The organism is Streptomyces sp. NPDC051211, assembly GCF_040689505.1.
In the GTDB taxonomy this organism is placed as follows: Bacteria; Actinomycetota; Actinomycetes; order Streptomycetales; family Streptomycetaceae; genus Streptomyces.
Genome location: NZ_JBFBAV010000009.1, coordinates 1 through 56,247, shown reverse-complemented (window position 1 = coordinate 56,247; position 56,247 = coordinate 1). Strand labels below are relative to the sequence as shown.

The 56,247-nt window shown below is 72.3% G+C and carries 55 protein-coding genes and 2 pseudogenes (1 of these 57 only partly in view); 48 read left to right on the top strand and 9 right to left on the bottom strand.

All coding sequences use genetic code 11. The annotated features are described in order from the left end of the window. From AB0447_RS11935 to AB0447_RS11885, 11 genes are all read left to right on the top strand, one after another. Nucleotides 1–591: the 3' portion of an ABC transporter permease gene (locus tag AB0447_RS11935; RefSeq protein WP_366476454.1), read on the top strand. 444 nt of this gene lie to the left of the window's left edge; 591 of the gene's 1,035 nt are visible here — the last part of the coding sequence; its start codon lies beyond the left edge, outside the window; the stop codon is at nt 589–591. After that, nucleotides 588–1,427: an ATP-binding cassette domain-containing protein gene (locus tag AB0447_RS11930; protein ID WP_366476453.1), complete on the top strand. Its 840-nt coding sequence runs from the start codon at nt 588–590 to the stop codon at nt 1,425–1,427. Before AB0447_RS11935 ends, AB0447_RS11930 begins: the two co-directional genes overlap by 4 nt. Further along, nucleotides 1,424–2,587: an ROK family glucokinase gene (locus AB0447_RS11925; RefSeq protein WP_366476452.1), complete on the top strand. Its 1,164-nt coding sequence runs from the start codon at nt 1,424–1,426 to the stop codon at nt 2,585–2,587. The genes AB0447_RS11930 and AB0447_RS11925 overlap by 4 nt, the downstream gene beginning before the upstream one ends. A 26-nt stretch (nt 2,588–2,613) precedes the next feature. Continuing rightward, nucleotides 2,614–3,195, top strand: coding sequence for a hypothetical protein (locus tag AB0447_RS11920; RefSeq protein WP_366476583.1), 582 nt, complete (start codon nt 2,614–2,616; stop codon nt 3,193–3,195). A gap of 50 nt (nt 3,196–3,245) precedes the next feature. Next, nucleotides 3,246–3,878: an MBL fold metallo-hydrolase gene (locus AB0447_RS11915; protein WP_366476451.1), complete on the top strand. Its 633-nt coding sequence runs from the start codon at nt 3,246–3,248 to the stop codon at nt 3,876–3,878. Nucleotides 3,879–3,908: 30 nt separating this feature from the next. Continuing rightward, on the top strand, nt 3,909–4,688 hold the full coding sequence (locus tag AB0447_RS11910; protein ID WP_366476450.1) for an exodeoxyribonuclease III: 780 nt from the start codon (nt 3,909–3,911) through the stop codon (nt 4,686–4,688). Nucleotides 4,689–4,704: 16 nt separating this feature from the next. Next, nucleotides 4,705–5,142 carry a DUF6278 family protein gene (locus AB0447_RS11905; RefSeq protein ID WP_366476449.1) on the top strand — a complete coding sequence of 146 codons (438 nt, stop codon included), beginning with the start codon at nt 4,705–4,707 and terminating at the stop codon, nt 5,140–5,142. A 191-nt stretch (nt 5,143–5,333) separates the two neighbouring features. Then, entirely contained in the window at nt 5,334–6,077 is a 744-nt protein-coding gene (locus AB0447_RS11900; RefSeq protein ID WP_366476448.1) for an amino acid ABC transporter ATP-binding protein, read from the top strand. A gap of 14 nt (nt 6,078–6,091) precedes the next feature. Then, a complete protein-coding gene (locus AB0447_RS11895; RefSeq protein WP_366476447.1) occupies nt 6,092–7,045 on the top strand; it encodes a glutamate ABC transporter substrate-binding protein in 954 nt (317 codons plus the stop codon). 17 nt (nt 7,046–7,062) lie between these two features. Next, on the top strand, nt 7,063–7,707 hold the full coding sequence (locus AB0447_RS11890) for an amino acid ABC transporter permease (protein WP_366476446.1): 645 nt from the start codon (nt 7,063–7,065) through the stop codon (nt 7,705–7,707). Continuing rightward, a complete protein-coding gene (locus AB0447_RS11885; RefSeq protein ID WP_366476445.1) occupies nt 7,704–8,585 on the top strand; it encodes an amino acid ABC transporter permease in 882 nt (293 codons plus the stop codon). Before AB0447_RS11890 ends, AB0447_RS11885 begins: the two co-directional genes overlap by 4 nt. 28 nt (nt 8,586–8,613) lie before the next feature. Here the strand turns inward: AB0447_RS11885 and AB0447_RS11880 are convergent, their stop codons facing one another. Further along, nucleotides 8,614–10,209, bottom strand: coding sequence for a CocE/NonD family hydrolase (locus AB0447_RS11880; protein WP_366476444.1), 1,596 nt, complete (start codon nt 10,207–10,209; stop codon nt 8,614–8,616). Between the two features lie 120 nt (nt 10,210–10,329). Next, nucleotides 10,330–11,508, bottom strand: coding sequence for an Ig-like domain-containing protein (locus tag AB0447_RS11875; RefSeq protein WP_366476582.1), 1,179 nt, complete (start codon nt 11,506–11,508; stop codon nt 10,330–10,332). 250 nt (nt 11,509–11,758) lie between these two features. On the opposite strand from AB0447_RS11875, the gene AB0447_RS11870 reads away from it, so the two are divergent. The 6 genes from AB0447_RS11870 to AB0447_RS11845 all read left to right on the top strand — a co-directional run bounded on the left by AB0447_RS11870 (nt 11,759) and on the right by AB0447_RS11845 (nt 18,759). Continuing rightward, on the top strand, nt 11,759–12,922 hold the full coding sequence (locus AB0447_RS11870) for a peptidoglycan bridge formation glycyltransferase FemA/FemB family protein (protein ID WP_366476443.1): 1,164 nt from the start codon (nt 11,759–11,761) through the stop codon (nt 12,920–12,922). Between the two features lie 80 nt (nt 12,923–13,002). Then, nucleotides 13,003–14,604 (top strand): murein biosynthesis integral membrane protein MurJ, encoded by a 1,602-nt coding sequence (gene murJ, locus AB0447_RS11865; RefSeq protein WP_366476581.1) that lies wholly within the window; start codon nt 13,003–13,005, stop codon nt 14,602–14,604. Nucleotides 14,605–14,639: 35 nt separating this feature from the next. Then, complete coding sequence (locus AB0447_RS11860; protein WP_366476442.1) at nt 14,640–15,320, top strand: response regulator transcription factor; 681 nt, start codon at nt 14,640–14,642, stop codon at nt 15,318–15,320. Between the two features lie 130 nt (nt 15,321–15,450). Further along, complete coding sequence (locus AB0447_RS11855; protein ID WP_366476441.1) at nt 15,451–16,908, top strand: ATP-binding protein; 1,458 nt, start codon at nt 15,451–15,453, stop codon at nt 16,906–16,908. Beyond that, on the top strand, nt 16,905–17,405 hold the full coding sequence (locus AB0447_RS11850) for a hypothetical protein (RefSeq protein WP_366476440.1): 501 nt from the start codon (nt 16,905–16,907) through the stop codon (nt 17,403–17,405). Before AB0447_RS11855 ends, AB0447_RS11850 begins: the two co-directional genes overlap by 4 nt. 43 nt (nt 17,406–17,448) lie before the next feature. Next, complete coding sequence (locus AB0447_RS11845; RefSeq protein ID WP_366476439.1) at nt 17,449–18,759, top strand: cytochrome P450; 1,311 nt, start codon at nt 17,449–17,451, stop codon at nt 18,757–18,759. Here the strand turns inward: AB0447_RS11845 and AB0447_RS11840 are convergent. Beyond that, nucleotides 18,719–19,447 (bottom strand): hypothetical protein, encoded by a 729-nt coding sequence (locus AB0447_RS11840; RefSeq protein WP_366476438.1) that lies wholly within the window; start codon nt 19,445–19,447, stop codon nt 18,719–18,721. The two genes, AB0447_RS11845 and AB0447_RS11840, sit on opposite strands and share 41 nt — an antisense overlap. Before the next feature lie 102 nt (nt 19,448–19,549). Between AB0447_RS11840 and ggt the strand changes: the two genes are divergently transcribed. Then, complete coding sequence (ggt, locus tag AB0447_RS11835; protein WP_366476437.1) at nt 19,550–21,349, top strand: gamma-glutamyltransferase; 1,800 nt, start codon at nt 19,550–19,552, stop codon at nt 21,347–21,349. A 142-nt stretch (nt 21,350–21,491) separates the two neighbouring features. Here the strand turns inward: ggt and map are convergent, their stop codons facing one another. Next, on the bottom strand, nt 21,492–22,259 hold the full coding sequence (map, locus tag AB0447_RS11830; protein ID WP_366476436.1) for a type I methionyl aminopeptidase: 768 nt from the start codon (nt 22,257–22,259) through the stop codon (nt 21,492–21,494). A 70-nt stretch (nt 22,260–22,329) separates the two neighbouring features. Here map and AB0447_RS11825 point away from each other — a divergent pair, with 70 nt between their 5' ends. The 7 genes from AB0447_RS11825 to AB0447_RS11795 all read left to right on the top strand — a co-directional run bounded on the left by AB0447_RS11825 (nt 22,330) and on the right by AB0447_RS11795 (nt 29,195). Beyond that, a complete protein-coding gene (locus AB0447_RS11825) occupies nt 22,330–22,581 on the top strand; it encodes a helix-turn-helix transcriptional regulator (RefSeq protein ID WP_366476435.1) in 252 nt (83 codons plus the stop codon). Nucleotides 22,582–22,646: 65 nt separating this feature from the next. Next, nucleotides 22,647–22,868: a hypothetical protein gene (locus AB0447_RS11820; protein WP_366476434.1), complete on the top strand. Its 222-nt coding sequence runs from the start codon at nt 22,647–22,649 to the stop codon at nt 22,866–22,868. Nucleotides 22,869–22,964: 96 nt separating this feature from the next. Then, nucleotides 22,965–24,494 (top strand): hypothetical protein, encoded by a 1,530-nt coding sequence (locus tag AB0447_RS11815; RefSeq protein WP_366476433.1) that lies wholly within the window; start codon nt 22,965–22,967, stop codon nt 24,492–24,494. A 126-nt stretch (nt 24,495–24,620) separates the two neighbouring features. Beyond that, nucleotides 24,621–25,463, top strand: a complete 843-nt coding sequence (locus tag AB0447_RS11810) for a nitrilase-related carbon-nitrogen hydrolase (protein WP_366476432.1) — start codon at nt 24,621–24,623, stop codon at nt 25,461–25,463. Beyond that, complete coding sequence (locus AB0447_RS11805) at nt 25,460–26,755, top strand: aspartate aminotransferase family protein (protein ID WP_366476431.1); 1,296 nt, start codon at nt 25,460–25,462, stop codon at nt 26,753–26,755. Before AB0447_RS11810 ends, AB0447_RS11805 begins: the two co-directional genes overlap by 4 nt. A 13-nt stretch (nt 26,756–26,768) precedes the next feature. Beyond that, complete coding sequence (gene hydA, locus AB0447_RS11800) at nt 26,769–28,169, top strand: dihydropyrimidinase (RefSeq protein ID WP_366476430.1); 1,401 nt, start codon at nt 26,769–26,771, stop codon at nt 28,167–28,169. 24 nt (nt 28,170–28,193) lie between these two features. Further along, a complete protein-coding gene (locus AB0447_RS11795; RefSeq protein ID WP_366476429.1) occupies nt 28,194–29,195 on the top strand; it encodes a TIGR03842 family LLM class F420-dependent oxidoreductase in 1,002 nt (333 codons plus the stop codon). Between the two features lie 140 nt (nt 29,196–29,335). On the opposite strand, the gene AB0447_RS11790 is transcribed toward AB0447_RS11795, so the two are convergent. Beyond that, a complete protein-coding gene (locus tag AB0447_RS11790; protein ID WP_366476428.1) occupies nt 29,336–30,031 on the bottom strand; it encodes a response regulator transcription factor in 696 nt (231 codons plus the stop codon). 537 nt (nt 30,032–30,568) lie between these two features. On the opposite strand from AB0447_RS11790, the gene AB0447_RS11785 reads away from it, so the two are divergent. From AB0447_RS11785 to AB0447_RS11710, 16 genes and pseudogenes are all read left to right on the top strand, one after another. Further along, nucleotides 30,569–31,699: a sensor histidine kinase gene (locus AB0447_RS11785; protein ID WP_366476427.1), complete on the top strand. Its 1,131-nt coding sequence runs from the start codon at nt 30,569–30,571 to the stop codon at nt 31,697–31,699. A 178-nt stretch (nt 31,700–31,877) separates the two neighbouring features. Next, nucleotides 31,878–32,780 (top strand): ATP-binding cassette domain-containing protein, encoded by a 903-nt coding sequence (locus tag AB0447_RS11780; protein ID WP_366476426.1) that lies wholly within the window; start codon nt 31,878–31,880, stop codon nt 32,778–32,780. Then, nucleotides 32,773–33,525 carry an ABC transporter permease gene (locus tag AB0447_RS11775; RefSeq protein ID WP_366476425.1) on the top strand — a complete coding sequence of 251 codons (753 nt, stop codon included), beginning with the start codon at nt 32,773–32,775 and terminating at the stop codon, nt 33,523–33,525. Before AB0447_RS11780 ends, AB0447_RS11775 begins: the two co-directional genes overlap by 8 nt. Before the next feature lie 115 nt (nt 33,526–33,640). Next, nucleotides 33,641–33,769 carry an aborycin family tricyclic lasso peptide gene (locus AB0447_RS11770; protein WP_366476424.1) on the top strand — a complete coding sequence of 43 codons (129 nt, stop codon included), beginning with the start codon at nt 33,641–33,643 and terminating at the stop codon, nt 33,767–33,769. A 55-nt stretch (nt 33,770–33,824) separates the two neighbouring features. Then, a pseudogene (locus AB0447_RS11765) lies at nt 33,825–35,726 on the top strand (lasso peptide isopeptide bond-forming cyclase). Further along, nucleotides 35,711–35,896: pseudogene (locus tag AB0447_RS11760) on the top strand (PqqD family peptide modification chaperone); the annotation flags it as partial. The pseudogenes AB0447_RS11765 and AB0447_RS11760, both read left to right, overlap by 16 nt. Then, nucleotides 35,893–36,321, top strand: a complete 429-nt coding sequence (locus AB0447_RS11755; RefSeq protein WP_366476423.1) for a lasso peptide biosynthesis B2 protein — start codon at nt 35,893–35,895, stop codon at nt 36,319–36,321. The pseudogene AB0447_RS11760 and the gene AB0447_RS11755, both read left to right, overlap by 4 nt. After that, nucleotides 36,318–37,283, top strand: a complete 966-nt coding sequence (locus AB0447_RS11750; RefSeq protein WP_366476422.1) for an ATP-binding cassette domain-containing protein — start codon at nt 36,318–36,320, stop codon at nt 37,281–37,283. Before AB0447_RS11755 ends, AB0447_RS11750 begins: the two co-directional genes overlap by 4 nt. Further along, nucleotides 37,280–38,158 carry an ABC transporter permease gene (locus AB0447_RS11745; RefSeq protein WP_366476421.1) on the top strand — a complete coding sequence of 293 codons (879 nt, stop codon included), beginning with the start codon at nt 37,280–37,282 and terminating at the stop codon, nt 38,156–38,158. The genes AB0447_RS11750 and AB0447_RS11745 overlap by 4 nt, the downstream gene beginning before the upstream one ends. A gap of 5 nt (nt 38,159–38,163) precedes the next feature. Next, a complete protein-coding gene (locus AB0447_RS11740; RefSeq protein ID WP_366476580.1) occupies nt 38,164–38,673 on the top strand; it encodes a MauE/DoxX family redox-associated membrane protein in 510 nt (169 codons plus the stop codon). 2 nt (nt 38,674–38,675) lie between these two features. Next, nucleotides 38,676–39,398 (top strand): thioredoxin domain-containing protein, encoded by a 723-nt coding sequence (locus AB0447_RS11735; protein WP_366476420.1) that lies wholly within the window; start codon nt 38,676–38,678, stop codon nt 39,396–39,398. Continuing rightward, nucleotides 39,395–40,729, top strand: a complete 1,335-nt coding sequence (gene mslH, locus AB0447_RS11730) for a lasso peptide C-terminal Trp epimerase (protein WP_366476419.1) — start codon at nt 39,395–39,397, stop codon at nt 40,727–40,729. Before AB0447_RS11735 ends, mslH begins: the two co-directional genes overlap by 4 nt. A 21-nt stretch (nt 40,730–40,750) precedes the next feature. Beyond that, nucleotides 40,751–41,425, top strand: coding sequence for a response regulator transcription factor (locus AB0447_RS11725; RefSeq protein ID WP_366476418.1), 675 nt, complete (start codon nt 40,751–40,753; stop codon nt 41,423–41,425). An 80-nt stretch (nt 41,426–41,505) separates the two neighbouring features. After that, nucleotides 41,506–42,333, top strand: a complete 828-nt coding sequence (locus AB0447_RS11720; protein WP_366476417.1) for an inositol monophosphatase family protein — start codon at nt 41,506–41,508, stop codon at nt 42,331–42,333. A 59-nt stretch (nt 42,334–42,392) separates the two neighbouring features. Continuing rightward, nucleotides 42,393–43,811 (top strand): NAD(P)/FAD-dependent oxidoreductase, encoded by a 1,419-nt coding sequence (locus tag AB0447_RS11715; protein ID WP_366476579.1) that lies wholly within the window; start codon nt 42,393–42,395, stop codon nt 43,809–43,811. Nucleotides 43,812–43,816: 5 nt separating this feature from the next. Then, on the top strand, nt 43,817–44,329 hold the full coding sequence (locus tag AB0447_RS11710) for an O-acetyl-ADP-ribose deacetylase (RefSeq protein ID WP_366476416.1): 513 nt from the start codon (nt 43,817–43,819) through the stop codon (nt 44,327–44,329). Nucleotides 44,330–44,400: 71 nt separating this feature from the next. Here the strand turns inward: AB0447_RS11710 and AB0447_RS11705 are convergent, their stop codons facing one another. Beyond that, nucleotides 44,401–44,883 carry an Lrp/AsnC family transcriptional regulator gene (locus AB0447_RS11705; RefSeq protein ID WP_366476415.1) on the bottom strand — a complete coding sequence of 161 codons (483 nt, stop codon included), beginning with the start codon at nt 44,881–44,883 and terminating at the stop codon, nt 44,401–44,403. Between the two features lie 136 nt (nt 44,884–45,019). Between AB0447_RS11705 and AB0447_RS11700 the strand changes: the two genes are divergently transcribed. The 4 genes from AB0447_RS11700 (at nt 45,020) to AB0447_RS11685 (ending at nt 49,416) form a co-directional block, all read left to right on the top strand. Next, entirely contained in the window at nt 45,020–46,078 is a 1,059-nt protein-coding gene (locus AB0447_RS11700; RefSeq protein WP_366476414.1) for a DMT family transporter, read from the top strand. Continuing rightward, nucleotides 46,071–47,282, top strand: a complete 1,212-nt coding sequence (locus tag AB0447_RS11695) for an aromatic amino acid transaminase (RefSeq protein WP_366476413.1) — start codon at nt 46,071–46,073, stop codon at nt 47,280–47,282. Before AB0447_RS11700 ends, AB0447_RS11695 begins: the two co-directional genes overlap by 8 nt. Nucleotides 47,283–47,458: 176 nt before the next feature. Further along, nucleotides 47,459–48,460, top strand: a complete 1,002-nt coding sequence (locus tag AB0447_RS11690; protein WP_366476412.1) for a polyprenyl synthetase family protein — start codon at nt 47,459–47,461, stop codon at nt 48,458–48,460. Next, nucleotides 48,457–49,416 (top strand): DNA-binding protein, encoded by a 960-nt coding sequence (locus AB0447_RS11685; protein WP_366476411.1) that lies wholly within the window; start codon nt 48,457–48,459, stop codon nt 49,414–49,416. Before AB0447_RS11690 ends, AB0447_RS11685 begins: the two co-directional genes overlap by 4 nt. A gap of 69 nt (nt 49,417–49,485) precedes the next feature. Here the strand turns inward: AB0447_RS11685 and AB0447_RS11680 are convergent, their stop codons facing one another. Further along, nucleotides 49,486–50,634 carry a glycerate kinase gene (locus AB0447_RS11680; RefSeq protein WP_366476410.1) on the bottom strand — a complete coding sequence of 383 codons (1,149 nt, stop codon included), beginning with the start codon at nt 50,632–50,634 and terminating at the stop codon, nt 49,486–49,488. Between the two features lie 154 nt (nt 50,635–50,788). On the opposite strand from AB0447_RS11680, the gene AB0447_RS11675 reads away from it, so the two are divergent. The 3 genes from AB0447_RS11675 to AB0447_RS11665 all read left to right on the top strand — a co-directional run bounded on the left by AB0447_RS11675 (nt 50,789) and on the right by AB0447_RS11665 (nt 53,694). Further along, the gene (locus AB0447_RS11675) at nt 50,789–52,588 is read left to right on the top strand and encodes a BCCT family transporter (RefSeq protein ID WP_366476409.1); all 1,800 of its coding nucleotides are present in this window, start codon (nt 50,789–50,791) and stop codon (nt 52,586–52,588) included. Between the two features lie 115 nt (nt 52,589–52,703). Continuing rightward, the gene (locus AB0447_RS11670; RefSeq protein ID WP_366476408.1) at nt 52,704–53,201 is read left to right on the top strand and encodes an NUDIX hydrolase; all 498 of its coding nucleotides are present in this window, start codon (nt 52,704–52,706) and stop codon (nt 53,199–53,201) included. Nucleotides 53,202–53,265: 64 nt separating this feature from the next. Then, entirely contained in the window at nt 53,266–53,694 is a 429-nt protein-coding gene (locus AB0447_RS11665; RefSeq protein WP_366476407.1) for a hypothetical protein, read from the top strand. On the opposite strand, the gene AB0447_RS11660 is transcribed toward AB0447_RS11665, so the two are convergent. Both AB0447_RS11660 and AB0447_RS11655 read right to left on the bottom strand, forming a co-directional pair. Continuing rightward, complete coding sequence (locus AB0447_RS11660) at nt 53,691–54,227, bottom strand: methylated-DNA--[protein]-cysteine S-methyltransferase (RefSeq protein WP_366476578.1); 537 nt, start codon at nt 54,225–54,227, stop codon at nt 53,691–53,693. The genes AB0447_RS11665 and AB0447_RS11660 overlap by 4 nt on opposite strands. 79 nt (nt 54,228–54,306) lie before the next feature. Continuing rightward, nucleotides 54,307–55,797: an AlkA N-terminal domain-containing protein gene (locus AB0447_RS11655; protein ID WP_366476406.1), complete on the bottom strand. Its 1,491-nt coding sequence runs from the start codon at nt 55,795–55,797 to the stop codon at nt 54,307–54,309. Nucleotides 55,798–56,247: the final 450 nt, after the last annotated feature.

Genomic DNA, 56,247 nt, shown 5'->3' with positions numbered 1-56,247 from the left:
AACCTCGGCTTCACCAAGCTGATCAGCGGCTCCGTCTCCACCAAGAGCATCGGCGACATGGAGGGCTTCCCCTCCGCCAAGGCCCTCTTCGCCTCCCAGTGGAACGTGGGCGGGGTGACCCTCAAGGTCACCATCCTGTGGTGGCTGGTGCTGGTCGCCGTCGCCACCTGGATCCTGCTCCGCACCCGGGCCGGGAACTGGATCTTCGCCGTGGGCGGCGGGGCCGACGCGGCCCGCGCGGTCGGCGTGCCGGTGGTCAAGACCCGCATCGGGCTCTACATGGGCGTCGCCCTGTGCGCCTGGATCTCCGGCCAGCACATCCTCTTCTCGTTCGACGTGGTCCAGTCCGGCGAGGGCGTCGGCAACGAGTTCCTGTACATCATCGCGGCCGTGATCGGCGGCTGTCTGATGACCGGCGGCTACGGCTCCGCCATCGGCTCGGCCGTCGGCGCGTTCATCTTCGGCATGACCAGCAACGGCATCGTGTACGCCCAGTGGAACCCGGACTGGTTCAAGTTCTTCCTCGGCGCGATGCTGCTGCTGGCCACCCTGCTCAACGCGTGGGTGCGCAAGCGGGCGGAGGCCAAGTGAGTCTCGTGAAGCTGACGGGCGTCAGCAAGTACTACGGCAACATCCGGGCCCTGGAAGGGGTCTCCCTGGAGGTCTCGGCCGGCGAGATCACCTGTGTGCTCGGCGACAACGGGGCCGGCAAATCCACCCTCATCAAGATCATCGCGGGCTTGCACCAGCACGACGCCGGCAGCTTCGAGATCGAGGGCGAGGAGACCGTGCTCGCCAACCCGCGCGCCGCCCTCGACCGCGGCATCGCCACCGTCTACCAGGACCTCGCCGTGGTCCCCCTGATGCCGGTCTGGCGGAACTTCTTCCTCGGCTCCGAACCCGTCAAGGGCCGCGGACCGCTGCGCCGCCTCGACGTGGCGTTCATGCGCGAGACCACCCGGGCCGAGCTGCTCCGCATGGGCATCGACCTGCGCGACGTCGACCAGCCCATCGGCACCCTGTCCGGCGGCGAGCGCCAGTGCGTGGCCATCGCCCGCGCCGTGTACTTCGGCGCGAAGGTCCTCGTCCTGGACGAGCCGACCGCCGCCCTCGGCGTGAAGCAGTCCGGGGTGGTCCTCAAGTACGTCGCGGCCGCCCGGGACGCCGGACTCGGTGTGGTTCTCATCACCCACAACCCGCACCACGCGCACCTGGTCGGCGACCGGTTCGTCCTGCTCAAGCGCGGCACCATGGCGGGCTCCCACACCCGGGACTCCATCACCCTGGACGAGCTCACCCGCCAGATGGCCGGTGGATCCGAGCTCGACGAGCTGAGCCACGAACTGGCCCGGGTGGCAGAATCGGGTGACGGCCGAAGCGACGGCGGCAGCGACGACAGGCACGACACGGACGACAGGACTCGATGAGCACGTACCGGGACTTCACGCTCGCTCACCGGGGGTCCGCCCGCGGCACCGTGCTGCGGACGGTGGGAACCCGGGAGCGCCGCTCGCACCTGACCGCCCCGCGCGTGCCGACCGTAGGCATCGACATCGGCGGCACCAAGGTGATGGCCGGGGTCGTCGACGCCGACGGCATCATCCTGGAGAAGATCCGCACCGAGACGCCCGACAAGTCCAAGAGCCCCAAGGTCGTCGAGGACACCATCACCGAGCTGGTGCTGGACCTCTCCGACCGGCACGACGTCCACGCCGTGGGCATCGGCGCGGCCGGCTGGGTGGACGCCAACCGCTCCCGGGTGCTCTTCGCCCCCCACCTGGCCTGGCGCGACGAGCCGCTGCGGGACGCCCTACAGTCCCGGCTCGCCGTCCCCGTGATGGTCGACAACGACGCCAACACCGCCGCCTGGGCGGAATGGCGGTTCGGCGCCGGCCGCGGCGAAGACCACCTGGTCATGATCACCCTCGGTACCGGCATCGGCGGGGCCATCCTGGAGGACGGCCAGGTCAAACGCGGCAAGTTCGGGGTGGCCGGCGAGTTCGGCCACATGCAGGTCGTGCCCGGCGGGCACCGCTGCCCCTGCGGCAACCGCGGCTGCTGGGAGCAGTACAGCTCCGGCAACGCCCTGGTCCGCGAGGCCCGCGAACTGGCCGCCGCCGACTCCCCGGTCGCGTACAACATCATCGCCAGGGTCGGCGGGAACGTCCAGGAGATCACCGGGCCGCTGATCACCGAGCTGGCCCGGGAGGGCGACGCCATGTGCGTCGAGCTGCTCCAGGACATCGGCCAGTGGCTCGGCGTCGGCATCGCCAACCTGGCCGCCGCCCTCGACCCGTCCTGCTTCGTCATCGGCGGCGGCGTCAGCGCCGCCGACGACCTGCTGATCGGCCCGGCCCGGGAAGCCTTCCGCCGCCACCTGACGGGCCGCGGCTACCGGCCCGAGGCCCGGATCGCCAAGGCCCAGCTCGGCCCCGAGGCCGGTATGGTCGGTGCCGCCGACCTGGCCCGGCTGGTCGCCCGCAGGTTCCGCCGGGCCAACCGCCGCCGGGTCGAGCGGTACGAGCGCTACGAACGCTATCTGGGCCTGCGCGGAGCGACCGGGCCCGAGGAACAGGAACAACAGTGACCCCGCCTCCCACCCCGCCCCCCACCCTGCCCCGCCAGGCCGCCGCCCCTGCCACCGACGAGGCTGCCGCCGCCCCGGCCCCCGCCGAGGACCGCCGGCACGTGGTCCGCCGCCGCTGGCTCACCGCGATCATCATCGTGCTGCTGATCGGCATCCCGGCGGGCTACCTGGCCGTCTCCGCCGAGCAGAGCCGCAGCAGCGGCCGCGACAAGGCCGCCAAGGCGGCCGCCGACCAGGTGCGCCCCGGCTGGCCCTCGCGGGTCCAGCGCAGCATCTACGAGGTGCCGGTCCCGGCGCGGTCCACCGGCGTCGGCTTCTACGAGACCAACAACTGGCGCACCAGCCGGCTGTACGTGCAGTTCACCACCACGCCGACGAAGCTCGAGGAGTTCCTCGGTGCGCTCGGCACCAGCCTGGACGCCCTCACCCCCGGGGTCTCCATCGGTGAGCGGGACGCCGGGGTGGCCGGCTGGAGCTGGTCCGCGGAGCACCAGTGGTACGGCACCACCCACGACCAGCCGGACCCGCGCCCCACCCAGGACATCACCGTCGACCTGACCGACCCGGAGCAGCCCCGGGTCTACGTGGTGTCCACCGCGACCCCGTGACATCGCGCTGATCCGCCCCCGAGCGGGTCTTCCCCCCTAGCCTGGGGATCATGAAGCTCACCAAGAAGCTGCACTCCTGCATCCAGCTGGAAAAGGCCGGGCGCACCCTCGTCATCGACCCCGGCGCCTTCAGCGAACCCGACGCGGGCCTGGGCGCGGACGCCCTGCTGGTCACGCACGAGCACCCGGACCACTTCGACGAGGGCCGGCTGCGAGCCGCCCTCGACGCCAACCCGGCCGCCGCGCTGTGGACCCTGCGGAGCGTCGCCGAGCAGCTGTCGGCCGCCTACCCGGGGCGGGTGCACACCGTCGGCCACGGGGACACCTTCACCGCCGCCGGCTTCGACGTGCAGGTGCACGGCGAACTGCACGCCGTGATCCACCCGGACCTTCCGCGGGTCACCAATGTCGGCTACCTCGTGGACGGTTCCCTCTTCCACCCCGGCGACGCCCTGACCGTGCCGGACGCCCCGGTGGAGACCCTGATGCTCCCGGTGCACGCCCCCTGGAACAAGATCTCCGAAGTGATCGACTACGTCCGCGAGGTCAAGCCGCTCCGCGCCGTCGACATCCACGACGCCTACCTCGCGGACCTGGCCCGGCCCATCTACGACATGGCCCTCGACAAGCTCGGCGGCGCCCCGCACTCCCGACTCACGGCCGGGGACTCGGCCGCCCTGTGACTGTCGGTGCCGGGCGGTAGGTTGGACGGTATGCGTATCGCCACGTACAACGTCAACTCGATCACCGCCCGGCTGCCCCGGCTGCTGGCCTGGCTGGAGAGCTCCGGCACGGATGTGCTCTGCATCCAGGAGACCAAATGCTCCGCGGAGCAGTTCCCGGCCGCCCAGCTGCGCGAGCTCGGATACGAGTCGGTCGTGAACGCCACCGGCCGGTGGAACGGGGTGGCCCTGCTCTCCCGGGTCGGCATGGAGGACGTGGCGCTGGGCCTGCCCGGCGGCCCCGACTACGAGGGGATCCAGGAGCCCCGGGCGATCTCCGCGACCTGCGGGGGAGTGCGGGTCTGGTCGGTGTACGTGCCCAACGGCCGCGAGGTCGAGCACGACCACTACGGCTACAAGCTGGACTGGTTCCGCGCCCTCTCGGCCGCCGTCGCCGAAGACGCGGCCGGCCCGCGCCCGTTCGCCGTGCTCGGCGACTTCAACGTGGCCCCGACCGACGAGGACGTCTACGATCCGGCGGTCTTCGCGGGCCTCACCCACGTCACCCCGGCCGAGCGCGCCGCGCTGGAGGCACTGCGTGCCGCCGGGCTGTCCGACGTCCTGCCGCGCGCCCTCAAGTACGACCGCCCGTACACCTTCTGGGACTACCGGATGCTCGCCTTCCCCAAGAACAAGGGCATGCGCATCGACCTGGTCTACGGCAACCCGGCCTTCGCGAAGGCCGTCAAGGACGCCTACGTGGACCGTGAGGAGCGCAAGGGCAAGGGCGCTTCGGATCACGCGCCGGTCGTTGTCGATCTCGACGTGTGATGCGACGCTGGGGGGTATGAACATCCCTTTCCTGGACAACTGGCTGAATCGGCACGAGACCGGACAGGGTGCGCTGGCCGCGGCGCTCGAGGGCGATCCCGAGGGCGTGACCGAGATGTTCTCCGAGTGCGAGATGCTGCGCGTCCAGGCGAGGGCGGGCGGGCTGGAACTCGACGAGAGTCCGGCCTCGTTGGAGGCCCTGGACCAGATGATGCCGCGCTGGCGCCGGGATCCGGAGGTCACTCCCTGGCTCGGCAACGACGCCGGCTTCTACCTGGGCACCGTGATCATCCGGACGGTGCCCGGCTCCGGCTGGCAGGTGTGGCCCAACGGCCAGCCGGTGATCCGGCTGGCCTCGGGCCGTGAGCTGAACGTGGTGGAGTCCGGCGTCGCCTGGGCGATGACCGGCTCTCCGGAGCTCTGCCAGGCCTACGCCGAGGCCTCGGAGGGCTGATGCAGAGCCGTCCCGCGGCCGCTCCGGGGTAAGTCGGGGCCGCCCTGGGGCCGGCCGTGGGTCGGCCGGGACTGTCCCTCGAACGGGCGACATTTGGCTTTATGCCCCTTTTACGCGTGTCGAGGCGAAGTGCCCTTCCCCGACTGGATAGTTTGCGCTGACCTCGACACAGCCAAAAAGTGGGGCAGCGTATGGCCGTCGATCCGTTGATCGAGCTGCGGGACGTCAACAAGTACTACGGAAAGCTGCACGTCCTCCAAGACATCAACCTCACGGTCGCCCGTGGGGAGGTGGTGGTGGTCATCGGCCCCTCCGGCTCCGGGAAATCCACCCTGTGCCGGGCGATCAACCGGCTGGAGACCATCGAATCCGGCACCATCCTCCTCGACGGCCACCCGCTGCCCGCCGAGGGCAAGGAGCTCGCGGCCCTGCGCGCCGAGGTCGGCATGGTCTTCCAGTCCTTCAACCTCTTCGCGCACAAGACCGTCCTCGCCAACGTCTCGCTGGCCCAGATCAAGGTCCGCAAGCGCAAGAGGGACGAGGCGGACAAGCGCTCCCGCGAACTCCTGGAGCGGGTCGGCCTCGCCTCGCAGGCGGCGAAGTTCCCCGCCCAGCTCTCCGGCGGCCAGCAGCAGCGGGTGGCCATCGCCCGCGCCCTCGCCATGGACCCCAAGGCGCTCCTCTTCGACGAGCCCACCTCGGCCCTCGACCCCGAGATGATCAACGAGGTGCTGGAGGTCATGCAGCAGCTCGCCCGGGACGGGATGACCATGGTCGTGGTCACCCACGAGATGGGCTTCGCCCGCTCCGCGGCCAACCGCGTCGTGTTCATGGCCGACGGCAGGATCGTCGAGGACCGCACCCCGGAGGAGTTCTTCACCGCTCCGGAGAGCGACCGGGCCAGGGACTTCCTCTCCAAGATCCTCAAGCACTGAAGGGCCGCGGACACATGACCACGACCCGCGGTTCCCGCCTGCCCGCTTCCCGCCGGCTCGCGCGCCTGCCCGGCCTCCTCCTGGTCCTCCTCCTCGCCCTGCTCGCGGCCGTCACCGGCTGCGGCAAGGAGGGCAGCCCGCCCGTCAAGGGGCCGCAGCCCGAGGACCTGCCCGTCTACCAGGTCGCCACCGGCTTCAGCCTGCCCGCCTCGCCCACCTGGGAGCGCGCCAAGCGGCGCGGCCGGCTGGTGGTCGGGGTCAAGGAGGACCAGCCGTACCTGGGCGAGAAGGACCCGGCCGGCGGCGGCTACTCCGGCTTCGACATCGAGATCGCCAGGATGATGGCCGCCTCCCTCGGCTTCGACCCGAAGAAGATCGAGTTCAAGACCGTCGCCTCGGCCAACCGCGAGACCGCCCTGCAGAACGGCCAGATCGACTACTACGTCGGCACCTACACCATCAACGACAACCGCAAGAAGCAGGTCGGCTTCGCCGGCCCCTACTACCTGGCCGGACAGTCCCTGCTGGTCCGCCGCGACGAGACCGGCATCAACGGCCCCCAGGACCTCGCGGGCAAGCGGGTCTGCTCCGCCGCCGGCTCCACCCCCTACCAGCGGCTGCAGCGGGAGTACCCCAAGGCCGTCCTGGTCGCCTACGACACGTACTCGGTCTGCGTCGACAACCTGCTGACGTACCAGGTCGACGCGGTCTCCACGGACGACTCGATCCTCCTCGGATACGCGGCCAAGGTCCCCGAGGAGCTCAAGGTCGTCGGCAAGCCCTTCTCCGAGGAGCCCTACGGCATCGGCGTCCCGCGCCGTGACAACGCCCTCCGCTTCGCCCTCGACGACGCCCTCGCCGCCAACGAGAAGAACGGCAACTGGAAGAAGGCGTACGAGGCGACGCTCGGCCTGTCCGGCGTGCCCGCCCCGCAGCCGCCCGCCATCGACCGCTACCCGGCGAGCTGAGGGGAGCCCGCACCACCATGGACGTACTCACCGAGAACTTCTCGCTCTACGGCAAGGGCTTCCTCGGCACCGTCGAACTCACCGTCTACGCCTCCCTGCTCGCCCTGGTCCTGGGCTTCGTCATGGCCTCCTTCCGGGTCGCCCCGATCGGCTCCCTCCGGGTGTTCGGCACGGTCTGGGTGACGGTCCTGCGCAACACCCCGCTGACCCTGCTCTTCTTCGCGGTGCTGCTCGGGCTGCCCCGGTTCGGGCTGGTCCTGCCCTTCCAGCTGTTCGCCGTCCTCGCCCTCGGCTGCTACACCTCGGCGTTCATCTGCGAGGTCCTGCGCTCGGGCATCAACACCGTCCCCAAGGGGCAGGGCGAGGCCGCCCGCAGCCTGGGGATGTCCTTCACCCAGACCCTCGGCGACGTGGTGCTGCCGCAGGCGTTCCGCTCGGTGATCCCGCCCATCGGATCCACCCTGATCGCCCTGGCCAAGAACTCGGCGATCGCCGGCGCGTTCAGCGTCACCGAGCTGCTGGGCACCTACAAAACACTCAATGAACTCGGTTACAGCATCATCTGGACCTTCATCTGGATCGCCGTCGGCTACCTGATCATCACCCTGTCCATCAGCGCGCTGTTCAACGTGCTGGAGAAGCGTTGGGGGATCGCCCGATGACCGCCCACACCCTCCACGGGGACCTGGAGTCCACCGCCCTCTACGACATCCCCGGCCCCAGGGCCCAGCGCCGCCACTTCCTCTACGGGGTCCTCTCCACGGCGGTGATCCTGGCGCTGGCCGGCTGGATCCTCTACCTGCTGTTCGACACCAACCAGTTCACGGCCGCCAAGTGGTCGCCGTTCCAGTACACGGGGATCCAGGAGCTGCTGCTCAGGGGGCTGGGGAACACTCTGAAGGCCTTCGCCTACGCCTCGGTGCTGTCGCTGGTCCTCGGCGCGGTGCTGGCGACCGGGCGGCTGTCCTGGCACCGGCCGGTGCGCTGGCTTGCCACCCTGTGCGTGGAGTTCTTCCGGGCCATGCCGGTGCTGGTGATGATCTTCTTCATCTTCGTGGCGCTGAAGGTCCAGCCGCTGCCCGCGCTGGTGGCAGGGCTCACCTTGTACAACGGCTCGGTGCTGGCGGAGGTGTTCCGTACGGGCATCAACGCGGTGGAGCGCGGGCAGCGCGAGGCGGCGTACGCGCTGGGCATGCGCAAGACCCAGGTGATGACGTACGTACTGGCCCCGCAGGCGGGCCGGGCGATGCTGCCGGCCATCATCAGCCAGCTGGTGGTGGCACTGAAGGACACCTCGCTCGGCTTCCTGATCACCTACGAGGAGTTCCTGCACGCGGGCAAGCTGATCGCCTCGAACCTCGACTACGACCTGCCGTTCATCCCGGTGGTGATGGTGATCTCGCCGATCTACATCGGGATGTGCATGCTGCTGTCCTGGTTCGCCACCTGGGTGGCCAGGCGCCAGCGGCGCAGCCCCAAGACCGAGGCGGTCGACGTCGCCGCGGCCGAACCGGGGCCGGTGCTGCCGGGACAACCCTAGGCGGCCCCGCCCCGGCAGCAGCCGGAGATCACTGTTCGCGCAGCGGGACCGAGACGTACGAGGGATCGGACCGCGGCGAGGAGAAGGTCAGCTGTGCGCCGGCGGGGTTGTGCTCGATGTAGAGCGGGTCGACGGTGTCGATGACCAGAGCGAGCCGGTGGCCCTCGGGCACGTCGTAGGCGGTGGAGAAGAGCTCCAGGTCCACGCCGAAGGCCTGGCCGGGGGTCTTGCCGTGGAAGGTGTGGGGGGCGTTGGAGACCAGCTTGCCGATGCCGAGGGGGCCGACGTCGTAGAGGTAGGCGACGAAGGTGCCGTCCCCCTTGGTGGGGGTGACGGTGGTGTGCAGCTTGACGGAGCCGCGGATGCGGCGGGCCTCCTCGTACCGCTCGGACTGCCAGACGGCGGCGAAGGCGCGGGGGAGCAGCGGGACGGAGGCCATCGGCGGTGCCTTGACGAACTGGTCCAGCAGGTTGGACAGCAGCAGGATGCCGCCGTTGGCACCGGAGTCGATGTTGGCCCACACGTGCTCGGAGTCGTTCAGCAGGAGCTTCTCGGTGCCGGCCGCGCCGACCGATTTCCAGTCCGTATAGCCTTCGTAGTCCTCGTCTCCTTCGGCGGTACGGGACTTCAGCTGGACCGGCAGCTCGCGGTCGATGCCGTTGTCGGTGCCCTTGAGGTGGCGGTCGAACCAGCGGTGGGCGCTGGTCCAGGTGTCGTTGGGCAGGCCGAGCAGGCCGGTGGCCTCGGCGGTGGCGTGGTCGCCGGGGCGGAACTCCAGGCGCTTGGGGCCGGTGAGCTTCTCGTAGAAGGCCGCGTACTGGTTGGGCGGGAAGAGGGTGTCGCCCCAGGCGTTGCCGAGCATGACGGCGGCGCCGTTGGCGTTGATCCTGTCGATCTGGGCGACGGGGGAGCGCTTGCGCCCCCACTCGATCATCTCCTGCTCCTTGTCGAGGTTGGAGCCGAGGAAGTCGCCGAGGATCCGCTGGAGTTCGGGGCCGGGGCGGCCGGTGAGGTAGCCGGCGGCGCCGAGCATGGCGGCGGCCTGGAGGTGCTGGGTGCGGCCGGAGTAGATGGACTCGATCAGGTCGGCCCAGCCGCTCATGGCCACCACGGCCTTGATGCGGCTGTCGTGGGCCGAGGCCATCAGGCTGATGCCGGCGCCGTAGCTGACTCCGCCCACGCCGATGCGGGCCGGGTCGGCGGGGGCGGTGGCCAGGGCCCAGTCGATGACCGCGGAGACGTCGGCGACGTCGGCCGGGCCCGCGACCTCGATCTGCCCGCCCGACAGCCAGAAGCCGCGCGAGGTGTAACTCACCACCACGTAGCCGGAGTCGGCCAGCTTCTTGGCCTGGGCGATGTATTCGATCTGCGGCATGCCCCAGCTGGTGGGGAAGACGATCAGGGGGTACTTCTGGCCGGCCTTCGCGCCGGCCGGGGTGAAGACGTTGCCCTTGAGCGTGATGCCGCCGGAGCCGGAGATGTCGTGGAACCGGAGCTCCGACTGCGCGGTCGTTCCGGCAGCCGCGGTGGCGGCGGGCGCCGCCTGGGCCTGGTGGGGGGCCAGGCCCAGGGCGGCCGCGGCCAGGAGCGCCGTCACGGTCGCGGCGGTGGGGGTGCGGGCCATCAATCGCTCCTCGTGTGTGCCGGGTCGTCAAAGTGACCCGACGGTAACGGGAGCGGCTTACCGGAAGTAACCCATGGGTAAGTTACGTGCAGGTAACGATTGAACAGAAGTCAGGACGGCTCAGCCGTTCTGCTGGGCGCCGGTCAGGGCGCTCTTGGCCTTCCACTGGTCCCAGCTCAGGTTCCACTGGGTGTACCCGTTGCCGAGCTTGGCATCGCCCTTGGAGCCACTGCCCGTCACCTCGACGAGGTCGCCGACCTGGGCCATGCCGAACAGCGCGGCGGCGTTGGTGTCGCTCATCCCCACGCAGCCGGAACTGGCGTTGGCGCGACCGAAGTTGCCGGCGTTCCACGGGGCGGCGTGGATGTACATGCCGGACCAGGTCACTCGCATCGAGTACTTGACCATCTTGTCGTAGGCGTCGCCCAGGCCGACCGTCTCGGAGTTCATCCGGATGGTGCCCTCCTTCGACATCAGCGCCATCTTCCCCGACCAGGACGCCTTCTGGCCGCCGGGCGTGCCCGCGGAGACCGGGATGGTCTTCACCGTCTGGCCGTCCTCGGTCACCGTCATCTGCTTGGTGTTGAGATCCACCTTCAGCCGGCGGTCCTTGCCGATCTTGAACTCGGTGTTGTAGTCGCGGACGAAGTAGCCGCCGCCCTGACCGGAGTTCACGCCGTTGAGGTCCATCTGCACCTTCACCTCGGTGCCGGACTTCCAGTACTCCTTCGGCCGCCAGTCGACCCGGTCGTTGCCCGAGTAGTCCGTCATCCAGCCCCAGGAGCCCTCGGTGTTGTTCGAGGTGGTCACCTTCAGGAGCTTCTCCACCTCGGCCTTGTTCTTCACCGGGTTGTCGAAGACCAGCGAGATCGGCTGGGCGACGCCCACCGTGGAGTTCTTGCCCGGGAAGATCGAGACCTTGTTCACCTTGTCCGCGGCGCTGGTCTTGAACCGGGTGCTCGCGCTCTGGCTGTCGGTGTTCCGGGCCTCCACCTTGTACTCCGTGCCCGGCGCGGCGTTTCGCTCGGAGGTCCAGGTCCTGCCGTCCGGGGATATCTGCCCGACCAGCTCCCCGCCCTTGGCGTCCGTCACCTTCACCTCGGAGAGCTTCCCCTCGGCGAGCGTCACCTTGACCGGCTCGCCGGCCTTCACCTGGTCCCCGGCCAGGTTCACCGAGACCGCCATGTCCGGCTTCTTCTTCATCTTCGCGTCGCCGGCGCCGCCGTCCGAGCCGCCGGACCCGCCCGAGCCGCCCGAGCAGGCGGTCAGGGTGGCGGCCAACAAGGCTGCGCCCGCCATGGCGGCGTGACGTGCGGTACGGCGTGTGCGGCTCAACGAAAACCCCTCCGAAGTAATGAGCGTCCGCAAAGTAGGAGCGAACGGAGCGACTTTAGGTTGCGGAATCCGGCGAAAAAATCCGGAGATGGCTTGTGACATGGACCGCAGCAGAACGGTCATCATCCGGTCACAATCGCCGCGCACTTCGGTCATGGACCGCTGTGAGAGTCCTGTGCACCACCCCGTAGGACGTACCGGAAGGCCGAAAGCCGTGTGTGCACTGCTTGTGAACCCCGCCCCGCAGGAGCTCGACCGGGAGCTCGCGGTCCGCACCCTGTCCGTCCCCGAATACCAGTGGTTCCTCTCGCAGCACCGGCAGGCCAGCTTCCTGCAGTACCCCTCCTGGGCCGGCGTGAAGGACCTCTGGCGCTCGGAGAGGGTGGGATGGCACTCGCCCACCGGTGAGCTCCTCGGTGGCGCCCTCGTTCTCTATCGCCAATTCCCCGGCACCCGCAAATACTTCGCCTACCTTCCCGAAGGCCCCGTCGCCGACTGGTCCGATCCGCACATCGACCGCTGGCTGACCCCGCTCAAGCGCCACCTCCGGGCGGCCGGCGCCTTCGCCGTCCGGATCGGCCCCACCCCCGCCTACCGCCGCTGGGACGCCGCCACCGCCAAGGCCGCCACCGGCCCCGGCCGGCAGATATCCGACGTCCTCGCCACCGAGGTCGACCCGCTCGGCACCGCCGTCGCCGACCGGCTGCGCACCCGCGGCTGGAAGCGCTGCGGCGGCGAGGACGACGGCGACGCCCAGCCCCGCCACGTCTTCCGGGTTCCGCTGGCCGGCCGCTCCCTCGACGACCTGTGGTCCGGCCTCAACCAGGAATGGCGCCGCAACGTGCGCAAGGCCGAGAAGGCCGGAGTGCAGACGGTCCTCGGCACCGCCGCCGACCTCCCCGAGTTCTACCGGCTGCTGCGGATCACCGAGGAACGCGACGGCTTCGCCCTCGGCCGCTCCCTCGGCTACTACCAGCAGCAGTACGAGGTCCTGAACGCCGAGGCACCCGGCCGGATGCGGCTCTACCTGGCCACCCACCAGGGCGAGATCCTCGCCGCCCACACCATGATCACGGCCGGCCGGCGGGTCTGGTACCAGACCGGTGCCTCCGCCGACCACCGCCGCGAAGTTCGCCCGAGCAACGCCTTGCAGTGGCGCATGATGTGCGACGCCCACGCCCTCGGAGCGGACGAGTACGACATGCGCGGGGTACCCTCCACCCTCGACCCCGACGAACGCTCGTTCGGACTGCTGCGCTGGAAGCTCGGCACCGGCGGGCAGATCGTCGAAACCCTCGGCGAGTGGGAGACCCCGATGGACGGATACGCCAACACCGCGCTCTACAAGGCCTTCCAGGCCTACCTGGCCCGCCGGTGACGGACACCGCAACCCTGCCCGCGGACGGGCAGGCCCGGCAGCCCGGGGACGCCGAAGCCGCAGCACCGAAGAAGACCTCGGTGCTGCGCAGCGGCGCGCTCATGGCGGCCGGCTCGATCGTCTCCCGCGCCACCGGCTTCATCCGCTCCGCCGTGGTCGTCGCCGCCCTCGGCACCGGCCTGCTCGGCGACAGCTACGCCGTCGCCAACACCGTCCCGAACATCCTGTACATGCTGCTCATCGGCGGCGCCCTCAACGCGGTCTTCGTGCCCGAACTGGTGCGCGCCGCCAAGGAGCACCGCGATGGCGGCCAGGCCTACACCGACCGGCTGCTGACCGCCTGCACCGCCGCCCTCCTGGTGCTCACCGCGGCCGCCGTGCTCGCCGCGCCCCTGCTCGTCGCCGCGTACACCGACTACGACGGCGCACAGGCGAGCACCACCGTCGCCCTGGCCCGCTACTGCCTGCCGCAGATCCTCTTCTACGGCCTGTTCACCCTGCTCGGCCAAGTGCTCAACGCCCGCGGCCGGTTCGGCGCGATGATGTGGACCCCGGTCCTCAACAACTTCGTGATCATCGGCGTCTTCGGGCTCTTCCTGTACCTCGCGCACGACGCCTCGGACGGCCTGACGGCCGCCGAGACCCGGCTCCTGGGCATCGGCACCACCGCCGGCATCGCCCTCCAGGCCCTCGCCCTGATCCCCTCGCTGCGCGCGGCCCGGTTCCGCTGGCGCCCCCGCTTCGACTGGCGGGGCAGCGGCCTGGCCCGCCCCCTGCGCAACGCCGGCTGGCTGGTCATGCTGGTCCTCACCAACCAGATCGCCTACTGGGTGGTGACCCGGCTCTCCACCACCACCGGAGCGCAGGCCGTGGAAGCCGGCCTCGCCGGCGGCGCGGGCTACACCGCCTACAGCAACGCCTACCAGCTGTGGATCGTCCCGCAGGGCATCATCACCGTCTCCCTGGTCACCGCCCTGATGCCCCGGATGAGCGCCGCCGCCGCCGACGGCGACCTCACCGCCGTCCGCCGCGACGTCGGCTACGCCCTGCGCTCCAGCGCCGCCCTGGTCGTGCCCGCCGCCTGCCTGTTCGCCGCGCTCGCCCCCTGGGTCATGGGCAGCGTCTTCGAGTACGGGCGCACCGGCGCCGCCGACATCGAGGTGATGGCCGGCATGCTGGCCGCCTTCGCGCCCGGCCTGATCGCCTTCTCCGGCCAGTACGTCCTCTCCCGCGGGTTCTACGCCCTCTCGGACACCCGGACCCCGTTCTTCCTCAACCTGGTGATCGCCGCCCTGAACGCCGCGCTCTCCGCGGCCGCCTACTGGCTGCTGCCCGCCCGCTGGGCCGTCACCGGCATGGCCGGGGCCTACTCGCTCGCGCTGATCGCGGGCTGCGCCGTCACCGCGTACACCCTCGCCCGACGGCTCGGCCCCCGCGGCGGCACCCGCATGGAGCGCCGCACCACGGCCCTGCGCACCCACCTGCGGCTGCTGGCCGCGAGCATCCCGGCCGCCGCGGCCGGCTGGGCGGCCGCCCGCGCCGCCGACGGTCTCGGCAACCTCGCGGCCCTCGCCACGGGAACCGCGGTCCTCGCCCTGGTCGTCGTGCTCCTCGCACGGCCACTGCGCCTGACCGAGATCACCGACCTGCTGGACTCCCTGCGCCGCCGCCTCGGCCGCTAGGCGGAGTCGGCCGAGACTGCTGGGATACTGACCCGATGCCACGCGTACTCCTGATAGAGGACGACCCCTCCGTACGAGAAGGGGTCGGTCTCGGCCTGCGCCGCCGCGGCCACGAGGTGAGCGCCGCCGAGACCGGCGAGGAGGGCCTCGCCCTGCTGCCCGGCTTCCGCCCCGAACTGGTGCTGCTCGACCTGATGCTGCCCGGTATCAACGGGGTCCAGGTGTGCCGCCGGATCCGCGACACCAGCCAGATCCCGATCATCATGCTGACCGCGCGCGGCGACGACTTCGACGTGGTCGTCGGCCTGGAGGCCGGAGCCGACGACTACATCGTCAAACCCGCCCGCACCGAGGTCATCGAGGCCCGCATCAAGGCAGTGCTGCGCCGGCTCACCGACCCGACCGGCCGCCCCGAGATCGACTTCCACGGCGAACTCGCCATCGACCGGTCCGGCCTGACCGTCGCCAAGGACGGCGAGCGCGTCGCCCTCGCCCCCAGCGAGCTCAAGCTGCTGCTGCACCTGTCGGCCTCGCCCGAGCAGGTCTTCAGCCGGCAGCAGCTCCTGGAGTACGTGTGGGAGCACAGCTACCACGCGGACGCCCGGCTGGTGGACGCCTGCGTCCGCCGTCTCCGCACCAAGATCGAGGACCCGGACGGCAGCCCGCGCTACATCCAGACCGTGCGGGGCTTCGGCTACCGCTTCGGCCCGCTGTGACCGCGGCTTCCGCTGTGACCGCGCCGTGCACGGTGACGGCGCCGTTCGCGGTGAGTACGGTGCCCCCGGTGAGTACGGCGCCCTCGGTAGGTACGGCGCCCCTGGTGAGCACGGCGCCCCCGGTGACCCGGTGATACGTTTCCGCGCGCTCGGCCTGCGCACCCGCCTGATCGCCGCCTTCCTGCTGGTCGCCGTGATCAGTGCGGTGACCACGGCCGCCTTCACCTACCGCGAGGCGCGCACCGCCATCCTCAAGCAGAGCCAGGACAGCGCCGTCGGCACCCTGCGCGACCAGGTCGAGAACCTGCCCGCGGCCACCCTGCCCCCCACCGTGGACTTCCTGCGCTCGATGGTGGCGGAGATCAACAAGCGCAGCAGGCCGCCGCACGGCTGGTACGTGTACGCCGAGTACGGCTCGCTCCGCGCCTCCACCACCGGCCGGCCCTCCTCCCTGGTCACCGACGAACTGCGGGCCCGGGTCACGGCCGGCCCGGCCGCGGTGTTCCAGCGGGTGACCGACCCGTCCACCGGCATCCCGACGCTGGTCGTGGGCATGCCGACCATGTTCGAGTACGGCGACGTCCGCCGGCCCACCGGGATCGTCTTCTACGCCACGATGCCGCTGATCTCCGAACGGGCCACCGTCGCCCTGATGGTCGACGCGGCCCGCAGCGGCGCCCTGCCCGGCCTCGCCATCGCCCTCGTCCCCGCCCTGCTCGCGGCCCGCAGCGTGCTCCGGCCGGTCCGGGACATGCGGCGGGCCACCCAGCGGATCGGGCGCGGGCAGCTGGACACCCGGATCGAGGTCCGCGGCGCCGACGAACTCGCCGGGCTCGCCCGCACCTTCAACGAGACGGCCCGCGCCCTGGAACACTCCGTGGCCGAGCTCCGGCAGGCCGAGACCCGGGCCCGCCGCTTCGCCGCCGACGTCTCGCACGAACTGCGCACCCCGCTGGCGGGGATGCTCGCCGTGACCGAGGTGCTGGACGAGGACGCCGAACACCTCGACCCCGACACCGCGAAGGCACTCCGGCTGATCAGCGCCGAGACCGGCAAACTCGCCGTCCTCGTCGAGGACCTGATGGAGATCTCCCGGTTCGACGCCAAGGCCGCCGGACTCAACCTGGACGACGTGGACATCGCCGAGGCCGTCGGCAAGACCCTGGAGCGCCGGCACTGGGGGCCCGGCGAGGTCCGCACCGTCCTCCCCCCGGGCGTCCGGGCCCGGCTGGACTCCCGGCGCTTCGACGTGGTCCTCGCCAACCTGGTCGGCAACGCCCTCAAGCACGGCGACGCCCCGGTCCTGGTCACGGTGCACACCCGGCCGGACCCCGGAGACGGCGGCGGCGAACGGCTGATCCTCGAGGTCGCCGACAGCGGCCCCGGCATCGCCCCCGAGGTACTGCCGCACATCTTCGACCGCTTCTTCAAGGCGGACGCGGCCCGCACCCGGTCCGCGGGCAGCGGTCTCGGGCTCGCCATCACCCTGGAGAACGTCCGGCTGCACGGCGGAACGGTGCGAGCCGCCAACGGGGCCGCCGGGGGAGCGGTGTTCACCGTCGAGGTGCCCTTGGAGGCGCGCACATGAGATGGCTGCGGACCCTCGCCGCGGCGAGCGCGCTGCTGGCGGCAGCCGGCTGCGGAATCAAACCCACCGAGGTGATCGAGAGCGGCCGGTCCGCCACCATCACCATCGACAGCGAGAAGGAGAGCCGGCCCCCGCTCGTCTTCCTGGTGGACAAGGGCGGACGGCTGGCCCCGGTGCACCGCCTGCGCACCCCACCGCCCTCCGTCCCGGACCTGCTCCGCCTGCTGACCGCCGGGCCCACCGACCTGGAGCGGGCCGCCGGGCTCCGCTCCGAACTCCCCGCCGAGGAGCGGGTGGCACCCGTCATCGAGCTCGTACAGGAGGCCACCATGCAGATCCGCCTGCGCGTCCCGGTCGAGGAGCTGACCACCGTCGCCCTCCGCCAGCTGGTGTGCACCTTCGCCTTCGCCACCTCCCAGGACGGCCTGGGCCCCGTCCTCGTGGCCGGCCCCGACGGCAAGGCCTCGGCGCACCGGTGCGACGAGGCCGCCGACTGATCCGCCCTTGCGGCCCGGGGCCCGCACCCGCCACCGTGTCGCCATGGACCCAGCCATCCGCCCCCACCACCCGCCCACGGCCGGAACGCCCGGCGGAGCCGACGGCTCCGGGGTCCCGGACGTCTTCGACCCCCGGATCTACGCCGGGGGCGTTCCGCACGAGCGGTACCGGTGGCTGCGCGACCACCGGCCCGTGGCCTGGCAGGCCGAACCCGAGGTCCTCGGCTGGCCGGCCGGGCCCGGCTTCTGGGCGGTCACCCGGCACGCCGACACCGTCCGGGTGCTGCGCGACCATGCCACGTACTCCTCCTGGCTGGGCGCCACCCAGATCCGCGATCCCGACCCGGCCGACCTGCCGTTCATCCGCCGCACCATGCTCAACCAGGACCCCCCGGAACACGGCCGGCTCCGCCGCCTCGCCGCCCGCGCCTTCACCCCCGGCCGGGTCGACGCCTTCGCCGCCCGGGTCCGCGACCGCGCCCGTACCCTGCTGAGCGCCGCCCGGGACGCCGCCGAGGACGGCACCGCCGACCTGGTCCGCACGGTCACCGACGAGTACGCCCTGCTCAACCTGACCGACCTGCTGGGCGTCCCGGCCGCCGACCGCGGCCTGCTGCTGGACTGGACCGTACGGATCATCGGCTACCAGGATCCGGAGGACGCCCCGGCGCCGGTGCTCGGCCCGGACGGGCGGCCCGTCAACCCGCGTTCGCCCGCGATGCTCGGCGAAATGTTCGGCTACGCCCGCGAGCTCGCCGCCCACAAGCGCAAGGCACCCGCCGACGACCTGATGACCGCCCTCGCCGGAGCGGGACTGGCCGACGCCGAACTGGAGATGTTCTTCTTCCTGCTGACCGTCGCCGGCAACGACACCGTCCGCAGCGCCGCCCCCGGCGGACTGCTCGCGCTGGCCGCCGCCCCGGACGCGTACCGGCGGCTGGCCGCAGGGGACACCGATCCCGCCCGTGCCGTGGACGAACTCCTGCGCGTCCACCCGCCCGTGCTCAGCTTCCGCCGCACCGCCGCCCGGGACACCGTCCTGGCCGGGCAGCACATCCGGGCCGGCGACAAGGTGGTGGTCTTCCACGCCTCCGCCAACCACGACGAGCGCGTCTTCACCGACCCGGCCCGCCTCGACCTCGGCCGCGCCCCCAACCCGCACGTGTCCTTCGGCGACGGCCCGCACGTCTGCCTCGGCGCGCACTTCGCCCGGCTCCAGCTGCGCACCCTCTACGAGACCTGGTGCGCCCTGATGCCCCCGCCCGAACTCGCCGGGCCGCCGCGCCGCCTGGTCTCCAACTTCATCAACGGGATCACACGGCTGCCGCTACGGGTGTCCGGGCCGGCCCGGTGACATCCGCCACGAGCTCCGTCACGTCCGGCCCGTAGGCATCGGAGTTGATCACCTTCAGCAGGATGCAGAAGGACTCCCCGCCGTACTTGCGGGCCAGCCGCTGGTGGTTCTTGGCCAGGTAACGGGCGGCCGCCTGGTTGCTGTTGGCCGTCTGCCCCGACAGCAGGAACACCGGCCGCGCGCCCTGGTCGGTGGTCAGCCGCGCCAGCAGCACGTACTCGGCCATCCCCTTCTCCCAGCGGTACCTCTCCCCGCCGATGCGGATCGACCCGCGGTCCGGATGGCCCGACTCCAGGCCGACGTCGACCTGCACGCCCGGGAGCATCGAGGACAGGTGCGCGACGGTACGGGTGTTGGACGCGGGCCCGCCGACGCAGAACTCGGCCCGCTCGCCGAAGCCCTGCCGGGCGGTGTCGTGGGTGACGATCTGGACGTTCGCCCCGCAGTCCTTGATCAGGGCGGAGATCTCCAGCAGGGCGAAGGCGTCGTTGCGGTGCAGGGACGAATCGGTGCCGCCCATCTGGCGGTTCACCACGAACAGACAGTCGGACCCGGTCGGCAGCCCGAAGAAGGCCTGCTTACGGCGCAGCGCGCGCCGCCACAGGTAGGTCCGGGAGAACCAGCCGAACCCGCCGCTGAGGGCGGTGGCTATCACCCCGAGCACGATGTTGCGCACGTCGTCGTTCATGCGGCGGATGGTAGCCGCACGCATGCCCACCTGACGCGGGGGGTGCGGTGAAGTTACAGTGCGGCTCCTGGCTCTGACCGGCCGTCGACTGGGAGGTTCGGGATGCGTCGTCCCGCCGTACGTCCGCTGGTGTTCCTCGCCCTCGCGGGGGCGCTCGTCTCGTCCGGGGCGACCGCCCCGCCGACCGCGGCGCACCCGCCCGTCAAAGTGCCGGTGGCCACGGGCTGGGGCGGGGCCGTCGCCAGCGTGGACGCCGACGCCTCGGCAGCCGGGATCGCCGTCCTGAAGAGCGGCGGCAACGCGGTGGACGCCGCCGTGGCCACCGCCGCCGCGCTCGGGGTGACGGAGCCGTACTCGGCCGGCATCGGCGGCGGCGGGTACTTCGTCTACTACGACGCGCACAGCCGCCGGGTGCACACCATCGACGGCCGCGAGACCGCACCGGCCTCCGCGACCGCCGAGCTGTTCCAGGAGAACGGCGTCCCCATCCCGTTCGCCGAGGGCCAGACCAGCGGCCGGGGCGTCGGCGTCCCCGGCACCCCTGCCACCTGGCGGGCCGCCCTCGACAGCTGGGGCAGCCGACCGCTGGGCCAACTGCTGTGGCCGGCCCGGAAACTGGCCCGCGACGGTTTCACCGTCGACGCCACCTTCCGCGCCCAGACCGAGGCCAACCAGGCCCGCTTCAAGGACTTCCCGGACACCGCGAAGCTCTTCCTGCCCGGCGGCGCGCTGCCGGTGGTCGGCTCCACCTTCAAGAACCCCGATCTGGCCGACACGTACGCGGAGATGGCCCGCAAGGGCACCGGGGTCATGTACCGGGGGCCGATCGCCGAGGACATCGTCGACACCGTCCGCAAGCCTCCCGTGGATCCCGCGGCCACCCGCAAGGTCCGGTCCGGCGACCTGACGGCGGCGGACCTGCGCGCGTACGAGACCAAGCGGCAGGCCCCCACCCAGGTGCGCTACCGGGGCCTGGACGTGTACAGCATGGCCCCCTCCTCGTCCGGCGGCACCACCGTCGGCGAGGCCCTCAACATCCTGGAGGGCACCGACCTGTCCCGGCTCTCCCAGAGCCAGTACCTGCACCGCTTCATCGAGGCCTCCCGGGTCTCCTTCGCCGACCGCGGCCGCTGGGTCGGCGACCCGGCCTTCGAGGACGTGCCCACCCGGCAGCTGCTCTCCCAGCAGTACGCCGACACGCGCGCCTGCCTGATCCGGCCCGACCGGGCCCTGACCAGCCCGCTGGCCCCCGGCGACCCGCGCAACCCGGTCCCCTGCGCCACCACCGGGCAGACCGCCCCCACCACCTACGAGGGCGAGAACACCACCCACCTGACGGTCGCCGACCGCTGGGGCAACGTCGTCTCCTACACGCTCACCATCGAGTCCACCGGCGGCAGCGCCATCACCGTCCCGGGCCGCGGCTTCCTGCTGAACAACGAGCTGACCGACTTCTCCTTCGCCCCGGCCGCCCCCGGCATCCCCGATCCCAACCTGCCCGGCCCCGGCAAGCGGCCGCGCTCCTCCATGTCGCCGACCATCGTCCTGCAGGACGGCCGCCCGGTCCTCGCCCTCGGCTCACCGGGCGGCGCCACCATCATCACCACCGTCCTGCAGACCCTCACCGGACACCTGGACCGGGGCCTGCCGCTGGTCGACGCCATCGCCGCGCCGCGCGCCAGCCAGCGCAACCAGACCACCACCGAGCTGGAGCCGGGCCTGTGGAACAGCCCGCTGCGGGGCGAACTCGAAGCGCTGGGGCAGGGCTTCCGGCAGAACCCGGAGATCGGCGCCGCGACCGGGGTCCAGCGGCTCCCGGACGGCCGCTGGCTGGCCGCCGCCGAGACGACCCGCCGGGGCGGCGGCTCGGCGATGGTGGTCCGCCCGTCCGGCCGGCCGTGACGCCTGCTCGGCGGGCCGTATGCCTGCTCGGCGGGCGATGAAGGCCCGGCTTCACCGGGCGGTGACGCCCGGCTCCAGGGGGCGGTGACGACCCGGTCAGGGGGCGGTGATGCCCGGCTGCAGGGGTCGGTGACGACCCGGCTCAGCGGGCGGTGAGGATCCGCGGGCCGTCGGCGGTGACCGCGACCGTGTGCTCGGCGTGGGCGGCGCGGCTGCCGTCGGTGGTGCGCAGGGTCCAGCCGTCGCCGTCCGTCAGGTAGTCGTCCCCGCCGCCCGCGATCAGCATCGGCTCGATCGCCAGCACCATCCCGGGGCGCAGCGTCATGCCGCGCCCCGGGCGCCCCTCGTTGGGCACGCCCGGGTCCTCGTGCATGCTGCGGCCGATGCCGTGGCCGCCGAAGCCGTCCGGGACGCCGTATCCGGCGGCGCGGCAGACCCGCCCGACGGCGTGTGCGATGTCGCCGATCCGGCGGCCCGGCCTGGCCTGCTCGATGCCCGCTGCCAGGGCCGCCTCGGCCGTTTCGATCAGCCGCAGGTCGGCGGGCCGGGGCCGGCCCACGGTGAAGCTGACTGCCGCGTCCCCGGCCCAGCCGCCCAGTTTCGCCCCGCAGTCGATGCTGACCAGGTCGCCGTCGCGCAGCCGCCGGCCGTCCGGGATGCCGTGGACGATGGCGTCGTTGACCGAGGCGCAGATCACCCCCGGGAAGGGCACCGGCGCGAACTGCGGCCGGTACCCGAGGAAGGGGGAGTCCGCGCCCGCCTCCCGCAGGACGCGCCGGGCCACCGCGTCCAGGTCAAGCAGGCTCACCCCGGGCCGGGCGGCCTCCCGTACGGCGGCCAGCGCATCGGCGACCACCCGGCCGGCGGCGCGCATCTCTTCGATCTCGTGTTCCGTCTTCAACTCCACCATGCCAATAACTATACCGGTATAAGAATCCCGGTCATCGCCCTCTTGGGGCGGGCGGTATTAGAATGGGGGCATGGTCCGCACCCCCCTCACCCCCGAAGAACGTGAGCGCGGCGAGCGCCTCGGCGCGCTGCTGCGCGAAGCCCGCGGGGCCCGCAGCATGGTCGACGTGGCCGCCTCCGCAGGCCTCTCCGCCGAGACCCTGCGCAAGATCGAGACCGGCCGGGCCCCGACCCCGGCCTTCTTCACCGTCGCCGCCCTCGCCCGGGCGCTGGGCCTGTCCATGGACGACCTGGTCCTGCGCTGCGCGTTCGTCGCGGCCTGACACCCCCTAGGCCCTTCGGCCCAATCGGCGGTGCACGGCGCGGCCCGCGGGGCACACCTGAAGCCGTGTCAGCCCTGAACACAGCCAAGCGGATCGCTCTCGGCCTCGTCGGCGCCCTGCTCGCGGGCGGCCTGCTGCTCGCGGCCCGCGCGGCCCCGGACAGCCGCGCCCACGGCCGCCACCCCGGTGAGGTGGACGTCCGGCACCCCCGCGTGGCCGGCGACAGCGTCCTGACCGGCACGACACCGGCCGGACCGGGCCCGTGGCGCAGACCGGCGGCCCGGTGACGGCCGCGGGCGGGTCGGCGGCCGCGCACCCGGAACGCCGTCAAGGTTTGAGACTCCCGTAGTCCTGCCGTAACACGGGTGCGGTGCAATGCGCCCATGGAGACCGCGACTTCTCCCGACGGAGCGACGGCGATCAACCGGCTGGCGGCCCACCTGCGGCAGCTGGTCTCCCACCTGGACCCGGGTTCGGGCTGGTACGGCGAGTTCCTGCGCCGGGATCCAGAGGGCATGCGGGCCTGCCTGGACGGGGTGGCGATGCCGCCCTGGGACGTCCTGGAGTCCCTGCTCCAGGACCTGGCGGCGGCCCGGGGCGAGGAGTTGGCGGCCCGCGCGCGAGCCCGGGCGGCGGAGCTGCGGCAGGCGGCGGTCACCGCATACGACCGGCTGCCGGGCGGCGCCGAGGAACTCCGCACCCTGCTGGCGGCCGCGGGCGCCCAGCACGCCTCGTCCGAAGCGGCGATGCGTGCGCTGTCGGCGCAGCTGGGCGCTGCGGCGGACCCGGCCGAGTCGGACTTCCTGACCCGCGAGCTGTCCTGGACCCAGGACGACCTCACCCGCGCCGCCTCCCGCTGCACCGACCTCGCCACCCGCCTGTCGGCCCTGACCGTGCCGCCCGCGGCGCCGGGGGCCGCCCGGCAGGACTGGGCCGGCGCCGGGGCGGAGCCGCTGCCCGGCGTGCCGCGGCAGCCGCCCGCGGACGCGCGCACCGAGCCGGGACCGGACGCGCGCACCCATCCGGGACCGGACGCACCCGCCGACCGAGCGGGGGACGGCACCGCCTCGGCGCCCGGCACCGCACCCGCAGAGGGCCCTGCCCCGGGGCAGGACGCGGTTCCCGGGCCGCCCCCCGCGGCCGGGCGGCGGTGGCTGCGTGGTGGGGGGCGGCGGGGCGGCGGCGCCCGGTACGCCGGGATGCCGTCCGGAGCGGGGGCCGTGCCCGAGCTGCCGCAGCAGCCGGACGCCGTCCCGCGCGGGGCCCGGTACGGCCGGCCCGGCCCGGAGCCGCGGCCGAGCCCGGAACCGGCCGCGGCGGGAGCACCGACCCCGGCAGGAGCACCGGGAGCACCGGGAGCACCGGGAGCGGCGCCGGGTCCCGCCGCCGTGCCGCGGCTGGTCGCCGAGCTCATCGCCCTGCGCGGCCAGGGCCGTACCGGCGAGGCCCATGCCCTGCTCTGTGAGGCCGCCGGCTGGCCGGCCGCCCGACTGCCGGGGCTGGCCCGTGAGTTGGAGCGGGCCGGGCTCGCCCCCGACTGGGCCACGCTGCTCTGGGAGGCCGCCGCGACCCTGCCGTCCGAACGCCTCGTCGAGGCCGCGGCCGCGCTCGGTGCGGAGGGCCGCGAGGCGGACCGCGGCCAGTTGCTGCGCCAGGGCGTCAGCCGGCCCGCCGCCGAGATCGCCGAGGCCGCCCTGGCCCTCCGCGAGGGCGGACGTACCGACGAGGCCGAGGCGCTGCTCGCCGCGTTCGTCCGGGTCCGCCCGGCCGAGGAGGCGGCCCGGCTGGCCCGCCGCGACCCGCACTGGCTGGCCCCCCGGCTGCTCGACGCGGCTGCCGCGGTGTCCGCCGCCTGCCATCGCGATCTGGTCCACGCCCTGCGCGTCGCAGGCCTCAAAGGTGATCGGAACTGACCGCCGGACGACCTAACTTGATCGACTACTCCGACCGTGCGCGGTGGTCTTGCCCCGGACTGTGCCGAGGCTTACGGTCTCGTACCTACGCACACCGTCTACGTGCGTAGAGGCGAGGAGCAGCTCATGGCCCACATCGTCCGCGCCGCGCTGGTCCAGGCCACCTGGACCGGCGACACAGAATCGATGATCGCCAAGCACGAGGAGCACGCCCGCCGGGCCGCCGCCCAGGGCGCACAGATCATCGGCTTCCAAGAGGTCTTCAACGCGCCCTACTTCTGCCAGGTCCAGGAGCCGGAGCACTACCGCTGGGCGGAGCCCGTCCCGGACGGCCCCACCGTCCGCCGCATGCAGGACCTCGCCCGGGAGACCGGCATGGTGGTCGTCGTCCCGGTCTTCGAGGTGGAGAGCTCGGGCTTCTACTACAACACCGCCGCCGTCATCGACGCCGACGGCAGCTACCTCGGCAAGTACCGCAAGCACCACATCCCCCAGGTCAAGGGGTTCTGGGAGAAGTACTACTTCCGCCCCGGCAACCTCGGCTGGCCGGTCTTCGACACCGCCGTCGGCAAGGTCGGCGTGTACATCTGCTACGACCGCCACTTCCCGGAGGGCTGGCGCCAGCTCGGCCTCGCCGGAGCCCAGCTCGTCTACAACCCCTCCGCCACCCACCGCGGCCTCTCCTCCCACCTGTGGCAGCTGGAACAGCCCGCCTCCGCCGTCGCCAACGAGTACTTCATCGCCGCCATCAACCGGGTCGGCCGGGAGGAGTACGGCGACAACGACTTCTACGGCACCAGCTACTTCGTCGACCCGCGCGGCCAGTTCGTCGGCGAGCCCGCCAGCGACAAGGAGGAGGAACTCCTCATCCGCGACCTGGACTTCGACCTCATCGACGAAGTCCGCAACCAGTGGGCCTTCTACCGCGACCGCCGCCCCGACGCCTACGGAGGACTGGTTCAGCCGTGACCGACCCGAACAGCCTGCACCACCGCCACCGGCACGTCCTGCCCGACTGGCTGGCCCTCTACTACCGCACCCCCATCGAGCTCACCCACGGCGAGGGCCGGCACGTCTGGGACGCCGAGGGCAACCGCTACCTCGACTTCTTCGGCGGCATCCTCACCACCATGACCGCCCACGCCCTCCCCGAGGTCACCAAGGCCGTCGCCGACCAGGCCGGGCGGATCATCCACTCCTCCACCCTCTACCTCAACCGCCCCATGGTGGAACTCGCCGAACGCGTCGCCGCTCTCTCCGGCATCCCCGACGCCCGGGTCTTCTTCACCACCTCCGGCACGGAGGCCAACGACACCGCGCTGCTCCTCGCCACCGCGTACCGCCGCTCCAACCAGATCCTGGCGATGCGCAACAGCTACCACGGCCGGTCCTTCTCCACCGTCTCGATCACCGGCAACCGCGGCTGGTCCCCGACCAGCCTGTCGCCCCTCCAGACGTACTACGTGCACGGCGCGGTCCGCACCCGCGGCCCCTTCGCCCACCTCGACGACGCCGCCTTCACCGCCGCGGCGGTCGCCGACCTGGAGGACGTACTCGGCCAGGCCCGCGGGGGAGTGGCCGCCCTGATCGCCGAACCGATCCAGGGCGTCGGCGGTTTCACCTCCCCGCCCGACGGCCTCTACGGCGCCTTCCGCGAGGTACTCGACCGGCACGGCATCCTGTGGATCAGCGACGAGGTGCAGACCGGCTGGGGCCGTACCGGCGACCACTTCTGGGGCTGGCAGGCACACGCCCGGAACGGCCCCCCGGACATCCTCACCTTCGCCAAGGGCATCGGCAACGGTATGTCCATCGGCGGGGTCGTCGCCCGCGCCGAGATCATGAACTGTCTCGACGCCAACTCCATCTCCACCTTCGGCGGTTCACCCGTCACCATGGCGGCCGGCATCGCCAACCTGGGCTACCTCCTCGAACACGACCTGCAGGGCAACGCCCGCCGGGTCGGCGGCCTCCTGCTGGAACGGCTGCGCGCCATCGGCGCCGCCGTGCCCGCCGTCCGCGACGTCCGCGGCCGCGGCCTGATGGCCGGCATCGAACTCACGAAGCCGGGCTCTGACGAGGCCGACCCCGACGCGGCCGCCGCCGTGCTCGAAGCGGCCCGCGAGGGCGGCCTGCTCCTCGGCAAGGGCGGCGGCCACAACACCAGCGTGCTGCGCATCGCCCCGCCCCTGTCCCTCACCGTCACCGAGGCGGAAGAGGGCGCCACCATCCTCGAACAGGCCCTGCGCGCCATCCAGTAGGGGGGACCGCACCATGAGCATCCGCACCCTGATCCGCGGCGGTCTGGTCATCACCGCCGCCGACGAACTGCACGCGGACGTCCTGATCGAGGACGGCCGGGTGGCCGCCCTGGCCGCCCACGGCTCGGCGGCCGCCGACAGCTGGACGGCCGACCGCACCCTGGACGCCACCGGAAAGTACGTCATCCCGGGCGGCGTCGACGCCCACACCCACATGGAACTGCCCTTCGGCGGCACCTTCGCCTCCGACACCTTCGAGACCGGCACCCGGGCCGCCGCCTGGGGCGGCACCACCACCATCGTGGACTTCGCCGTCCAGAGCGTCGGCCACTCCCTCCGCGAAGGCCTCGACGCCTGGTACGCGAAGGCCGACGGCAACTGCGCCGTCGACTACGCCTTCCACATGATCCTCTCGGACGTCAACGAGCACACGCTGAAGGAGATGGACCTCCTGGTGGAGGAGGGCATCAGCTCCTTCAAGCTGTTCATGGCCTACCCCGGGGTGTTCTACAGCGACGACGGACAGATCCTCCGCGCCATGCAGCGGTCCGCCCACAACGGCGGGCTGATCATGATGCACGCCGAGAACGGCATCGCCATCGACGTCCTCGTCGAACAGGCCCTGGCACGCGGCGAAACCGATCCCCGCCACCACGGCGAGGTCCGCAAGGTGCTGCTGGAGGCCGAGGCCACCCACCGCGCCATCCAGCTGGCCCGCGTGGCAGGGGCGCCCCTGTACGTGGTCCACGTCTCGGCGGAGGAGGCGGTCGCGGAACTCGCGGCCGCCCGGGACAAGGGCCTGCCGGTCTTCGGCGAGACCTGTCCGCAGTACCTCTTCCTCTCCACCGACAACCTGGCCGAACCCGACTTCCAGGGCGCCAAGTACGTCTGCTCCACCCCGCTGCGGCCGCGCGAACACCAGGCCGCCCTGTGGCGGGGCCTGCGCACCAACGACCTCCAGGTGGTCTCCACCGACCACTGCCCGTTCTGCTTCCGCGGCCAGAAGGAGCTCGGCCGCGGCGACTTCTCCAAGATCCCCAACGGGCTCCCCGGCGTGGAGAACCGGATGGACCTCCTCCACCAGGCCGTGCTGGACGGGCACATCAGCCGCCGCCGCTGGATCGAGATCGCCTGCGCGACCCCGGCCCGGATGTTCGGCCTCTACCCGCAGAAGGGCACCATCGCCCCGGGCTCCGACGCCGACATCGTCCTCTACGATCCGCACGCCGAGCAGGTCATCTCCGCCGAGACGCACCACATGAACGTGGACTACTCGGCGTACGAGGGCAAGCGGATCACCGGGCGCGTCGACACCGTCCTCTCCCGCGGTGAAACCGTCATCGACCGCCGCCAGTACACCGGCCGGGCCGGCCACGGCGCCTTCGTCCACCGCTCCACCTGCCAGTACCTGTAAGCCCGCACGCAGCAAGGAGCAGCCATGGACTTCGGCCTCGTCCTGCAGACCGACCCGCCCGCCTCGGCCGTGGTCAGCCTCATGAAGCGCGCCGAGCGCAACGGGTTCCGCTACGGCTGGACCTTCGACTCGGCCGTGCTGTGGCAGGAGCCGTTCGTCATCTACAGCCAGATCCTGGCCAACACGCAGAAGCTGCACATCGGCCCGATGGTCACCAACCCGGGCACCCGCACCTGGGAGGTGACCGCCTCCACCTTCGCCACCCTCAACGACATGTACGGCAACCGCACCGTCTGCGGGATCGGCCGCGGCGACTCGGCGATGCGGGTGGCGGGCCGCAAACCGAACACCCTCGCCCGGCTCGGCGAGGCCATCGAGGTCATCCGGGACCTGGCCGAGGGCCGGGAGGCGGTCGTCGACGGCAACCCGATCCGCATCCCCTGGATCCGGGACGGAAAACTCCCCGTCTGGATGGCCGCGTACGGGCCGAAGGCCCTGGCGCTGGCCGGGCAGAAGGCGGACGGGTTCATCCTCCAGCTCGCCGACCTCTACCTCACCGAGTGGATGGTCAAGTCGGTCCGCGAGGCCGCCGTGGCGGCCGGCCGCGACCCGGCCGCGATCACCATCTGCGTGGCGGCGCCCGCGTACGTGGGGGAGGACCTGACCCACGCCCGCGACCAGTGCCGCTGGTTCGGCGGCATGGTCGGCAACCACGTCGCCGACCTCGTCTCCCGCTACGGCGAGCACTCCGGCATGGTCCCCGAGGAGCTCACCGACTACATCAAGGCCCGGCACGGCTACGACTACAGCCACCACGGCCGCTCCGGGAACCCGTCCACCGACTTCGTCCCCGACGAGATCGTCGACCGTTTCTGCCTGCTGGGCCCGCCGGAGGCCCACATCGAGAAGCTGCGGGCCCTGCGCGACCTGGGAGTCGACCAGTTCGCCGTCTACGACATGCACGACGCGCGGGAGGCCACGATCGACGCCTACGGACAGCACGTCATTCCGGCGGTCAACGGCTGACGTCACGTGGCGGGCACGGGCCGAGGGGGCCGCCCCGGCTGCAGGATGTTCCCCTCCATTATCTCCGGGTCGACCTCGACGGCAGGCCCGGGCGGCGGCCCGGCCCTCAGGCCGGGCCGCGCTCGGCCGCGTGTCCTCGCTCAGGCGCGCTGCGGTACCGGCATTCCGGTCGGCTCGCCGAGGCCGGCGTCGCGTGCCCGCACCGCCGCCGTGGTCCGGTCGTGGACCTCCAGCTTCGCGAAGATTCGCGAGATGTAATTGCGTACCGTCTTCTCGGCCAGGAAAAGCCGCCGTGCGATCTGCCGGTTCCCCAGGCCGCCGGCGACCAATTCCAGCACCTCCAGCTCACGGTCCGTCAGATCGGAGAATCCGGTCAGCTCGGGCAGGCTCTGCATCGTGGAGAAGAAGGTGCTGAACCGGGCCGCTATGGTCGGACTGAAAGCGGCGCCCCCCTTGGCGACGATCTGAATGGAGTGCAGCAGTTCCTCGGGTGATTCGATTCGCGCGAGATAGCCTTGCACCCCGATGCGCAGGGCGGACACGATTACGTCGTCGTCATCGTTCTGGGATACGACGAACGTTTTGGGCCGGGTCTCGTTGCTTGGGTACTTCGACGTGAAGTGGTGAACGTCCGCACAGAGGCTGCTCTTGGAGGACGGCTCGGCGAGGATGATCACCTGGGGTTGTAACTCGGTTTCCTCGAGACATCGTGTGGCCTCGGTGTCATTCATCGCCCGACCGCCGATGAGGGTGAATCTCTCGTCCTGATCGATAATCGCTTCCAGCCCGGCGAGGGTGACCGGGTTGTCGCCGACAATGAGCAGGTTGATTTCCATTTCCCTACATCTCCTGGAAGCTCGCCGGTATGCGTTTGCCGAATTCGTGGAGTGGGGTGGGGTCGGGATGCGGGTGCACTCGTGCCCTGTCCGTTAAGGCCGGCCGAATCATTCGTTTGGGAGAGAAGGGGTGCACGGTGCTACCGGTGCCGAGTATGCGTTTGCGATCGAGGGGAACGCAAGTTCGGCTGTTAAGTGAAGGAATGCAGTCCGTTTGGTGGTCGAATGTCGGTCATATGCGACACCCGGCCCGCCGGATCTCGGTCAGGCGCCCCGCCGGACCTGCCGAAACGCAGGCCCGACCGCTGCCGCCTGCGGCTTCACCCCCGGGCCGGGCGGCCGGCCGGGCGGCGGCCGCATCGGCCCGGCCACCGCACAGATGCGTCCGATCGGTGTCCGAAACAGGAGGGTTGGTGGCCGGGCGCCGTTGCTACGACGCCCGTCGGACTGTACGGGTGTGGTGATCGATCGGCAGTGGCGAGCCGACCGCGCGAAATCGGTGGACTTGTGGCGAACCGAACGCATACGTTCGACGCCATGGGTGATGTCGCTCGCCGACGCTTGATCATGCTCGACGTGCTCGCCGCACTCGGGTTCGCACTGCTGCCGCAGGTGGCGGTGCTGCGGCCGGACGTCAGCGGCGAAGTGGCCCACACCACCGTGTGGCCGGTGCTGCTGTGCACCGCACTGCCGCTCGCCGTCCGCCGGCTGTGGCCCGTGCCGGTCTTCGCGTTCGTCCTGACCGCGGCCTGCGTGGCGCTGGCGCTCGGGCTCGGGCCGACCCCGTTCCTCGCCGCCGCCTACGTCCTGTACCTGGTGGCCGTGACCTGGAAGCGGCCGACCCGGCTGTCCGCGGTCCTGGTCGGCGGGGTCAGCGTCGCCGGCGCGGGCGCGTTGACCCTGACCGGCGGCCGGCACTACCAGGGCGGGAGCCTGGGCGTTCAACTCGTGTTCGGCCTGCTGGTTCTGGGCGCCACCTGGGCGGCGGGGTCGGCCGTCAGGGAACGCCGGGAGAGCATGCGGCGCGTCATCGAGCAGGCGGCCGAGCGGGCGAAGGTCGAGGAACGCCTCCGCATCGCCCGCGAGATCCACGACGTCGTCACGCACAGCGTGGGCCTGATCGCCGTCAAGGCCGGCATCGCCAACCACGTGGTCGCCACCCACCCGGAGGAGGCCCACGAAGCCCTCACCGTGATCGAGGACGTCAGCCGCCGGGCGCTGCGCGACATGCGAGCCACCCTCAAGGTACTGCGCCGGGACCCGGAGGACGCCCAGGACCTCCGGCCGGCGCTCGGACTGTCGGACCTGCCCTCCCTGGTCCGTACGGCCGAGGCGGCGGGCGTACGCGTCGACCTGCGGTCGCACTGCCCGGAGGAACCTCCGGACGGTGTCGCGCTGTCCGCGTTCCGGATCGTCCAGGAGGCCCTGACCAACGTCGTCAAGCACGCTGCGCCCACCCGGTGCCGGGTGCACCTCGTCGCGGATCGGGGCGCGTTGACGGTCGACGTCGCCGACGACGGCCCCGGGCCCGCGCACCGGCCCACCGTGCCGGGCAGCGGACTGGGCCTCGTCGGCATGCGGGAGCGGGCCACCGCACACGGCGGCACCCTCACCGCCGGACCGCGGGAGGACGGCGGCTTCCGCGTCTCGGCGACCCTGCCGTACTGAACCCGGCGAGCCTGCCGTACTGAGCCCGGCGGCACCCCGTACCGCGCCCGGCGCCACCCCGTACTCACCCCCGCCGCGCCCGACTCATCCTCAGGTATGGGTTCGGCCCCCGCACGGCCTCCGGTACTCCCGTCCCGGGACCGATGTGGCCGACCGGCCTCCTCGCGAGACTGGTCGGGTGATCAACGTCCTGGAACTGACCAAGCGGTACGGCGGGAACACCGTCGTCGACGGCCTCACCTTCGCCGTGCGGCCCGGGGCCGTCACCGGATTCCTGGGCCCCAACGGGGCCGGGAAGTCGACCACGATGCGGATGATGCTCGGCCTGACCCGGCCGGACACCGGATCCGCCCGCATCGACGGCCACGCCTATCACGAACTGCGCTACCCCGCCCGGCACGTCGGCGCCCTGCTGGAGACATCGGCGCCGCATCGCAGCCTGACCGCCACCCACTACCTGCAGTGGCTCGCCCAGAGCAACCGGATCCCCCGGCGCCGGGTCGCCGAGGTCCTCGACATGGTCGACCTGGCGGGCGCCGCCCGACGGCGGATCGGCACGTACTCCCTCGGCATGGGCCAGCGACTCGGCCTGGCCGCGGCCCTGCTCGGCGACCCGCCCGTCCTGGTGCTCGACGAACCGGTCAACGGCCTCGACGCGGAGGGCATCCGGTGGCTGCGCGAACTGCTGCGCGCGATGGCCGCCCAAGGCCGGACCATCCTCGTCTCCAGCCACCTCATGACCGAGATGTCCATGGTCGCGGACCACCTGATCGTCGTCAGCCGCGGCCGGCTCCTCGCCGACACGACCATGGAGCACTTCATCCAGCGCCACGGCCGGACGTACGTCCGCGTACGCACCACCGACCCCGGGCGCCTGAGCAGACAACTGGAGCAAAGCGGGGCCTCGTTGACCGTCGCCGTCGACGGCAGTCTGGAGGTCGACGGCCTGCCCGCGGCCGAGGTCAGCCGGCTCGCCGCGGCCGACGGGCTCGCGCTGGACGAGCTCAGCACCCACACAGCATCCCTCGAGGACACCTTCCTCGGGCTCGTCGGCAGGGAAGACAGGAGCACCCGTGTCTGAGACGGTCGCGGCCATCCACGCCGAGTTCACCAAACTGCGCGGCGTACGCGGCACGCTGCTCGCCCTGCTGCTGTTCGTCCCCGTCAGCGTCCTCATCTCCGCGCTGGGCGGCTGGTCCGCGAGGTCGGCGCTCGAATCCGACAGCCCCATGCTGCGCGACGACTTCACCGCCCAGCAGGCCGGGCTGGACGGCATCCTCTACGGCCAGCTCGCCCTGATCGTGTTCGGAGTCCTCGTCGTCACCAGCGAGTTCGGCTCGGGCATGATGCGGGTCTCGCTGCTCGCCGTGCCCCGCCGCGGCCGGCTCTACGCGGCGAAGGCGGCCGTCACCGCCGCGGCCGCCGCGGCCGTCGCGATCCCGGTCACCATCGTCAGCTACCTGGCCACCCAGTACGCCCTGGGACCCCACGGCGTCTCGATCGGCGCAGCCGGCGTCCCCCGCGCCCTGGCCGGCGCGATCGTCTACCTGACGCTGATGTCCCTCTTCGCGGCCGGCGTGGCCATGATGGCCCGCAACGCCGTCATCCCGCTCGCGGTCCTGCTGCCGATGGTGCTCGCCGGCACCCACATCCTGTCCATCATCGGGGCGACGAAAGAGCTCGCCCAGTACTTCCCCGACCGGGCCGGCATGGAGATGCTCACCGTCGACTCGCCCGACGCCTACACCGGATTCGCGGTGCTGCTCGCATGGACCGTGGCGGCACTGGTCGGCGGCTACCTCCGGCACCGTCGCTGGGACGCCTGATGGGACAGGGCTGAGGCTGCTGCCCCATGCCCGTGGGACATACACCGCCATAGCCTCCTGGATGTCACGGACCGAACAAGTCGGCCCGGACACCTGTCACCACTGGGAGGAACGCATGTCCGCGATCTACGAGCCCCCGGCCCTGCAGGAAGTCGGCGACTTCGACGAGCTCACCAAGTGCCTCGGCGTCGGAAGCTGTAACGACTTCGCCGGCTGTGGCTACGCCGTCGTCTGCTTCTGGTGATGTGTCGGTGCCGGTGCGCGCGAGCGCACCGGCACCGCCCGGGGAACGAGGCGACATGGAATTCGTAGTTCTTCCGGACTGCCCGGCCGCTGCCGCGACCGCCGAGAAGCTGCCCGCGGCACACCGGATCGACCACGCGTCGGGGCGGCCCTGGATCCTGGGTGACCGGCCCGACGGCGAGGCCACCGTGCTCGAAGCGGGCCCGCGACGGATGGTTCTGCTCGGCCACACCCGGCCGGACGAGACGGCCACGGTGGCGGCCCTCGGCCGGATGGGATCGCTCCACGACGTGGACGCGGTCGCCTCCCGGCTCCCGGGACTCTTCCACCTGGCGGTGTCGATGGACGGCAGGACCCGCGTCCAGGGTTCGGTCGCCGGCGTACGCCAGATCTTCACGGCCGTCGTCGACGGGGTGACGGTGGCGGCGAGCGGGGTCGAACCGCTGCTGCGGCTCACCGGCGCGGACATCGACGAGGCGGTGCTGGCCGCCCGCCTGCTGGCGCCGGGCGGAGCACCCTGGCCGGTCGCACAGCGCCCCGTCCGCCGGGGCATCGCCCCGCTCAGGACCGGCCACTGGCTCCACCTGGACGCCGACGGCCGGGCGCAGCAGAAACGTTGGTGGCAGCTGCCGGAGGCGTCCCTCTCGCTCGAGCAGGGCGCGGCGGCCGTACGCTCGGCACTGTCCGAGGCGGTCGCCACGAGGGTCGACCCGGGCCGGACGCTCAGCTCCGACCTGTCCGGCGGCCTGGACTCCACCTCCCTGTGCTTCTTCGCCGCCGCGGCCGGCGCTGACCTGGTCACGTACCACGTCGCACCGCTCGACAGCGCCAACGAGGACACCGCATGGGCGCACAAGGCCGCCGCCCTGCTCCCTACGGCCCGGCACCACACCCTGTCCGCGGACCGCGCCGAGAACCTGTTCGACGTCGGATACACCGCGGACCTCACGGACGTGGCCCCGGAAGGGCCCGCGACCTGGGCCTCCGGCCTCGCCCACATCGGGGACCTCGCGCAGCGCGCCAAGGCGGAGGGGGCGACCCTGCACCTGACCGGCTTCGGCGGGGACGAACTGTTCGGCCGCATGCCCACGAGCGCATGGTCCCTGGCCCGCGCCCGGCCGATCGGCGGCCTGCAGCTCGTCAACCGCTACCGGCTGGCCAACCGCTGGTCCTGGAAGGCGACCGTACGCGCCCTCGTGGACCGGGCCGGCTTCGCGCAGAACCTCACCGCGGTCGCCGCCCAAATCGGCGCCCCGCCCCCGCCGCTCGACGAACCCGACTTCGGCTGGGTGTTCGCGCCCCGCATGCCCGCCTGGGCCACCCCCGACGCCGTGGCCGCGGTCCGACGGCTGCTCACCACCGCCGCCGCCGAGACCCCCGAGCCACTGGACGCCGACCGGACCCGGCACCAGGCGCTCGCCTCGATCGTCTTCGAAGGCACCACGATCCGGCAGATCAACACGGTCCTCGCCGGGACCGGCATCCAGTGGGACGCACCCTTCCTCGACGACCGCGTCCTGTCCGCGGCCCTCGCCACCCGGGTCGACCAGCGCCTGGCGAGCGGGCGGTTCAAGCCCCTGCTGGCCGACGCGGCCCGAGGCGTCGTACCCGCCGACATCCTCGGCCGCCGCGACAAGGGCGAGTTCAGCGCCGAGGCCTACCGGGGCATCGAACGCAACCGGGCCCGGCTCCTGGAACTCTGCGAGGACTCGGCCCTGGCCCGGCTCGGCCTCATCGACCCGGCGGCGTTCCGGTCCGCGGTGCTCAACCCCGGGCCGATGTCGCACCACCTCCAGCCGATCGTGACCACCGTGGCCTGCGAGAGCTGGCTCCGCACCCACGCCCAGCACCCCGGAGAACGCTGATGAAGCTGAGTCTTGCCCGAGACGTCACCCTCACACCCGTCGACTCGGGGGCGGTCCTCCTCGACGGGCGCCGAGGCCGCTACTGGCAGTTGAACGCATCCGGCTCCAGCGTCCTGCAGAGGCTGCTGGACGGGGACACGCTCGACGTGGCCGTCGCGAGCCTGTCCGCGGCCGTCCCGGTGGACGACGACCGGGTACGGCAGGACGTGATGGCCCTCGTCGACGCCCTGAGCAAGGCCAAGCTGGTGGAGGTCGCACCGTGACCACCCCCGCCGTCGCCGAACACGCGCCACGCCTTCCGTGGCACCGGCAGCTCGCGCCCCGGTGCGCGGCCGGCGCCGCCCGCCTCCTCGTCCGGCTGCCCCCCGCCCGCCTGCACCGGGTCCTGCGCCTCGTCAGCCGCGGAACCCGCCCCGCCGGCCACGCCGAAGTCGCCCGCGCCCGGCGGTCGGTCGTCTCGGTCAGCACCCGCTGCGCCGGCCTCGGCTGCCTCCAGCGGTCCGTGGCCACCGTCCTGCTGTGCCGCGCCCGGGGCCGGTGGGCCGACTGGTGCACCGGGTTCCGCACCCAGCCCTTCGGCGCACACGCCTGGGTCGAAGTCGACGGCCTGCCCGTCGACGAACCGGGTGAACTGAGCGCGTTCCGTACGGTACTGGCCGTGCGCTGCCCCGACGGGAGCCGATCGTGACCGCGATCCGGGCCGAGGGCCTCTACGCCTACTACGGCACCACACCGGCCGTGAACGGACTCGACCTGACGGTGCCCTTCGGCGCGACCTTCGGCTTCCTCGGCCCGAACGGCGCCGGCAAGACGACCACCATCAGCATGCTGACCACTCTGCTTCCCCCCACGGCCGGCCGGGCCCAGGTCGCGGGCTTCGACGTAGCGACCCACCCCGCCGAGGTCCGCCGCCGGATCGGCATCGTCTTCCAGGAGTCGACGCTCGACCTGGACCTCACGGCGTCCGAGAACCTCCGCTTCCAGGCGGACCTGTGCGGCCTCCCGCGCGCCGAGGGCCGCAAGGCGATCGCCGCGATGCTCGACCTGATGGAACTGTCCGGGCGCAGCAGGATCCCCGTACGGCAGTTCTCCACCGGTCTGCGCCGCCGCCTGGAGATCGCCCGGGGCCTGCTCGGCGCGCCCCGGGTCCTCTTCCTCGACGAGCCCACGACCGGCCTCGACGCACAGACCCGCGCCGCCGTCTGGGAGCACCTGAACCGGCTGCGCCGGGAGGAGGGCATCACCCTCTTCTTCACCACGCACCAGCTGGAGGAGGCCGAGCACTGCGACCGGATCGCGATCTTCGACCGGGGCAAGGTGGTCACCGAAGGATCGCCCGCCGAGCTGAAGACCGTCATCGGAGCCGATGTCGTCGTACTGCGCACCGAGGACGACACCCGCGCCGCCGACGCCGTGGCCGAACGCTTCGGGCTGGCGGCGGAGACCACCCCGGACGGTCTGCTCCTCCGGGTCGCGAACGGCGCCACGCTGGTGCCGCGGCTGTGCACCGAACTCGGCCTGACCGTCCACGCGGTGTCCGTCGTACCGCCGACGCTCGACGACGTCTTCCTGCACCACACCGGGGCCGCCGTCCGCGACACCGGCACGAACGCACACACGCTCAGCCACCTCGGGGAGGGAATGCGATGAGCCGGACCGACACCGTACGGGAGACCCCCGGCGCCCCCGCGGCCGCCCCCGCCCGCCCGGCGCCCGCGGGCCGTTCACTGCACGCCCTGCGGCCGTACACGCTGCTCTGGCGGCGCGAGATGACCCGGCTGCGGCACAACCCGGTACGCCTCGCCATGGGCCTGGTCACCCCCCTGCTGTTCCTCGTCGTCCTCGGCACCGGCCTCGACGCGGCCTCGTCCAGCCTCGGCAAGGCGCAGCTGAACGACTACCGGGCCTACCTGTTCCCCGGCGTGCTGATCATGTCGGTGCAGGCCCCGGCGATCGCGGTGGGCATCTCGCTCGTGTGGGACCGCCGGCTCGGCGTGCTGCGGCAGATGCTCGTCGCCCCGTTCCCACGGTCGAGCATCGTGCTCGGCCTCGCGTTCGGCGGAGCCACCACGGGCGCGGTCTACGGCATGTTCGTCCTGTCCGTCGGAGGCATCGCCGGCATCCGCTACACGCCGATGCTCCTCGTCGTACTCCTGGAAATGCTGCTCGTCTCGCTGATGTTCACGGCGCTCGGACTGCTCGCCGCCGTCACCATCAGGCAGGTCGACACCTTCCAGATCGTGGTGAACCTGAGCCTGATGCCGATGATGTTCTTCTCCGGCGCGATGTTCCCGCCGAACGGGCTGCCCGGCTGGCTCGCCGCCGTGGTCAAGATGAATCCGCTCACCTACGGCATCGACGCGGTCCGCCGGACCCTGCCCGGTCCCGAAGTGCTCACCTCGGACCAGACCCGCCTGCTGCTCTGGGACTGGCAGCCGCCCGTGATCGCGGAACTCGGGCTGCTGGCGGCGATCACCGCCGTGGCGCTCGCCCTCGCCACGTACCGCTTCTCCCGTACCCGGTGAGCGCGATGACGGTGGCCGCGGAGCGTGCCCGGCACCCACTGGTGCGGTTCGCGCACACCTGGGCGGGGACGGCGGCACGCCTGTTCCTGGCGGCCGTCCTGGGCTACGCCGGCCTGGTGAAGATGGGGGACCTCACGGCGGCCGGCCGCGACGTCGCGCTCTACCGCATCGTGCCCGCCGACGCCGCCCAAGCGGTCGGCGGCGCACTGCCGTTCGCCGAGGTCGCGGTCGCACTGCTGCTGCTCGCCGGGCTGGCCACCAGGGCGGCGGCCGCCGTCACCGCGGTGCTCATGGTGGTGTACATCGCCGCCATCACCTCGGTGTGGGCGCGGGGACTGTCCATCGACTGCGGCTGTTTCGGCGGCGGCGGCACGCTCACGAGCGGGGCCGAGCGCGGATACGCCATCGACATCGCGCGCGACCTGCTCTTCCTCGGCGCGGCCGTCCTCCTGATCCGGAATCCGCGAACCAAGTACGCGCTGGACCGCTGGGTCCTGGACGCGAAGGAGGCATAGGCATGGAGTCAACGGACAACCAGGTACGGGAGATGGTGCACACGCGGCACCGGCGCCGGCGCACCCTCCTGGTGTCGCTCGTGGCCACGGTCGCGGTCGGCGGCGCCGCGCTGCTCGGCGCCGGGCTGGTCCGGGCGAGCAACTCCGCCCCGGACGAGGCGCCGGACGCGGTGCCCGCCGGGGTGGCGGGCGACAAGGCCGGACTGGCCGTCTCCGACGGCGCGGTACGCGTCGACGTCTACTTCGACTACCTCTGCCCCGAGTGCCGCAACCTCGAACAGAGGACGGCCGCCGAGGTCAAGACCCTGAAATCGGGCGGGAAGGTGACCCTCGTCTACCACCCGGTCGCCTTCCTGAACGGCTACAGCAGCCCCGCCGGCTACTCGACCCGGGCCGCCTCCGCCGCGGCGTGCGCCGCGCAGGAGGGCAGGTTCGAGCCGTACCACGCCGTGCTGTTCGACAAGCAGCCCCCGGAGCGCGGTCCCGGACTCAGCGAGGACCAGCTGATCGCCGCCGGCCGGGACGCGGGCATCACCGGCGACTCCTTCGCGAGCTGCGTGCGGCAGGACACGTACCGCCCCTGGGTGACGTACGTGTCCGACATGGCCGCCTCGCGCAAGGTCGCGATGACCCCGACCGTGACGGTGAACGGCCGGCGCGTCGACGTCACCGGCCCGGACGCGGGCGCGGCGATCGTCCGCGCGGTGGAAGAGGCCGGCCGATGACGCGGCTGACCGTGGCGCTCTCCGGCGACTGCATGGCGACCAGGGGCGCGTTGATCACCTCCGATCCCGCCGCCGAGGAGCTCCGCGAGCTGCTGCACGCCGCGGACTTCGCCTTCACCAACCTGGAGGTCGTACCCGCCGGGCGCGGGTACCCGGTGCACAACGCGGCGGGCGGCGGCGGACTGATCGCGGACCCCCCGGTGATCGACGAGATCACGGCGGCGGGCTTCACGGTGCTCGGCTGCGCCAACAACCACGCCCTGGACCTGGGCGTGGAAGGGCTCCTCGGCACCGTGGAGTTGTTGCGGGAGAAACGGATCCCCTTCGCCGGGATCGGAGCCGACCTCACCGCCGCGCGGCGGCCGGTCTACGTCGACCGGCCCGGCGGCAGTCTCGCCCTGATCTCGTGCAGCTCGACCTTCCTGCCCGGCCAGGAAGCGGCCGCACCGTCGCCGGACCTGCCGGGCCGGCCGGGCCTGAACCCGCTGCGGCACAGCGCGATGCTGGACGTCACCGCCGCCCAGATGGCCGTCCTGAAGGAGATCGACGCCGAGACGGGGCTGCGGGCCCGGCGGGCCGAGGCGCGCACCCTGCTCGGCTTCGACCCCGCCCTGTTCCCGCCCGACCGGCTCGGCCTCTTCGGCACCCGCTTCCGCGTCGCGGACGAGCCGGGCTTCACGACCGACTGCGACCGGACGGACCTGGACGAGATCTCCCGCTGGGTGGGGGAGGCCCGGCTCCGGGCGGACCTCGTCGTGGTCAGCGTGCACTCCCACGAGCCGGGCCCGACACCCGAGACGCCCGGCGAGTTCCTGCGCACGTTCGCCCACCGGATGATCGACGAGGGCGCCGACGTCGTGGTCGGGCACGGACCCCACTTCCTGCGCGGAATGGAACTCCACCGGAACAAGCCGATCTTCTACAGCCTGGGGAACATCGTCAGCCAGATCGACCTCGCCGACCGCATCCCGGCCGAGGACTACGCGAAGGTCGCCGCCGACGGGCCGCTCACCCCGGGACGGTACTTCGACGAACTCAGCGGCCACGGGCGCCGGCTGTTCGCCCCGCACCGCCGGTACTGGCAGTCGCTCGTCCCGGTCCTCACCTTCGACGACGGCGCACTCGTCGAAGCCCGCCTCCACCCGGTCGACCTGGGCTTCGGCGAACCGGTCCACCGCCGTGGCCGCCCCCGCCTCGCCGGCCCGGCGGACGCCAAGGAGATCCTCACCGACTTCGCCCGGCTCGCGGAGCCGTACGGCACCACCGTCACCGTCGACTCCACCGGAGCAGGGGAGTTGGCGATAGAATCGGGGAACTCCACGGTGGGATGAGCAACAGGCGGGGAAGACACAATGGCCGACGCGGTCCGGGTGCTGATCGCCGACGATCAGGCACTCCTGCGCGGAAGCTTCCGCGTCCTCATCGACTCCACCCCCGGAATGAAGGCGATCGGCGAGGCGGGTGACGGCGCCGAAGCGGTGGAACTCGCCCGCAGACTCAAACCGGACGTCGTCCTGATGGACCTGCGCATGCCCGTCATGGACGGCATCGCCGCCACCCGGGAAATCTGCTCCGACGAAACACTGACCGGCGTACGGGTCCTGGCCCTCACCATGTTCGACATGGACGAGTACGTGTACCCGGCCCTCCAGGCGGGCGCGAGCGGCTTCATGCTGAAGGACGCCTCACCCTCCGACCTGGTCGCCGGCATCCGCGTCATCGCCACCGGCGAGGGCGTCCTGGCCCCCACGGTCACCCGCCGCGTCATCGCCGGCTTCTCCCGCCCCACCGACCCGCCCCGCCCGGCCTCGCGCCTGGTCGGCCTCACCAAACGGGAACAGGAGGTACTCGTACTGATCGCGAACGGCCTCTCGAACGCCGAGATCTCCGACCACCTGGTGATCAGCCTCCCCACGGTGAAGACCCACGTGAGCAGCCTCCTCAGCAAACTCCACGCCCGCGACCGGGCCCAACTCGTCATCATCGCCTACGAGACCGGCCTGGCGGAGCCCGGAATGCCCACCTGACCCCGCAGAGGTGACGCTCTTCACCCCCCGTCCACCGGCGACGGTGGGGAATGCCGCCCGGGCGTGGTCTGATGGACGGCATGATCGAAGAGTTTCTGGCACACGACCTGCCCCAGGTCGAGGAAGCCGTCCGCAAAGCCGCGGCCGTCGAGATCATGCCGAGGTTCCGGCAGCTCGCCGAGCACGAGGTCGTCCAGAAGAGCGGCCCGCACGACCTGGTGACCATCGCCGACCGCAAGGCGGAGGAGCACCTCACCGCCGCCCTCACCGAGCTGCTGCCCGGCTCGGTGGTGGTCGGCGAGGAAGCCGTGCACGCCGACCCCACCGTGTACGGGGCGCTGCGCGGCGACGCGCCCGTCTGGATCGTCGACCCGGTCGACGGCACCCGGCAGTTCGTCAACGGCGAGCCCGCCTTCTGCACCCTGGTCGCCCTCGCCCTGCGCGGTGACATCCTGGCGTCCTGGACCTACGCTCCCGCCCTGGAATCGATGGCCACGGCCGTCCACGGACAGGGCGCGTACGTCGACGGGGAAGCGATCCGCAGCGGCTCCCCGGAGCCCGGCGCCGACCTCCGGGTGGCCATCGCCCACCCCCTCTACACCAGCGAACATGACAAAAGAGTCCTCGCCCGGCTGGATGTTCCCGGCGTGGCCGCCCGGCCCTGCGGCTCGGCCGGCCTCGAGTACCTGAAGGTGGCCCGCGGCGAGATGGACGCCCTCGCCTTCACCTGGCCCTCGGCCTGGGACCACGCGGCCGGCCTGCTGCTGGTCGCCGAGGCGGGCGGGGCGCAGAGCACCGTGGCCGGCGAACCCTTCCGGATCGACCGGGACAACGAGCTGCCGTTCACCGTCGCCCGCGACGAGCCGACGGCACGGCGCATCAGGAGCCTGCTGCGCGGCGAGCGGTAATACCCTGGCAGTCCTGGGCAGGCTGGGACAGTGCCGCAGGCAGACGAAGGAGTCGCATGGTGCCGTCGATTCTCGATGCGGTCGTCGTGGGGGCCGGGCCCAACGGGCTGACGGCCGCGGTCGAACTCGCCCGCCGCGGATTCTCGGTGGCCGTGTTCGAAGCGGCCGACACCATCGGCGGCGGGGCCAGAACCGAGGAACTGACCCTGCCCGGCTTCCGCCACGACCCCTGCTCCGCCGTGCACCCGCTCGGCGCCGGGTCCCCGGTCTTCGCGACCATGCCGCTCGCCCGCTACGGCCTGGAGTGGCTGCACGCCCCGCTGCCCATGGCCCACCCCTTCGACGACGGCACGGCCGCCGTGCTGTCCCGCTCGGTGGCCGAGACGGCCGCCTCGTTCGGGCCGCGCGACGCCGGCACCTACCGGCGCCTGGTCGAACCCTTCCTCGGCCGCTGGGACACCCTCGCCCGGGACTTCATGTCCCTGCCCTCCACCGCCCTGCCCCGGGACCCGGTGACCCTGGCCCGGTTCGGACTCGCCGGGCTGCCGCCGTCCACCTGGCTGCTGCGCCGCTTCCACGACGAGCAGGCCCGCGGCCTGTTCGCCGGCCTTGTCGCGCACGTCATCGCCCCGCTCGGCGGCATCGCCACCAGCGCGATCGGCCTGGTCTTCGCGCTGGCCGCGCACGCCGTCGGCTGGCCCATGCCGCGCGGCGGCTCCCAGGCCGTCCCGGACGCCCTCGCCGGCTACCTGCGCGACCTCGGCGGCACCCTGCACACCGGCTTCGAGGTCAAACGCCTCGACGACCTCCCGCCGGCCCGCGCCTACATCTTCGACACCTCGCCCACCGCCCTGGCCCGGATCGCCGGCCTCGGACGCGCGTACGACGGCTACCGCTACGGCGCGGCCGCGTTCAAGATCGACTACGCGCTGTCCGGCCCGGTCCCCTGGACCGCCGAGCCGGCCCGCCGGGCCGGCACCGTGCAGATCGGCCCCCGCGCCCGCGACATCGACGCCGCCCTGCAACTCGCCAGCGGCGGCCGCGCCCCCCGCACCCCGTTCCTGATCACCGCCCAGCCCACCCTGGTCGACCCCTCCCGCGCCCCTAAGGGCAAGCACGTCTTCTGGGCCTACGGCCACGTCCCGAGCGGCTGGGACGGCGACCTCACCGACGCCATCGAACGCCAGGTGGAGCGCTTCGCCCCCGGCTTCCGCGACCTGGTCCTGGCCCGCGCCACCGCCGGCCCGCCGGAGCTCGCCGCCCGCAACCCCAACTACATCGGCGGCGACATCGCCTGCGGCGCCGCGGCCGGCCTGCAACTCCTGCTGCGCCCCAAACTGTCCCTGTTCCCGTACGCCACCGCTCACCCGTCCGTGTACATCTGCTCCTCGGCGACCCCGCCGGGCCCCGGCGTCCACGGCATGTCGGGCCACAACGCGGCCAAGGCCGTCTGGCGCCGCCTCCGTACGGCATCCTGACCGACATGGTTCGCATCACCCTCGTCCAGGGCGACATCACCGCTGAGAAGGCGGACGCCATCGTCAACGCCGCGAACTCCTCCCTGCTCGGCGGTGGCGGAGTCGACGGCGCCATCCACCGCCGCGGCGGCCCCGAGATCCTGGCCGCCTGCCGCGCCCTGCGCGCCTCCCACTACGGCAAGGGCCTCCCCACCGGCCAGGCCGTCGCCACCACGGCCGGCCGCCTGGCGGCCGACCACGTCATCCACACGGTCGGCCCGGTCTGGTCCGGCGAGGAGGACCGCTCCGGGCTGCTCGCCTCCTGCTACCGCGAATCCCTCCGGGTCGCCGCCGAACTGGGCGCCCGTACGGTCGCCTTTCCGGCCATCTCCACCGGGATCTACGGCTGGCCGATGGACGACGGGGCCCGCATCGCCGTCGAGACGGTCAGGACGGCCGCCACCGGCTCGGTGGAAGAGGTCCGCTTCGTCCTCTTCGACGCCCGCGCCTACGAGGCGTTCGCCGCACAGGTCGGCTGACTGCGGCCGGGTCCGGGATCGCGACCGGGTCCGGGATCGCAGCCCGGTCCGCGATCGCGGCCTCCGGCCCGCTACCGCGGGCGGCGGGAGGCGCCCGGGGCCGGGCGGGGGTACGTCCTGGACTGCTTCACACTGCCGTACGCGAAGCTCGACTCGATCGAGGCGATGCCGGGGATCGCATGGATCCGGTGGCGCACCAGGGCCTCGTACGCCTCCAGGTCCTCGATCACCACCCGCAGCAGGTAGTCGCTGCTGCCCGCCATCAGGTAGCAGTCCTGGATGTGCTCGATGACGGCGACGTGCTCCTCGAACAGCCTGACCGCCGCCGCCGTGTGGCGCTCCAGCCGGATCCGGACGAAAACGGTGATCGGCAGCCCGAAGGAGACCTGGTCGACCACGGCCGTGTAGCCGCGGATCAGGCCGGCCTCCTCCAGGCGCCGGACCCGGCGCAGACAGGGCGACGGGGACAGCCGGACCCGGTCGGCGAGGTCCTGGTTGGACAGCCGTCCGTCGGCCTGCAATTCCCGGATGATCTGCAGATCGACTGCGTCCACGGTCCCTCCTTGGCAGATCCTGCCCCAAACGTATGTCCGAGCGGCAGAACTGGCAATCGGCTGCCCCGCCCGAAGCCCTAGCGTTGCCAGGGAACGGGCCAGACCGGTCCGGGTTGCAGAGGCTGGAGCAATCTTCGTGGTCGCGACGCACACCACCGGGGCGACCGTGCCTCCCGACGCGGCGGGCCCGCGGACCGGAAACCCCGGTCTGCGCGGGCTCTCCCCCCAGGCCCAGGGCATGGCGGCCCTGCTGGTGACCGTGGCGATCTGGGCCTCCTTCGCGCTCAGCGCCCGCGCCCTGAGCAGCTCCTCCCTGCTGCCCGCCGACGCGGCCCTGCTGCGTTTCGGCGTCCCGCTCGTCGTCCTGTTCCCCGCCCTGTGGCGGCGCCGCCACCGCATCGTCGCCGTACGCCCGGGCGCCGCACTCAAGATCATCTGCGGTGCGGGGGTGCCGTTCTTCCTGGCCGCGATGCACGGCGGCGCCCTGACCTCGGCCGCGTTCGTCGGGTCGATCGTCCCCGGGATGGTCCCGCTGTTCGTCTCCGCGCTCATGGTCGCCGGCGGCCGAGGCGCCCCGCGCGGAACGCAGACGGCCGGGCTCGGGCTGATCGCGGTCGGCGTGGTCGCCCTGGTCTGGCGCTACGTCGTTCCGGTGGACACCGACGTGCTGGCCGGGGCCGGGGTGCTGCTGGTCGCCAGCGGGCTCTGGGCCCTGTACACGGTGGGGCTGCGCGAGGTGGACCTCGATCCCGTCGGATCCATCGGCCTGCTCTGCCTGCCCTCCTTCGCGGTGATCGGCGTGCTGGTCCTGACGGGCGTGCTCCCCACGGGCATCGCTCAGGCGGCGGGCAGTGACATCGCGCTGTTCCTGGTGGTTCAGGGGCTCGGCGTCGGACTGTGCGCGGGCCTGCTGTACGCCTTCGCCATCCGCCGGCTGGGCGCCGAGCGGAGCTCCGCCGTCGGAAGCCTCAGCCCGGTCGCCGTCGTCCTGCTCGCGATCCCCCTGCTCGGCGAATCGCCGACCCCGGCCGTGCTCGTCGGCGTCCCCCTCATCACCGTCGGCGTCGTACTCGCCAACCGCCGCGCCGCCCCTGCACCCGCCGCCGCTGCCCCTGCCGCCCGTCCCCATCCCAGTCCCAGTCCGAGTCCGAGTTCCGGTCCGAGTCCCCGTTCAGAGGTTTCCGCAGATGCTTGAGCTCCTCCCGCCGCCCCCCACGGACCCGCTGTGGGACCTCACCTACGAATTCGGCACCGATGAGCGGCTCGAACGGCTGAACCTCGTCCTCGGCGTCTACCGCGACCACACCGGCAGCACGCCCGTCATGGCCGCCGTCCGCGAGGCCGAGATACGTCTGGCGGAGCGTTCCGAGTCCAAGGAATACCGGGGCCTCTCCGGCAACGAGGCCTTCAACCAGGCCCTGCTCACCCTGGTGATGGGCCCCGGCCCCGGCGGACCGGCCGACCGGGCCGCGGCAGTCCAGACGGTCGCGGGCACCGGTGCCCTGCGGCTGCTGGCCGACCTGATCTGCCGGACCCGCCCGGGCACCACGGTGTGGATCAGCGACCCGGCGTACGTCAACCACCGGCCCATCCTGGAGGCCGCCGGGCTGGAGGTCCGTACGTACCGGTGGCGCGCCGCCGACGGCGGCTTCGACGCGAGCGGCATGCTGCACGACCTGAGCGGCGCACGGCGGGAGGACGTCGTCCTGCTCCAGGGGTGCTGCCACAACCCCACCGGGGTCGACCCCTCGCCGCAGGACTGGGAGGCGGTGGCCGAACTGGCCGTCCGGGACGGCTGGGTGCCGTTCGTGGACCTCGCCTACCACGGGCTCGGCGACGGACTGGACGCCGACCTGCGGGCCACCCGGATGCTGGCCGAGCGGGTGCCGGAGATGCTCATCGCCGTCAGCTGCTCCAAGAACTTCGGCCTCTACAGCGACCGCACCGGATGCGCCATCGTGCTCGGCGCGTCGCGCCAGGCGGTGCGGCACGCCGAGACGGCCATGCAGAACGCCGCCCGGACGCTGTACTCCATGCCGCCCGAGCACGGTGCCGCCGTCGTGACGACCATCCTGGAGGACGACGTACTGCGGGCCGCCTGGCGGGCGGAGCTGGACGTCATGCGGGGCCGGATCTCGGCGAACCGGGCCGAACTGGCCGTGTGCCTGACCGCGCTGGGGCACGGGGCGCAGGCGGATGCGCTCGCCCGGCAGAAGGGCATGTTCTCGATGCTGCCCCTCACGGCGCATCAGATGCTGCGGCTGCGCAGGGAGTTCGCCATCTACGGCACGACGGCGGGCCGGGTCAACATCGCCGGCATTCCGGCGGACCGGATCGCCTGCCTCGCGCAGGGCATCGCGCAGGTGCTCGACACCGGCGACCCCCTCGGCGGCCGGTGAACGGACATCCGGAGCGGACCGGACCGGGCCGGACCGGACCGGGCCGGACCGGGCCGGACCGGGCCGGACCGGGCCCGGCCGGGCCCGGCCGGGTGACTGAAAATCGCTCTGGATCCGTTCCGTCCGGAATGATCGAATCGGTGCCGTAACGTCGCTCGAACAAAGGATCGTTCCCGGTGGATTCCGTGTCGTACTCGGAGCTGCACCAGCAGATCTCCCCTGACATCGATGCGGAGATAGCAGCCGCCCTGGACCGTCTCGGCCCCTCGGCGGACGCGGTCAGGAACGCCGTCCAAAAGCTCCTGCGCCATCAGCAGATGAAACATCCGCTGTCGGTGCTGCCGGTGCTCGTGCACGCCGCCGAGACCGGCGCGCCCGGGCCGGCCGTGCCTCTGTCCGCCCTGCACCTGCTGTGGTGGACCTCGGCCTGCTACCTCGACGACCTGGCCGACGGGCAGGACGGCGGGCCCGCCGAGCGCCTCGACGTGAACGAAGCGGTCCTCGCGTCCGTGATCAGCGGGAACACGCTGCCCGTCCGGATCATCCAGTCGCAGGACGTTCCCGAACCGGTCCGCAGCGCCCTGACGGCCGAGTTCCTGGACGCCTGCATCATGGGCGCCGAAGGGCAGCTGGCCGATATGCGCGGGGAAGCCGGCCGCGCCACCCGCAACAGCGTCATCGAGGCGTACCGGGGCAAGTCCGGCGGCCCCTTCGCCATGATCACGGCGATGGCCGCCATACTCGCGGGCGCGACGGCCGAGCGCATCGCGCTGTGGCGCGACTTCGGCCACGTCTTCGGCCTCCTGTGGCAGATGTTCAACGACCAGGAGGACATCGCCTCCGGCCGCAACGAAGACCTCACCAACGGCACCGTCACCTACCTGCTCGCCTGCGCCCTCGAGGACGCCGCACCCGAGGCCAGGGCCCACATCCTGGACCTGTGCGCCACCGCGAGGAGCTCCGACCCGGCCCGGTCGGAGCTCACCGGCCTGCTGCTCGCCCCGCCCGTGCTCCACCGGTTCCGCGAGGACGTCGGCACGTACCGGGACGAGGCCCACCGCATCCTCGGCGAACTGGGCGGCGACGAAAGGTATCTGCCGGCCCTGCGGCAGCTCGTGGACCTGTCGGCGCAGATACTCCTCCAGCCGGACCCGCGGATGCTGCTGCCCACCCCGTGATCCCCGCGGTCCCACCGCTCCTGCGGACCGTCGAGCGCCTGGTGGCCCTCGACGCAGGGCATGGCGCGACGGCCGCCGTGCCCGCCGCGCGCGAGGCCGTGCGGCGCTTCCCCGCACTCTCCGCCGATCCCGAAAGCCTGCGCGGCCGGCCCGCCGACCACCTCGCCGCCCTCGCCGAGCTGTGCGAGGTCATCGGCTGGATCCTGTTCGACGCCGGCCTCCACCGGCAGGCCGCCTACGCCAACGCCCGGGCGTTCGCGCTGGCGGAACTCTGCGGCGACCGCTCGACGGCCCGGCTGGTGCGGCTGAACCACAGCATGCTCCAGGCTCACACCGGCAGGCCGCGGGCCGCCCTGGAATCCGCCGCCCGCGTGACCGGGCCGCGCGCCCTCCCGGCCCGCGTCGACAGCCTCGTCCTGATCCGCCGGGCCCACGCGACCGCCCTGCTGGGCGGCCACCGGGAACCCCTGGAGCTGATCTCCCGCGCCCGCAGCCGGTTCCTCGACGGCATCTCGCGCCACGACCCGCACTGGGCCTGGTGGATCGACGAGACCGAGCTGCTCGGCCACCACGGCTGGGTGCTGGCCCGACTCCACCACTGGGACCGGGCCATCCCCCTCCTGCACGAGGCGGCCACCGCCCCCGGCCCCTCCTACCGGCACCTGTTCGCCGCCGAGCTCCTCTCCGCCCTCACCGGAGCCGGAGCCTGGCGCGAGGCGGAGACCCTCATCGCGGACCTCGCCCCCCGCGCCGCCCGCATCGGCTCCGTACGCACCACCGGAACCCTCCACAGGACGGCGACCACCCTGCTCCGCCGCCCCGACACCCCGGCATCCCTCCGGGAGGCGGCCGCCTTCCTCCTGGACTCCCTGCCTGCCCAGGGGGTGTCTTGTCGGTCAGGGACGGCCAGCTCCTCCGCGGAGAGGCGAGGCGCACCGGCGGAGGCGGCCGCGTGACGGCCTGGGCCCTGGGAACGCCGGAGGCCCGGACCCCCCAGGGGCCCGGGCCTCACGAGTGGCGCAGCCTCAGAGCACGTCGGCCGCGATGTTCGCCGCCACCTGCTCCAGCAGCGGCCCCGCGTTCGCGATGCACTTCGCCGTGTCCGGCTCGACCTCGGTCAGCGGGTACGCGCGGCGGATCCCCGCAGCCTGCAGCGCCTCCTGCTCCAGCAGCAGCCGACCGCACACCGCCACCACCGGCTTGCCGGCCGCGCGCGCGGCCGCGGCCACACCCGCCGGGGCCTTGCCGTGCAGGGTCTGCTCGTCCAGCGAGCCCTCACCGGTGATCACCAGCGTGGCCCGCTCCAGCGCCGGCGCGAAGCCCAGCACGTCGAGCATCAGCTCGATGCCGGGACGGAAGCCCGCACCCAGGATCAGCGCGCCGTAGCCGATGCCGCCCGCACCGCCCGCGCCCGGGGAGGCGGCCAGCTCGGCGGCCTTCGGGCCGATGGCCTTCTCCAGCACCTGCGCGTAGTGCGCCAGCGCCGCGTCGAGCGTCGCCACGTCCTCCGGCGAAGCACCCTTCTGCGGGCCGTACACGGCCGGCGCGCCCTTCGGGCCGGTCAGCGGGTTGTCCACGTCACTGGCGAGGACGAACTCGACCTCCGCGAAGCGCGGGTCGATCCCCGACAGGTCCGCCGAGACCAGCTCCGCCAGCGCGCCGCCGCCCGGACCGACCGGCTCGCCGTCGGCGTCCAGGAACACGGCGCCCAGCGCGGCCAGCATGCCCGCGCCGCCGTCGGTGGTGGCGCTGCCGCCCACACCGAAGACGATCGAGCGCGCCCCCGCGTCCAGCGCGGCCTTCAGCAGCTCGCCCGAGCCGTACGTGGTGGCCGCCAGAGGGGCGAAGACGCCCGCCGGGAGCAGCTGCAGCCCGGAGGCCTCCGCCATCTCGACCACGGCGGTACCGTCGCGCAGCGCGAAAGCAGCCGTCACCTGCTCGCCGAGGGGCCCGGTGACCCGTACCTCCCGGCGTTCGAAACCGGCCGCCACAGCGGCCGCCACGGTGCCGTCGCCGCCGTCCGCGACGGGGAGGGTTTCGACCTCCACGCCCGGTACGGCCCTGCGAAGGCCCGCCGTCACCCGCTCCGCGACCTGTACGGCCGTGAGCGAGCCCTTGAATTTGTCCGCGGCGATGAGCACGCGCGCGGTCTCAGTTACTGCTCCGTCCGTCACCTTGCTTGATCCCTTGCTATCGAACGTGCAGTCGCGCCACCCCGAGCCTATCCGGAGGATCCTCCTATGCGCATGGGTGGCCTGGGTCACGCCGCGCTCGCACTCGGCGCGCCATACCACTAAATGGTGATTTTCCACCTCATAGTGGGGCCACATGAGTGCGGATTCGCTGGAACAGCCACACCCGGACACCCCCGGCGGCCCGGGCGGCACCCGGGGGGACGGCTCTCCCGACCGCACCGTCGTCACCATCGGAGTGATCGCCGTGCTGGCGGTGGTCGCCTGGGCGGCCCTCGCCAAGGGGTCCTTCGACACCGCGTCGAGCACCGCGCTCGCCTGGGTGCTGAACAACTTCGCCTGGCTGTTCGTGATCGCCGCCGACGTCTTCCTGGTCATGTGCGTGGTCCTGGCGATCAGCCGGTTCGGCCGGATCCGGCTCGGCGCCGACGACTCCGAGCCGGAGTTCACCAACCTCGCCTGGATCGCGATGATGTTCAGCGCCGGCATGGGCATCGGCCTCATGTTCTACGGCGTCGGCGAACCGCTCACCCACTACCTCGCCCCGCCGCCCGCCAGCGGCGCCGCCCCACAGACCGGCGACGCCGCCCGCGCCGCCCTGGACTACTCCTTCTTCCACTGGACCCTCACCCCCTGGGCGATCTACGGCATCGCCGGCCTCGCCCTCGCCTACGCCACCTTCCGCAAACGCCGCGGCAACCGGCTCAGCTCCGCCTTCGTCCCCCTCATGGGCGCCGGCCGCGCCGACGGCTGGCAGGGCAAGGCCATCGACCTGCTCGCCGTCTTCGCCACCGTCTTCGGCACCGCCACCAGCCTCGGACTCGGCGCCCTCCAGGTCGCCGAAGGCCTCCACATCACCGCCGGGATCGAGGACTCCACCGCCGTCGAACTGATCATCATCGGGTCGCTCTCCGCCGCCTTCGTGCTCTCCGCCTTCTCCGGCCTGCACAAAGGCGTGAAATGGCTCAGCACCGTCAACATCGTGCTCGCCGCCGCCCTGATGTCCTTCGTCTTCCTGCTCGGCCCGACCGTCTACATCCTCGACGTCATCCCCGCCAGTGTCGGCAGCTACCTGAACGAGCTGCTGCCCATGGCCAGCCGCACCGGCGCCTTCACCGACAGCACCTGGCTGGGCGCCTGGACCATCTTCTACTGGGCCTGGTGGCTCTCCTGGGCGCCGTTCGTCGGCACCTTCATCGCCCGCATCTCCCACGGCCGCACCATCCGCGAATTCCTCGTCGGCGTGCTCCTCGTACCCTCCGGCGCCACCGTCATCTGGTTCTGCGTGATGGGCGGCACCGCCATCCGGCTCGACGCCACCGGCGCCGCCGACCTCGCCGCCAAGGTCAAGGACGGCGCCGAAGCCTCCCTCTTCGCCATGCTCGACGCCCTGCCCCTGGGCACCGTCACCTCGTACGTCGCCATGCTCCTGGTCATGACCTACTTCGTGACCAGCGCCGACTCCGCCTCCCTGGTCATGGGCTCGCTCACCAGCCGCGGCTCCCTGCACCCGCCCACCTGGCTGGTCGTCACCTGGGGCGTGCTGATGGCCGCCGTCGCCGCCGTCCTGCTCGTCGCCGGCGGCCTCAAATCCCTGCAGACCGCCACCATCCTCGTCGCCCTGCCCTTCGTCCTCGTCATGCTGCTGCTCTGCTGGGCCCTGGTGAAGGAACTCCGCGAGGACCCAGGCGCCGGCCCCGCCCGGCACCACGCCCTGCACGGTCTGCGCGACGCCGTCCGCGCCATGGTCGGCGACGCCATGACCGAACAGGACGCCGTACGCCATCCCCGGCTGCGCCGCGCCGCCGAATCCCGCAGCCGCGACCACGAGGACGGCCCCGGCGGGCCTGGCGGGCCTGGCGGGCCTGGCGGGCCTGACGGGCTTGGCGGGCCTGGCGGCTCCGGCGGTGGCTCCGGCGGCCCTGGGCAGGGCTGAACCCGGGGCCTCGGGAGAACCCCGGCCCGCGGGGGTTCACCCTTCGCCGGGCCCGACCGCCATGGGCCGTGGACGCCCCCTCCGGGCACCCGGAACGGCTCGGTAGGGTGGCGGCGTGACCACCACAGACGACTACGCCACCTACATCGCGAGCCTGCCCCGGGTGCTGGCCGGCGCCGCCGCGCTCTTCCGCGACGCCGACGGGCGGGTCCTGCTCGTGGAGCCCAACTACCGCGAAGGCTGGGCCCTTCCCGGCGGCACCATCGAATCCGACGCCGGTGAATCCCCGCGCGCCGCGGCCCGCCGCGAGACCGCCGAGGAGATCGGCCTCGACCTCCCGCTCGGCCGCCTGCTCGCCGTCGACTGGGTCCTCGGCACCGCCCGCCCGCCGCTCGTCGCGTACGTCTACGACGGCGGCGTACTCGACGAGACCCAGCTCGGCACCATCAAGCTCCAGGAAGAAGAGCTCCTCTCCTGGAAGCTCGTCGAGCCCGCCGAACTCGCCGCCCACCTCCCCGGATCGTTCGGCTTGCGCATCCAAGAGGCCTACCGCGTCCTGGAGTCGGGACAGGGCACCGCGGAACTGGAGAACGGCCGCCCGCCCCACGCCTGACCGGACGCGACAACGCGGTCACGCGGTAACACGGCGCCTACACCGAGCAGGACAGAATCAGACCATGATCACCATGTACGCCTGGCCCAGCACCGCCGACGGGCCCGACGCCCTGCCGATGGTCCACTTCACCACGGAAGAGCAGTCCGGCAGCGAAGTCACCCCCGACGGACAGCCCGTCTGGCTCTTCGACAGCGCCATCCGGGACGGCGGCTGGGCCCACTTCACCGACTACGACGGCTGGGCCCAGACCGCCCCCGGCTGGCTCGCCGAATACCGCCGGCACGACGACGTCCTGCTCGTCAGCGGCCCCGGCGCCTGCGAAGGCTGGTACCAGGGAACCATCGGCGCCCCCGCCGAATGGATCGCGGCCGCCGCCACCCAGCAGAGCATGGTCATCCTCGCCGCACCCGTCCCGCACCCCTCGATGTACGGCTACGCGGTCGAAATGGGCGTGGCCTTCGCGCTCCTCGTCCCGCTGGCGGTCGTCTAGCGCCCGGCGCCGATGCCGTCCAGCGCCGGCCAGAGGCTCCGCTGGAGGGTCCGCGCGCCCGCCTCGAAGGCCAGCAGCCGCTCCTTGCGGTCCACCCCGCCGCCGTACCCGGTCATGCTCCCGGACGCCCCGATCACCCGGTGGCAGGGCACGATGATGCCGATCGGGTTCTTCCCGTTGGCCAGCCCCACCGCCCGGGAGGCGTTCGGCTTCCCGAGCCGGCCGGCCAGCTCCCCGTACGACCAGGTCTCGCCGTACGGGATGCACACCAGCTGCGCCCATACGCTGCGCTGGAACTCGGTGCCTTCGAGGCGGACCGGCACGTCGAACTCGGTCAGCTCCCCGGCGAAGTACGCGGCAAGCTGCCGCACCACCTCCGGGAAGGGCTCCTCGGTGGCATCGACCCGCTCACCGAAGGACTCCTCCGGCGGCCGGTGCCGCTGCCCAGTCATGTACAGGCCACTGAGGACCCCTTCGGTGGCCACCAGGGTCAGCTGCCCGTAAGGGCTGTCGACCACGGCATGCTGCTTCATCCCCACCACGTCCCTCGTCTCGCTCTTCACAACGCCCGCTCTCCTCACAGCTCCACAACTCCACAACACTCACCACGAATCAGACGGGCAGCCGATTGATCGGATGGTCGTCCGTCGCCCACAGGTACTGCACGGCGTACGCCCGCCAGGGCCGCCAGCCCGCCGCCCGCACGGTCAGCGCCGCCGGCGAGGACGGCAGGCCCAGCCCGGCGGCCGCCCTCCGCACCCCCAGATCGGACGGAAGGAACGCATCCGGGTCACCCAGCGCCCGCATCGCGATCACCTCGGTGGTCCACGGCCCGAACCCGGGCAGCGCCGCGAGCTGCGCCCGCGCCGCCTCCCAGTCGCTGTCGATGCCCAGCGGCAGCGAACCGTCCGCCAGGGCTCCGACCAGCGTCGTCAGCGTCGCCCGCCGGGTGCGCGGCAGCGCCAGCGCCTCCGGATCCAGGCCGGCCAGCGCCTCCGACGAGGGGAACAGGTGTGTCAGACCCCCCTCCGGATCCGGATCCGCCACGGGCTCCCCGTACGCCGTGACCAGCCGGGCCGCATGCGTACGGGCCGCAGCCGTGGACACCTGCTGGCCGAGCACCGCCCGCACCGCGAACTCCGCCGCATCGACCGTACGCGGCACCCGGCGCCCGGGAGCCTTGTCCACCAGCGGCGCGAGCAGCGGATCCGAGCGCAGCTGCTCGTCCACGGCCTCAGGATCGGCATCCAGGTCCAGCATCCACCGGCACCGGCTGATCGCGATGGTCAGATCGCGCAGGTCAGTGAGGGCCAGCTGGCAGCCGATGTGATCCGGCTTCGGCGTCAACGCCACCACCCCCGTGCCGTACGGCAGCCGGAGCGTCCGGCGGTAGGCCCCGCCGCGCCACTCCTCCACCCCGGGCACGGCCGTCGCAGCCAGGTGCCCGAACAGGTTGTCCGGGTTGAGCGGGGCCCGGAACGGCAGGCGCAGCGACAGCGTGCCGGGCGTCTGCGACGCCGCGGCCCGCGTGCCGTTCGCCCGGGCCGCCCGCGTCCGCAGGTCGCCGGGGGCCAGCGCGAACACCTCGCGCACGGTCTCGTTGAACGTCCGGATGGACGAGAACCCGGCGGCGAACGCGATGTCGGCCATCGGCAGCGCCGAGGTCTCGATCAGCAGCCGGGCGGTCTGCGCGCGCTGCGCCCGCGCCAGGGCCAGCGGCCCGGCCCCGAGCTCCGCATTCAGCTGCCGCTCCACCTGGCGGGTCGAATACCCGAGACGGGCGGCCAGCCCGGGAACACCCTCCCGGTCGACGACCCCGTCCCGGATCAGCCGCATGGCCCGCGCCACGGCATCGGCCCGGGCGTTCCACTCGGGCGATCCGGGACTGGTGTCCGGCCGACACCGCTTGCAGGCCCGGTAGCCGGCCTGCTGACAGGCGGCCGCGCTGGGCAGAAACGTCATGTTCTCGACCTTGGGAGGAACTGCGGGGCAACTGGGCCGGCAGTAGATCCCGGTGGTCCGCACAGCCGTGAAGAACCACCCGTCGAACCGCGCGTCCTTCGACTGCACGGCCCTTACGCAACGCTCGGTGTCGGTGTGCATGGATCCAGCATCCGGGGTCGAAGGGGAAGCAGGCTGGCGGTTTTCCGACATCAAGCCTACGCGCCGGACGACGGACCCGGCCCCCTCCCCGCTGGCTGCAGGGGGCGCGGGGGTTTGGGGCGCGCGGCGCGGGCGGGCTTCTTTGCCCCCTTCTCGGGGCCGGGGCGGGGCGGGGGTGTGCCACCCGCCCTTGCGGGCTTCGCTTGGACGGAAGTCAGAGGCGGTCGGGGGTTTGGGGCGCGCGGCGCGGGCCTGGTTCTTTGCCCCCTGGTCGGGGCCGGGCCCGGGGCGGGGGTGTGCCACCCGCCCTTGCAGGCTTCGCCCGGACGGAAGTCAGAGGCTGGGTGGGGTTGGTGGGTTGCGGGGTTTTGCTTGGGCGGGGTCGGAGGGTGCCCGGGGGCTGCCCGTCAGTCCAGTGTCCGAGCGTGCCGGTCCGGGCCGTCAAGGGCG

What these genes read in the sequence shown, in the direction of transcription:
- AB0447_RS11925 (WP_366476452.1), top strand. Translation starts at nt 1,424, where the DNA reads ATGAGCACGTACCGGGACTTCACGCTCGCTCACCGGGGGTCCGCCCGC.
- AB0447_RS11915 (WP_366476451.1), top strand. Translation starts at nt 3,246, where the DNA reads ATGAAGCTCACCAAGAAGCTGCACTCCTGCATCCAGCTGGAAAAGGCC.
- AB0447_RS11910 (WP_366476450.1), top strand. Translation starts at nt 3,909, where the DNA reads ATGCGTATCGCCACGTACAACGTCAACTCGATCACCGCCCGGCTGCCC.
- AB0447_RS11905 (WP_366476449.1), top strand. Translation starts at nt 4,705, where the DNA reads ATGAACATCCCTTTCCTGGACAACTGGCTGAATCGGCACGAGACCGGA.
- AB0447_RS11900 (WP_366476448.1), top strand. Translation starts at nt 5,334, where the DNA reads ATGGCCGTCGATCCGTTGATCGAGCTGCGGGACGTCAACAAGTACTAC.
- AB0447_RS11895 (WP_366476447.1), top strand. Translation starts at nt 6,092, where the DNA reads ATGACCACGACCCGCGGTTCCCGCCTGCCCGCTTCCCGCCGGCTCGCG.
- AB0447_RS11890 (WP_366476446.1), top strand. Translation starts at nt 7,063, where the DNA reads ATGGACGTACTCACCGAGAACTTCTCGCTCTACGGCAAGGGCTTCCTC.
- AB0447_RS11885 (WP_366476445.1), top strand. Translation starts at nt 7,704, where the DNA reads ATGACCGCCCACACCCTCCACGGGGACCTGGAGTCCACCGCCCTCTAC.
- AB0447_RS11880 (WP_366476444.1), bottom strand. Translation starts at nt 10,209, where the DNA reads ATGGCCCGCACCCCCACCGCCGCGACCGTGACGGCGCTCCTGGCCGCG.
- AB0447_RS11875 (WP_366476582.1), bottom strand. Translation starts at nt 11,508, where the DNA reads ATGGCGGGCGCAGCCTTGTTGGCCGCCACCCTGACCGCCTGCTCGGGC.
- AB0447_RS11860 (WP_366476442.1), top strand. Translation starts at nt 14,640, where the DNA reads ATGCCACGCGTACTCCTGATAGAGGACGACCCCTCCGTACGAGAAGGG.
- AB0447_RS11850 (WP_366476440.1), top strand. Translation starts at nt 16,905, where the DNA reads ATGAGATGGCTGCGGACCCTCGCCGCGGCGAGCGCGCTGCTGGCGGCA.
- AB0447_RS11845 (WP_366476439.1), top strand. Translation starts at nt 17,449, where the DNA reads ATGGACCCAGCCATCCGCCCCCACCACCCGCCCACGGCCGGAACGCCC.
- AB0447_RS11840 (WP_366476438.1), bottom strand. Translation starts at nt 19,447, where the DNA reads ATGAACGACGACGTGCGCAACATCGTGCTCGGGGTGATAGCCACCGCC.
- ggt (WP_366476437.1), top strand. Translation starts at nt 19,550, where the DNA reads ATGCGTCGTCCCGCCGTACGTCCGCTGGTGTTCCTCGCCCTCGCGGGG.
- map (WP_366476436.1), bottom strand. Translation starts at nt 22,259, where the DNA reads ATGGTGGAGTTGAAGACGGAACACGAGATCGAAGAGATGCGCGCCGCC.
- AB0447_RS11825 (WP_366476435.1), top strand. Translation starts at nt 22,330, where the DNA reads ATGGTCCGCACCCCCCTCACCCCCGAAGAACGTGAGCGCGGCGAGCGC.
- AB0447_RS11815 (WP_366476433.1), top strand. Translation starts at nt 22,965, where the DNA reads ATGGAGACCGCGACTTCTCCCGACGGAGCGACGGCGATCAACCGGCTG.
- AB0447_RS11810 (WP_366476432.1), top strand. Translation starts at nt 24,621, where the DNA reads ATGGCCCACATCGTCCGCGCCGCGCTGGTCCAGGCCACCTGGACCGGC.
- hydA (WP_366476430.1), top strand. Translation starts at nt 26,769, where the DNA reads ATGAGCATCCGCACCCTGATCCGCGGCGGTCTGGTCATCACCGCCGCC.
- AB0447_RS11795 (WP_366476429.1), top strand. Translation starts at nt 28,194, where the DNA reads ATGGACTTCGGCCTCGTCCTGCAGACCGACCCGCCCGCCTCGGCCGTG.
- AB0447_RS11790 (WP_366476428.1), bottom strand. Translation starts at nt 30,031, where the DNA reads ATGGAAATCAACCTGCTCATTGTCGGCGACAACCCGGTCACCCTCGCC.
- AB0447_RS11785 (WP_366476427.1), top strand. Translation starts at nt 30,569, where the DNA reads ATGGGTGATGTCGCTCGCCGACGCTTGATCATGCTCGACGTGCTCGCC.
- AB0447_RS11770 (WP_366476424.1), top strand. Translation starts at nt 33,641, where the DNA reads ATGTCCGCGATCTACGAGCCCCCGGCCCTGCAGGAAGTCGGCGACTTC.
- AB0447_RS11745 (WP_366476421.1), top strand. Translation starts at nt 37,280, where the DNA reads ATGAGCCGGACCGACACCGTACGGGAGACCCCCGGCGCCCCCGCGGCC.
- AB0447_RS11740 (WP_366476580.1), top strand. Translation starts at nt 38,164, where the DNA reads ATGACGGTGGCCGCGGAGCGTGCCCGGCACCCACTGGTGCGGTTCGCG.
- AB0447_RS11735 (WP_366476420.1), top strand. Translation starts at nt 38,676, where the DNA reads ATGGAGTCAACGGACAACCAGGTACGGGAGATGGTGCACACGCGGCAC.
- mslH (WP_366476419.1), top strand. Translation starts at nt 39,395, where the DNA reads ATGACGCGGCTGACCGTGGCGCTCTCCGGCGACTGCATGGCGACCAGG.
- AB0447_RS11725 (WP_366476418.1), top strand. Translation starts at nt 40,751, where the DNA reads ATGGCCGACGCGGTCCGGGTGCTGATCGCCGACGATCAGGCACTCCTG.
- AB0447_RS11720 (WP_366476417.1), top strand. Translation starts at nt 41,506, where the DNA reads ATGATCGAAGAGTTTCTGGCACACGACCTGCCCCAGGTCGAGGAAGCC.
- AB0447_RS11710 (WP_366476416.1), top strand. Translation starts at nt 43,817, where the DNA reads ATGGTTCGCATCACCCTCGTCCAGGGCGACATCACCGCTGAGAAGGCG.
- AB0447_RS11695 (WP_366476413.1), top strand. Translation starts at nt 46,071, where the DNA reads ATGCTTGAGCTCCTCCCGCCGCCCCCCACGGACCCGCTGTGGGACCTC.
- AB0447_RS11675 (WP_366476409.1), top strand. Translation starts at nt 50,789, where the DNA reads ATGAGTGCGGATTCGCTGGAACAGCCACACCCGGACACCCCCGGCGGC.
- AB0447_RS11665 (WP_366476407.1), top strand. Translation starts at nt 53,266, where the DNA reads ATGATCACCATGTACGCCTGGCCCAGCACCGCCGACGGGCCCGACGCC.
- AB0447_RS11660 (WP_366476578.1), bottom strand. Translation starts at nt 54,227, where the DNA reads ATGAAGCAGCATGCCGTGGTCGACAGCCCTTACGGGCAGCTGACCCTG.
- AB0447_RS11655 (WP_366476406.1), bottom strand. Translation starts at nt 55,797, where the DNA reads ATGCACACCGACACCGAGCGTTGCGTAAGGGCCGTGCAGTCGAAGGAC.